Source organism: Streptomyces sp. NA02950, from assembly GCF_013364155.1.
Taxonomy (GTDB): Bacteria; Actinomycetota; Actinomycetes; order Streptomycetales; family Streptomycetaceae; genus Streptomyces.
Genome location: NZ_CP054916.1, coordinates 2,565,404 through 2,623,074, shown reverse-complemented (window position 1 = coordinate 2,623,074; position 57,671 = coordinate 2,565,404). Strand labels below are relative to the sequence as shown.

The window sequence follows — 57,671 nt, the reverse complement described above, 5'->3', positions numbered from 1 at the left end:
GGCAGCCGGTGGTCGCAACTCGGATCGAGCCGCCACTCCAGCTCGTTCCGCTCGACGATCAGCGCCCCCGGGATGGTCCCGTCGCGCTCGCGCAGTGCCGCGTACCGGATGTCCACCAGCAGCCCGCCCGCGGCCCGGACGGCCGCGGCCTCGGCGGGTCCGATCCGGTCGAGATCCGCTCGGGCCTCGGCCAGCAGCTCGTCGACGCTCCGCCGGGTCCGTTGTGTGGTGCTCATGGCCTTAACCCCACTCCTCCGGCTGTTCGACCTGTTCCAGTCGCAACACCTGCCCGGTGCGGCTGTAGCGCCGCATCAGCGGCAGCGGCGGGTAATAGGCGTGCACCGAGACCGCGTGCCGGGTGGTGGACGCGTTGAGCACCTCATGGACATGATGCGGGCCGAAGGCCCGGCCCTGTCCGGCGGGCAGCCGCCGCTCGCGGTCCACGTCATCGGCGAGTTCGAGAGTCCTCCAGCCCTCGGTGGGCAGGCGCGCCGCGAGGGACTGCTCGGTGAGCTCACCGGCGGCCGCGACAAATGCGCCGTGCGAGCCGCCGTGGTCGTGCCAGCCGGTGCCGGTGCCCGGAGGCCAGCCGATCAGCCATGCCTCGCTGCCGCCCGGCCCCGCGAGCCGCAGCCAGGTACGGTCCTCCGGGGCCAGCGGCAGCGAAGCGACCAGCTCGGCGTCGGCGGCCGTGCGGCGGGCGAAGTCGAGGAGGTCGGCCTCGGTGGGCGGGACCGCCGGGCCGGGATCCGGGAACGAGCGCGCGGGGGCCGCGGCTGTACCAGGAAGGCCGGGGGAACCGGGGGAAGGGCGAGAAACCGAGGCAGGGGAGGGAGTGCGTACGTCGGGCACAGCAACCGTCCTGAATGATCGCGAAAGGGGCGCGGCCGGGCCGCGCGGGAGGCATGCGGATCAACAGGACGGACGACACACACAGCCCGCATAGCGGACGAGGTCCAGATGGACCCTCCGCCAGAAGCGAGGCAAGCAGGTGTCAGTCACGCTCCGCAGTGAAACATGCGCCGGAAGGCGAGGTCAACTGCGCCGGATGGGCCGGGGTCACCCGGACCCCCCCGCTGCCCGCGCTGCCCGCGCTGCCCGCGCTGCCCGCGCTACCGGCGCGCCGTCGCCTCCGCGTCCCGGGGCACCTCGTCCCGTGTCCTGGCCCCGCCCCGGAGGGCGTCCGCGCACGCGTACAGTTCGGCGGGCCGTACCCCGGACAGGGCCGCGGCGAGATGGCCGTCCGGCCGGACCAGCAGCACCGTATGGGCCGGCGCCCCCGGGTACTCCTCGGCGACCAGCAGCTCCGTCCGCATCGGCAGGGTGGAGACCGCGGCCGCCAGCCGCGGCATCAGCCCGGCCCGCATCCAGTGGCGGCGCTCCCACACCCCGGTCCCCGGGGCGACCAGCACCACCAGCAGTTCCCGGCCCAGCCGCTCCCGCAGCGTCACCACTGAGCCGTCCGGCGCCGTCACCAGGATATCGGCGACCGGCGCCCCGAGCGCCGTGCCCACCGCGACCGTCCCCGCGGGCGGCGCCGCGGGCGTCAGCGGCGAACGGCCGTAGACCGGCGGCGCGCCCAGCGGCCCGCCGCCGAGGTGCCCGTCGGTGAGCAGCGCGTCATGGCCGCGCTCCCCGCCCGGCAGCACACTGCGCCGTACCGCGCGCCAGCCGCCGGACGCCCGCACCTGCGGCAGTGCCTGGTCGGCGGTGCGCAGCCGGGCGCCGACGGCCCCGCGCCGCTCCGTCTGATAGCTGTCCAGGAGGGTGTCCGAGGCGCCGTGGTGCCAGGCGAGCGAGAGCTTCCAGGCGAGATTGCCGACGTCCCGCAGCCCCTCCTCGAGACCCTGGGTGCCGAGCGCGCCGAGCAGATGGGCCGCGTCCCCCGCCAGGAAGGCGCGGCCCACGCGCCAGCGCCGCGCGAGCCGGTGGTGCACGGTGTGCACGCCGGTGTCCAGAAGCTCGTAGGGGAGTGCGGAGTCCCCGCACCACCCCGCGAGGGTGTCGCGCACCCGGACCAGCAGGGCGTCGGGGGTGACGAGGTCGCGGCCGGGCGGCAGCAGCCAGTCGACCCGCCACAGGCCGCGTGGCAGCGGGCGCGCGGTCACCTCCGCGTCGATGCTGCGCCACGGGGGCGAGCGGTGCAGCAGGGCCTCACCGGGCCAGGGGAGTTCGGCGCGCAGCACGGCGACCGCGTGCCGCTCCACCGCCGTACGCCCCGGGAAACGCACCCCGAGGGCCTTGCGGACCGTGGACCGGGGCCCGTCGCAGCCGACCAGATGGCTGCCCCGCCACCAGGTGGCGTGGGCGCCGCGGGTGCGCACACTGACCCCGTGGTCGTCCTGCTCCAGGGTCTCGACCCGGGTTCCGGTGACGATGCGGACGAGGTCCTCGTCGCCGATGGCCGCCAGCGCACCGCGCAGCGCCCGGGTGAGCTCGTGCTGCGGCAGGTGCACCGGTGAGAGCGGCGCGGCCGCCTTGTCGTCCGGGGATCCGCCGTCCTGGTCGTCGCCGTCGCGGGCGCCCGGCAGGCCGATACCGCGCCGGGTGTCGAAGAGGGGGCCCGGGGCCAGGGGGAGCTGCCGGACCAGCTGCCGCCGCCGCATGGTGCGCCAGCCGGTCCACGGCGCGGTACGGGCGGCGGCCCGGCAGCCCAGCCGCTCCAGCAGGGCGGCGGTGTCCTGGCGCAGAACGACGGTGCGGGCGAGGCGGTTCTCGTCGGCGTCGGCGGACTCGTCGAAGAGCACGACGGGCACGTCGTGACGGGCGAGGGCGAGGGCCAGGGTGAGTCCGACCGGGCCCGCCCCGGCGACGATCACCGGGTCCACGGTGCGGTTCCTGTGGCCCTGCGGGTCGTACGTGACGTACGGAAACTGGCAGTTGAAACCCGGTGAGCGATCACAGAAAGCATGCAACCGACTGCGGGTGCCCGCGTCAAGCGACGAAGGGCGGTGGCGCACGCGCCACCGCCCTTGGAGGACTCCGATACGACCGATCGTCAGTCCGTCTTGCCGCCCGGGGCGTCCGTCGTGGTGAGGTCCACGGCGTCACCGGCGGCCAGCGGCTGGGCGGCGTCCGCGACCGGGATACCGGTCTTGGTCCGGCGGCCGCGCCGCTCGATCCAGGTGGCCAGGGCGGAGAGCGCCATGCACATCGCGATGTAGATGACACCGCCGACGACGATCATCGGGAAGTAGGGGTTCTCGTCGTTGACGACGATGTTCCCGGCCATCTGCTGGAGCGAGTACAGCAGCTCCTCATAGGTGATGACGAAGCCGAGCGAGGTGTCCTTCAGGGTGACCACCAGCTGGCTGATGATGGTCGGCAGCATCGCCCGGACCGCCTGCGGGATGAGGACGGTCACCATGACCTGGGTCTTGCTCATGCCCAGGGCGTAGGCGGCCTCGCGCTGTCCCTTGGGCACCGCGTTGATGCCCGCCCGCAGCACCTCCGCCTGCACCGAGCCGTTGTAGATGGTCAGGCCGATGACCAGGGCCCAGAACGCTGTGCCGTCGCCGCTGAATCCCAGTTCCGACTTGTAGGTGAGGAAGAGCAGCCACAGGGAGTAAATGGTGATCAGCAGCGGGACGGCCCGGAACAGCTCGATGAAGCCGGTCGCGAACCACCGGACCGGCTTGTGGTCCGAGAGCCTGCCGACCGCCAGCAGGGCGCCGAGGGCCAGGGACAGCACCGCCGCCAGCGCGAACACCTTGAGCGTGGTGAGCACACCGTCGCGGATGTTGGTGCGCACACCCGCGTTGTTGAAGATGTTCCACATCTCCGGCTCGAACTGGCCCTTGGCATCGAGGCGCAGTACGGCGTAGACGACGATGCCGAGCACGGCCAGGGCACCGACGACCGAGAAGATCCGGTTGCGGATACGGGCCTTGGGGCCGGGGGCGTCGTACAGGACGCTCGAACTCATCGGGCCACCTCCAGGCGGCGCTCCAGCAGTCGGAAGGCACCGCTGATGGTGAAGGTGATGACCAGGTAGGCCAGGGCGATCCAGAGGAAGATCCAGCCGATCGCGTAACCCTTGTCGCTCAGCAGCTTCGAAACGCTGAACAACTCAGTGACGCTGAAGGCGCCCGCGATGGCCGAGTTCTTGGTGAGAGCGATGAAGATGCTGCTCAAAGGAGGGAGCACGGTTCGGGTGGCCTGCGGCAGAACGATCATCCGCAGGGTCTGGGAAAAGGTCATCCCCAGGCTGCGGGCGGCCTCCGCCTGGCCGAGCGGCACGGTGTTGATACCGGACCGCACGGCCTCGCAGACGAAGGACGACGTGTAGCAGCCCAGCGCTCCCATCGCGAGGACGAACGGGCTCGTCCCCGAGAAGAAGATCTGGGGGATCACGAAGAACGCGATCAGGAACAGCAGGGTCAGCGGCGTGTTGCGCAGCAGGGTGACCCAGGCCGTGCCGAAGGCGCGCAAGGGCGGAATGGGGGACACCCGGAAGCCGGCTATGAGAATGCCCAGGACAAGAGCGAGCACCGCACTGGCCGCCGTGATGGCAAGGGTTCCCAGGAACCCTTCACGGAACTCGGGCAAATGATCGAGGAGTACGTTCATCGATTCTCCGCGGTAGCGGTCAGGTCAGCGGCGTGCGGAGCGCACCGGCTTCGAGGGCGAACGGGAATCCTGCCAGGGGTGACCCGGCAGGTTCGGTGACGCGACTGGCTCAGTAGCGCGGCAGCGGGGTCTTCGGCGCGACGTAGGACGAGCCGGACTTGCCGAGCGTGCCGTCGTACGCCTTCTTGTAGTCGCCGTTCTTGATGTGCTTCTCGAGCGCGTCGGTGATCGCGTCGCGGAGCGCCTTGTCGCCCTTGTCCATGCCGACGCCGTAGGGCTCCTTGGTGAACGGCTTGCCGACCACCTTGAGCTTGCTGGGCCGCTGGGCGGCGTAGCCCTTGAGGATGGCGTCATCGGTGGTGACCGCGTCGACCTGGCCGTCGAGGAGCTGCTTGACGCAGAGCGAGTACTTGCCCAGCTCGGTGGTCTTGGCGCCGTACTTCGACTTCTTGATCTCCTGGAGCGGAGTGGAGCCGACGATCGAGCAGACCTTCTTGCCCTTGACGCTGTCCGGGCCGGTGATGCCCTTCTCGTCCTTGCGGACCAGGAGGTCGGCGCCGGCCTCGTAGTACGGGCCCGCGAAGCCGACCTGCTTCTTGCGCTCGTCGTTGATGGTGTAGGTGCCGACGTAGTAGTCGACCTGGCCCTTGGAGATCGAGGTCTCGCGGACGTTGGAGTCGACCGTCTTGAACTCGATCTGCTTCTCGGAGAAGCCGAGGTCGGCGGCGATCATCTTGGCGATCTCGATGTCGAAACCGGTGCGCTTGCCCGCGGTGTCCACGAAGCCGAGGTACGGCTGGTCGGCCTTGGCGCCGATGATCAGCTTGCCGCGCTTCTGCGCCTTCTTCAGGGTCGGCGAGTCCAGCTTCACGTCCTTGGCGACCTTGTAGGTGCCGCTCTTGACGTCGCCGCCCTTCGGCTTGTCACCGGCGGTGCCGGACTCTCCGCCACAGGCGGTCGCCGTCGCTGCCAGCGCGAGTACCACCGTGGCCGCCGCGGCCGTCTTACGCATGCTCATGGTGCCCATCCTTGGTTTCAGTACGTCATCGCGGAAACAAAGCGGCGGCCTGGGGGAGCCACCGCGTGATCAGTGGTGGAGGATCTTCGACAGGAAGTCCTTCGCCCGGTCGCTGCGGGGGTTGTTGAAGAACTGGTCCGGCTCGGCCTCTTCGACGATGCGCCCGTCGGCCATGAAGACCACCCGGTTCGCGGCGGAGCGCGCGAAGCCCATCTCGTGGGTGACGACGACCATGGTCATCCCGTCCCGGGCGAGCTGCTGCATGACCTCCAGCACCTCGTTGATCATCTCCGGGTCCAGGGCCGAGGTCGGCTCGTCGAAGAGCATCACCTTGGGGTCCATGGCCAGCGCGCGGGCGATGGCCACACGCTGCTGCTGGCCGCCGGAAAGCTGGGCGGGGTACTTGTCCGCCTGGGTGCCCACGCCCACCCGGTCGAGCAGCTTGCGGGCCTTGTCCTCGGCGGCCTTCCTGTCCGTCTTGCGGACCTTGAGCTGGCCCAGCATCACGTTCTCGAGCACTGTCTTGTGCGCGAAGAGGTTGAAGGACTGGAAGACCATGCCCACATCGGCGCGCAGCCGGGCGAGCTCCCTGCCCTCCTGGGGCAGGGGCTTGCCGTCGATCGTGATGGATCCGTCGTCGATGGTCTCCAGGCGGTTGATCGTCCGGCACAGTGTGGACTTACCGGACCCGGAAGGTCCGATCACCACGACCACTTCGCCCCGGGCGATGGTCAGGTCGATGTCCTGGAGTACATGCAGCGCGCCGAAGTGCTTGTTGACTCCTGACAGCGCAAGCAACGCGTTCGCCGCCGGTGTGGCGTCCTTGGTCACCGATACTTCGCTCATCGGCGTCTCGCTCCGTCCTCCTCGGTTGGGAGGACATTAATGAGCTGTCTCGACCAGCGTCATTACATCTGAGCTGAAATTGAGGATAACGATCTGGCCGCGACCGGACACTCTGTGTGAAGGGGCTGCGGCGGTGTCGTACCGGCTACATAACGGAAACCACTGTGTGACCGAAAGCGTCTTGACGGCCGGGCTTCGATCGGCGTGGATGCCCTGTGGCCATGTTCGTGGTCCGGGGCTACGGGGCGCCAGTCCCCTCATGAATTTTTGTGATTCCTTGAGTGATGACGTGATGAACCGAGCGATGAAGGTGGTGCGGGGATCCGGTGAGACTGCTGCTCGTCGAGGACGACAACCATGTCGCCGCGGCCCTGTCCGCAGTGCTGTCCCGGCACGGCTTCGACGTCACCCACGCGCGCAGCGGTGAGGAGGCGCTCCAGGCCCTGCTGCCCGACTCGGGCGCGCCCTTCAGCGTTGTCCTCCTCGATCTCGGCCTGCCGGACCAGGACGGCTTCGAGGTGTGCGGCCGGATCCGCAAGCGCACCACCACTCCCGTGATCATGGTGACCGCGCGGGCGGATGTGCGCTCGCGCATCCACGGTCTCAACCTCGGCGCCGACGACTACGTGGTCAAGCCCTACGACACCATGGAACTGCTGGCCCGTATCCACGCCGTCAGCCGCCGCACCGTCCCGCCGGACCCCGCCGTGCCCGCCGAGGAGCCCGGGAGCGGCCCCCAGCCGCCGCTGCGGCTCGGCCCCGTGACCATCGAACTGGCCACCCGCCAGGTGGCGGTGGACGGGGCGTCCGTCTCCCTCACCCGCAAGGAGTTCGACCTGCTGGCGCTGCTCGCCCAGCGCCCCGGGGTGGTCTTCCGCCGGGAGCAGATCATCAGCCAGGTGTGGCGCACGAGTTGGGAGGGGACCGGGCGCACCCTGGAGGTGCACATCGCCTCCCTCCGTTCCAAGTTGCGGATGCCGGCGCTGATAGAGACGGTGCGCGGGGTGGGCTACCGCCTCGTCGTTCCGGCCTCCTGAAACGACCACGGGGATCCCTGGGTGCGCACTCGACTCCTTCCGCTGCTCATCGTCCTCATGGCGGGCGTGCTGCTCGCGCTGGGCTTCCCGCTGGCGGGGAGCCTGGCCGCGCGGGAACAGCAGAGGGTGGTCGTCGACCGGATCGACGACACCGCGCGGTTCGCCGCGCTGGCCCAGTTCGTCACCGCAGGACCGTCGGGCACGGCCACCCCCGACGGGGACGGGCGCCGGGACACCCTGCGCTCCGAACTCGAGCGCTACCACGACCTCTACGGCATACGGGCCGGCGTCTTCTACCGCGATCGCGACGCCCCTCCCATGGCCGAGGCGCCCGATGGCTGGCGACTGCCCCGGACCGGCGATGGCGCCGCGGCGTTCGACGAGGCCCTCGCCGGGCGTCGCAGCCACGATCCGCACCAGGTGTGGCCCTGGCAGCGCGGGAGGCTCACCGTGGCGTCCCCCGTCGTCCGGGACGGGGACGTGGTGGCCGTCGTCGTCACCGACTCGCCCACGGGTCACATGCGGTCGCGCATCCTGCACGGCTGGCTGCTGATCGGCGCGGGCGAGGCGGCCTCGATGCTGCTGGCGGTGGGCGCCGCCTTCCGGCTCACCGGCTGGGTGCTGCGGCCGGTACGCGTCCTGGACACGGCCACCCACGACATCGCGACCGGCCGGATGCAGTCACGGGTCGCGGCCGCCTCCGGGCCGCCCGAGCTGCGCCGGCTGGCCCGCTCGTTCAACGAGATGGCGGACAACGTCGAGGAAGTCCTCGAGCAGCAGCGGGCGTTCGTCGCCGACGCCTCCCACCAGCTGCGCAATCCGCTGTCCGCACTGCTGCTGCGGATCGAGCTGCTGGCGCTGGAACTGCCGCCGGGGCACGAGGAGATCGCCTCGGTGCGCACCGAGGGCAAGCGGCTGGCCAGCGTCCTCGACGACCTCCTGGACCTCGCCCTGGCCGAGCACTCCGCGGCGGACCTCCGGCTCACCGACATCGCCGAACTGGCCGCCGACCGGGTCGGCGCCTGGCTTCCGGTCGCCGAGCGCGAGGAGGTCGGTCTCGCCTGCACCGGCCCCGCTGCGGTCACCGGCTGGGCCGATCCGGTGGCCCTGTCCAGCGCCCTCGACGCCGTGGTGGACAACGCCCTGAAGTTCACGCCGGAGGGCGCCCATGTGGAGGTCTCGGTGCGGCCGGAGGGCGACACCATCGCCATCACCGTCGCCGACGGCGGCCCCGGGCTCACCGAGGACGAGCTGGCCCGGATCGGCGACCGATTCTGGCGCAGCGGCCGCCACCAGAACGTCTCGGGCTCCGGCCTGGGCCTGTCCATCACCCGCGCCCTGCTGGCCGCGGGCGGCGCCACGATCTCCTACGCCCCCAATGAACCGCGCGGGCTGCGGGTCACCATCACCGTTCCGCGTACCGAACCCCAGGGCGGGCCGGGCCCGGTCAGGGCCTGACCGGGCCCGGCGGGGGCTACGGCTTGACCGAGCGGTAGTAGCGCGCCGCGCCCCGGTGCAGGACGAGCGGATCGGTGAAGACGGCGGTCCGCAGATCCACCTTCTGGGCGGCGTGCACCTGCGCGCCGATGCGGTCCCGGTTCTCTATCACCGTGCGGGTGACGCCCTCCGCCAGATCGGTGTCCACCCGGTCCGTGGTGACCAGCAGATTCGGTACCGCGATCGTCTTGACCGGCTCCGGCCACCGGATGTCCGCGTACGCGTCGGCGGGCACGGTCGCCGCCCGGTAGTAGCGCGTCACCCCGCCCTGCCGGTGCAGCCGGCTGGTGAGGTCACCGAGCTGGACCAGCCGGATCGGATAGGCGCGGGCCAGGGTGCGCACCGCGGTGGTCGGCAGCCCGCCCGACCAGAAGAAGGCGTCCAGCTTCCCCTGCCGCAGCAGCTTCGGCATGGTGTCGATCCCGGCCCGGACCGCCGTGATGTCCTTGTGGAAGTCGACCCCGGCGGCCTTCAGCAGCGCCCGGGTGATCAGCTGGACGCCCGAGCCGTCGTCGCCCACGCCGACCTTCAGATGCCGCAGGTCCCGTGCCGAGCGCACCTTCGAGCCCCGGGGCACGACCAGCTGCATGTAGTCGTCGTAGAGCCGGGCGCACGCCCGCAGCCGGTCGGCGGCCTTGCCGCGGTAGGCGGCAACGGCGTCGGTGGCGGCGATGGCGAAGGTGGCCCTGCCCTCGGCCAGCCGCTCGACGTTGTCAGGGGAGCCCCGGGACTGCGTGAGATCGACGTCCACGTCCGGGAGGTCCCTGGCCAGGTCCTGCTTGAGCATCTGGCCGTAGGTGTCGTAGACCCCGGTGGAGACCCCGGTCGCGAAGGTGACCTTCCCCCTGGGCGAGGTCCCGCCGCCGACCGGCAGCAGCCACCACAGCAGCAGCGCGAGGACGACCAGGCCCGCGCCCGCCGACTGGAGGGCACGGCGCCGGTCGAGACGCGGAAGGGTGACGGCCATGACCGCGATCCTGCCAGGCTTGCTCCCGGGAAGGGAGGGGCGGGGGAGGCGAGGGACCCCGTACCCTGGTCGATTGAGATGAGTGCGAAGACTTACGAGGTGCGCACCTACGGGTGCCAGATGAACGTCCACGACTCCGAGCGGCTTTCCGGCCTCCTGGAAGACGCGGGCTTTGTGCGCGCGCCCGAGGGCACCGGCGAGGGCGAGGCCGACATCGTCGTCTTCAACACCTGCGCGGTGCGGGAGAACGCCGACAACCGGCTCTACGGCAATCTCGGCCGGCTGGCGCCGATCAAGGCGCGGCGGCCGGGCATGCAGATCGCCGTCGGCGGGTGCCTGGCCCAGAAGGACCGCGACACCATCGTGAAGAAGGCGCCCTGGGTGGACGTCGTCTTCGGTACGCACAACATCGGCAGCCTGCCGGTGCTCCTGGAGCGCGCCCGCGTCCAGGAGGAGGCACAGGTCGAGATCGCCGAGTCGCTGGAAGCCTTCCCCTCCACGCTGCCGACGCGGCGGGAGTCCGCGTACGCCGCGTGGGTCTCCATCTCCGTCGGCTGCAACAACACCTGCACCTTCTGTATCGTTCCGGCGCTGCGCGGCAAGGAGAAGGACCGCCGCCCCGGCGACATCCTCGCCGAGGTCGAGGCGCTGGTCGCCGAGGGCGTCACCGAGATCACCCTGCTCGGTCAGAACGTGAACGCGTACGGGTCGGACATCGGCGACCGCGAGGCGTTCAGCAAGCTGCTGCGGGCCTGTGGAAAGGTCGAGGGCCTGGAGCGGGTCCGGTTCACCTCCCCGCACCCCCGGGACTTCACGGACGACGTCATCACCGCCATGGCGGAGACGGAGAACGTGATGCCCCAGCTTCACATGCCGCTCCAGTCGGGCTCGGACACCGTGCTGAAGGCGATGCGCCGCTCGTACCGGCAGGAGCGCTACCTCGGCATCATCGAGAAGGTGCGCGCCGCGATGCCGGACGCCGCCCTCTCGACCGACATCATCGTCGGCTTCCCCGGGGAGACCGACGAGGACTTCGAGCAGACGCTGCACGTGGTGCGCGAGGCGCGGTTCGCCCAGGCGTTCACCTTCCAGTACTCCAAGCGGCCCGGGACCCCGGCCGCCGAGATGGACGGGCAGGTGCCCAAGGCCGTCGTCCAGGAGCGCTACGAGCGGCTGGTCGCCCTCCAGGAGGAGATCTCCTGGGAGGAGAACAAGAAGCAGGTCGGCCGGACGCTGGAGGTGCTGGTCGCCGAGGGCGAGGGCCGCAAGGACGACGCCACCCGGCGGCTGTCAGGCCGGGCCCCCGACAACCGTCTGGTCCACTTCGCCCGGCCCGAGGAGCCGGTGCGCCCCGGTGACGTCGTCACGGTCGACATCACCTACGCCGCACCGCACCATCTGCTCGCCGAGGGCCCGCCCCGCGGTGTGCGGCGCACCCGCGCGGGTGACGCATGGGAGCGGCGGAACGCAGCGGAGCAGAAGAAGCCCGCGGGCGTCATGCTCGGGCTGCCGACCGTCGGAGCCCCGGCGGCCGCGCCCGCACCGGCCGCGGGCTGCGGCTGCGACTGACAGCCGCGGGCTGCGGCTGCGGCTGACACGACGGACGCGAAGGACACCGCCGACACGGCTGACACGTTCGGTCCGGCTGACACGTTCGGGGTCGGTACGGCTGACGGGGGAGAGCGTGACAACGGGGGACGGCACGACGTGGTGGGGCCTGCTCATGGAGGACTACCTCCAGATCATGGGGCCGGGCGCCAGAAACCACTCGATCACCGCGCTGGGGCATGTCCGGGGCACCCGCGAGGAGGCCCTGGAGGCGCTGTGTGAGCGGGCGCTGCACTACCAGCCGCGCCATCCGGTCAATCCGTACCGCAAGCTGGTCTACCGGGACGGGGACGTCTTCCTGATGGTCCTGGAGGCCGCGACCGGCAACTACTGCTACCGGTTCCGGGTCGCCGAGCTGCTGTGGGACTCGGCACCCCGGCCCGAAACCGCCGGATAGGCTGCCGATCATGCTGATCGCCGCCGCCGTCTGCCCGTGCCCGCCGCTCCTGGTGCCCGAGGTCGCCGCGGGGGCCGCTCCCGAGCTGGATCCGCTGCGGGCGGCGTGCGCCGACGCGATCGGGGTGGTCGCGGCGGCGCGGCCGGAGCGGTTGATCGTGGCCGGACCCGCCGACCTGGCCGGACGGGGGGCCCATCCCCAGGGGGCGGGCGGATCCTTCCGCGGCTTCGGTGTGGATCTTGAGGTACGGCTCGGCGCCGCGGATACGGATGCGGCGGGCTCCGCCCCCGCCCGGGAGCGGACGCTGCCGCCGTCCCTCGCGGTCGGCGCCTGGCTGCTGGAGCACGCGGGGTGGAGCGGTACCGCGCCGGTCGAGGGGCTGGGCGTGGGGGAACCTCTCGAGGCCGAGCGGTGTAAAGAAGTCGGAAGGGAGCTCGCCGCGGGGTCGGAGCGGGTCGCGTTGCTGGTGATGGCCGACGGCAGCGCGTGCCGGACGCTGAAGGCCCCGGGCTATCTCGACGAGCGGGCCGCGGCGTTCGACGCCGCGGTGGCGCGGGCGCTGGGGTCGGCCGACACCGCCGCCCTTGCCGCGCTGGACGAGGAGCTGGCGCAGGAGCTCAAGGCAGCCGGTCGCGCGCCGCTGCATGTGCTCGCGGGGGCGGGTGAGGGGGCGGCGCTGAAGGGGGAGTTGCGGTATGACGAGGCGCCGTACGGCGTGGGGTATTTCGTGGCCGACTGGTCCTAGGGCGCGCGGGCGCGGCCGCGAGGCGTTGTGCTCCGCGGCCGCGCACCGGCCGGGACCGGATGGGCGGGGATCAGGTCCCTTCGCCGCCGGGGGCCTTGCCCCCGCCTTGGTCGTCGCTTCTGCCTTTTGCTTTGTGCTCGTCCATGTGGGAAAGGCGGTTGAGGGCCTCCCTCGCCTTGCCCGTGCCAGTTTCGATCTTGCCGGTGTACTTGCCCTTGGTCTTGGAGTCGACCGTCTTGGCGGCCTTCTCCAGCCCCCGCTCGATCTTCGCCTCGTGCTGCTGCGCGAAGCTGCCGGCCTTGCCCTTCATGAGACCGGCCTTGGCCTTGAGATTCTCCATCAGGCCCATGGGCCACCTTCCCTCGTCGAATGGCTAGGTACGGGCGCTCTCGCCGGCCTCGCTGTCCGCCGATGCCTGGGCCGACAGCTGCTTGGGGATCCCGGCACCTTCGCCCGTCACGGTCTCCTCCTCGCTCCGCACCGCCTCCGCCGTGTCCTCGGCGGTGGCGGTCCCGGGCGCGGGCTCCGCCGTCACGGGGCCGGCCGTGGCCTTCTCGGGTGGCGCCCCCTCGGACGAACGTCCCGCCCCCTTCGATGCACGACGAAACCTGGAAAACACGCCCATATCTACTCCATACCCTACTCGTGTGGGCGAAATTCCGTGCCGCTCGGGGCGTCCCATTGCGCCGCCGGCGGGAACCGGTTTCCCGAGCCGGTCCCAGGAATCTCGCAACAGGCAACGAACCCGGCGGAACCCCGTCACGTCGCTCGTTCGAGGAACCCCTCGGGGGTTTGGGAGACTGGTGCGGTGAATACAGCAGGCCACCCGCCGCGAGTCATCGCCGTTGTCGGCCCCACCGCAGCCGGGAAGTCCGATCTGGGCGTCGCCCTCGCCCGCCACCTCGACGGCGAGGTCGTCAACGCCGACTCCATGCAGCTCTACCGCGGCATGGACATCGGCACCGCCAAGCTGACGGAGGACGAGCGGCAGGGCGTGCCGCACCGTCTCCTGGACATCTGGGACGTCACCCAGGCGGCCAGCGTCGCCGAGTACCAGCGGCTGGCCCGCGCGGAGATGGACCGGCTGCTCGCCGAGGGCCGCACCCCCGTCCTGGTCGGCGGCTCCGGCCTGTACGTCCGCGGTGCCATCGACGCGCTCGACTTCCCGGGCACCGACCCCGCCGTCCGGGCCCGGCTCGAAGCCGAGCTGGCGGAGCACGGCCCCAGGGCCCTGCACACCCGGCTCGCCGCCGCCGACCCCGAGGCGGCGCGGGCGATCCTGCCCAGCAACGGCCGCCGCGTGGTACGAGCGCTGGAGGTCATCGAGATCACCGGCCGCCCCTTCACCGCCAACCTGCCGGGCCATGAGGCCGTCTACGACACCCTCCAGATCGGTGTAGACGTCGAGCGGCCCGAGCTGGACGAGCGGATCGCCCTGCGGGTGGACCGGATGTGGGACGCCGGGCTGGTAGAGGAGGTCCGGCGGCTGGAGGAGATCGGGCTGCGGTCCGGACGTACCGCCTCCCGGGCGCTCGGCTACCAGCAGGTGCTGGCCGCGCTCGCGGGGGAGTGCACCGAGGACGAGGCACGGGCCGAGACGGTGCGGGCCACCAAGCGGTTCGCCCGCCGCCAGGACTCCTGGTTCCGCCGTGACCCGCGGGTGCACTGGCTCAGCGGTGCCGCCGAGCGGCGCGGGGAACTTCTGTCGGGCGCCCTCGCGTTGGCTGAACGGGCGGTCACAGCCTGATCACGTCATGGCATCGGGACGCTCCGCTCGTCATTCGGCCACCCGCGGGCATGCCATCATCAAGCTCCGATCGTGCCGTGGTGTCTGGAGTTGGGAGGGCGTGTGGCGATGGAGGCCGGCCCTCGCGACGCATCGCAGCAATCGCCGCACGGCGACCCGGAGTCACTGACGGAGCCACTGACCACGGATGGTCCCGATAACGACGGATCCGTCCATGAGCCCGGCTCACCGGCCCTCGACGATCCCGGTGAGCCGGTCTCCGAGGAGTCCTTCAGCGAGCTGCGCCCACCGCGCAGGCTGCGGGTCTGGCAGATCGCGCCCATCATCGGCCTGGCCATCCTCGGCTCGCTCATGTTCGCCTTCCCGCTCGCCTTCGAGTTCGGCGACGGAGGGGCGGTGGTGGCCATGCTCGGCCTGCTGCTCAGCTGCTGCGCCGCGGGCTGGGGGCTGATGGCGGCCCGCCGGGTGGGCTACACCTGGCCCGGTCTGCCGCCCCGGGGCTCCGGCCGCCGCCCCGACTGGCGCTTCGTCCTGCTCTACGTGGGGATCGTGGCGCTGCTCGCGGCGCTCACGTTCTGGCGGGTGGCCCGCCTCCGCTAGGGCCCGCCCCGCGTGGCCCCCGCCTCTGCCGACCGCTGAGTGGCGGCGCCACGGCCGTTCCGTGGGCCTGACCGTTCCATGGACCTGACCGCTACGCGGTTGTCTGCCGGGCGGCGGGCGGCGGGCGGCGGGCGGCGGGCGACGCCTGCGGGGCGCACCGTAGGATCGAGGGATGAGCACCAGGCCCCGGCTGCCCTTCCTCAAGGGGCACGGCACCGAGAACGACTTCGTCATCGTCCCCGACCTGGACGGGCACCTCGACCTGTCCCCGGCCGCCGTCGCCCGGATCTGCGACCGCCGCGCCGGTGTCGGCGGCGACGGGCTGATCCGTGTCGTACGGTCCTCGGCGCACCCCGGGGCGCGGGAGATGGCCGACCGGGCCGAGTGGTTCATGGACTACCGCAACAGCGACGGCAGCATCGCCGAGATGTGCGGCAACGGTGTGCGTGTCTTCGCCCGCTACCTCCAGCGGGCCGGGCTCGCCGTGGAGGGCGACCTCGCGATCGCCACCCGGGCCGGGGTGCGGCACATCCACATCGCCAAGGCCGCCGCCGGCCCGGGCGACACGGACGAGAGCAGCGAGGGCGCGATCACCGCCGTGATGGGCAAGGCCCTGCTGCCCGAGCCCGGCCCCGAGGGTGAGATCACCGTCTCGGTCGGCGAGCGGAGCTGGCCCGCCCGCCATGTGAACATGGGCAATCCGCACGCCGTCGCGTTCGTCGACGATCTCGACCACGCCGGAGACCTGTACACCGCCCCCGCCGTGCACCCCGCCGCCGCGTACCCGCACGGCACCAACGTCGAGTTCGTCGTGGACCGCGGCCCCCGCCATGTCGCGATGCGGGTGCACGAGCGCGGCTCCGGCGAGACCCGCTCCTGCGGCACCGGCGCCTGCGCCGTGATGGTGGCCGCCGCGCGCCGCGACGGGGCCGATCCGGCGGTCACCGGACACCCCGTCAGCTACACCGTGGACGTACCCGGGGGCCGCCTTGTGATCAGCGAGCGGCCGGACGGTACGGTGGAGATGACCGGCCCTGCCGTGATCGTGGCCGAGGGGGAGTTCGACGCCGCCTGGCTGGACGCGGCCCTCGGCTGACACCTCCCTCGAATGGGTGATCCGTTTCACTCTGGGCGAGAGCCGGTCGGCCGTGCGTGATGGGCTCGATAGCATCAAGCACCGGCCCCGGGGGAGTGCCCACGCCGGTTGACGCTCGACGCCGCCGGAGGTGCCCATGAGCGCAGAGGCCACCGATCACGCCGCTCTCGGCCGCAGGCGCGGCCTCCCCCGCATCGACCTGCGCAATCTCCGCAGGTTCAGCCGGGCGGCCCTGCTGGGGCCGGCGGCCCGCGGCCGTCTGCCGGACGCGATCGAGCATGTGGCCAAGGTCCATCGCGCCCATCACCCCGGCGCGGATCTGGATGTGCTGCGCCAGGCGTACGTCCTCGCCGAGTCCTCCCACCGCGGCCAGATGCGCAAGAGCGGTGAGCCGTACATCACACATCCGCTGGCCGTCACACTGATCCTGGCCGAATTGGGCGCCGAGACCACGACCTTGACGGCGTCTCTCCTCCACGACACGGTCGAGGACACCGATGTGACCCTCGATCAGGTCGGCGAGCAGTTCGGCAAGGAAGTCCGCTATCTCGTCGACGGTGTCACCAAGTTGGAGAAGGTCGACTACGGCGCGGCGGCCGAACCCGAGACCTTCCGCAAGATGCTCGTCGCCACCGGCAACGACGTCCGGGTGATGTCCATCAAACTCGCCGACCGGCTGCACAACATGCGCACCCTCGGCGTGATGCGACCCGAGAAACAGGCCCGCATCGCGAAGGTCACCCGCGATGTGCTGATCCCCCTCGCCGAACGGCTCGGCGTCCAGGCGCTCAAGACCGAGCTGGAGGACCTGGTTTTCGCCATCCTCCACCCCGAGGAGTACGCCCGCACCCGCGAGCTCCTCCAGACCCACGCCAGTCGCCCCGACCCGCTGGCCCGCGCCGCCGAGGACGTACGGGGCGTGCTGCACGAAGCGGGCATCGCCGCCGAAGTCCTCGTCCGGCCACGGCACTTCGTCTCGGTCCACCGGATCGGGCGCAAGCGCGGCGAGCTGACCGGCGCCGACCTCGGACGGCTGCTGGTGCTCGTCGCCGAGGACGCGGACTGCTACGCGGTCCTCGGTGAGCTGCACACCTGTTTCACCCCGGTCATCTCGGAGTTCAAGGACTTCATCGCGGTCCCCAAGTTCAACCTCTACCAGTCGCTGCACACGGCCGTGGCCGGGCGCGGCGGCGACGTGGCCGAAATCCTCATCCGCACCCACCAGATGCACCGGGTGGCGGAGGCCGGGGTGATCGCCCTCGGCAACCCCTACGCTCCCAGCGAGACCGCCGACGCCCCCGAGGACGAGCGGGCCGACCCGACCCGCCCCGGCTGGCTGTCCCGGCTGCTCGAATGGCAGAGCGCCACCCCGGATCCGGACATCTTCTGGACCTCGCTCCGCGACGATCTCGCCCAGGACCGGGAGATCACCGTCTTCCGCTCCGACGGCGGCACGCTCGGCCTGCCCGCCGGTGCCAGTTGTGTGGACGCGGCGTACGCGCAGTACGGCGAGGACGCGCACTCCTGTATCGGCGCGCGGGTCAACGGCCGGATCGCGACGCTCAGCACGGTGCTGCGCGACGGTGACACCCTCCAGCTGCTGATGGCCGCCGACGCGCAGGACGCGGCCTCCCACGGGCCGTCGCCGAAGTGGCTGGACCACGCCCGCACCCCCGCCGCGCGGATCGCCATCAACCGCTGGCTGGCCGCCCATCCGGCCCACCCCGAGCAGCAGACCCAGCAGCCCCGGGACCGGGGCGGGGAGCCGCAGACCGAGGACGGCCAGGACACGGAGTCCCCGGCGGCCCGGGTGGTCACCCCGGCGGGCGGCGCGGGCCGCGGCGAGGCGGGCGTTGTGGTCGATCTGCCCGGCGCCACCGTGCGGCTCGCCCGCTGCTGCACCCCGGTGCCGCCGGACGCGGTCACCGGTTTCGCGGTGCGCGGCGGAGCCGTCACCGTCCACCGCGAGCAGTGTTCCGGGGTGGGTCGGATGATCTCGGCCGGGCGCACGGCGGTCGGCGTGCGATGGGCGGACGAGGTCGACAGCGACGGGAGCGCCGACTACCGCGTCACGCTCTTCGCCGAGGCGTTCAGCCGGCCGCATCTGCTCGCCGATCTCACCGAGGCCATCGCCGCCGAGGGCGCTGAGGTGGTCGCCGCCGCTGTCGAGCCGCCCCGCGAGCAGCGGGTCCGGCACACCTACACGCTCCAGCTGCCCGACGCGGGCCGGCTGCCGGCGCTGATGCGGGCGATGCGCAAGGTCCCGGGGGTCTACGACGTGACACGGGAGAGCCGGAGCATGGCGGGCGCACGTTCCTGACCCCCGCTTCCGCAGCTCTGGCGCCCCTTGCCGGGCCCCGTGGCTTTCCGCAACTCCATCGGGTGGATACGGGTCGGGTGGAACTGCGCCCGCGCCGGGGCGCTGGTAGCCGTTGGGCATGACCCATTCCCCGGGGCACCGTCCCCGGCCCTCGTCCCCCGCCGGGCGCCGCAGGACGGCCTTCGCGGCCGTCTCCATGGCCGTCGCGCTGATCGCCGTCGGCCCCTCCTCCGCCGCGGGCCGGATCTCGGCGTCGGCTCCGGGAGCGTCCTCGGGGCCGCGGGCCCTGGGCATCGGCGACCCGCTGTACCCGAGGCTCGGCAACCCGGGGTACGACGTCACCGCGTACGACATCGCCTTGGACTACCGGCGCGCCGACCGGCCGCTCCGCGCCGTCACCACGATCGCCGCCCGCGCCACCGCCCCGCTGCACACCGTCAATCTCGACTTCGCCGGGGGCAGCGTGCGCTCGGTCCGGGTCAACGGCGCACCCGCGCGGTTCACCACCGCCGATGAGGACCTGGTGATCACCCCGTCCACCCGGATCGGAGCGGGCGACATCTTCGAGATCACCCTCCGGCACACCAGCGATCCGCGCGACGCGGCGGACGGCGGCTGGGTCCGCACCCGTGACGGACTCGCCATGGCCAATCAGGCCGACGCCGCCCACCGGGTCTTCCCCTGCAACGACCACCCGTCCGACAAGGCACGCTTCACCTTCCGGATCACCGCCCCGCGCGACCTCACCGTCGTCGCGGGCGGCCTGCCGCTGGAGCGGGTGCGCAAGGGGGCGCGGACCACCTGGGCGTACCGTCTCGCCCACCCCATGGCCACCGAGCTGGCCCAGGTCTCCATCGGGCGCTCCGCCGTACTGCGCCGCACCGGGCCGCGCGGACTGCCGGTGCGCGATGTCGTGCCCGCCGCGGACCGGAAGCGGCTGGAGCCCTGGCTGTCGCGTACTCCTGGACAGCTGGCCTGGATGGAGAGGAAGGCCGGGCCGTACCCCTTCGAGACCTACGGCCTGCTGATCGCGGGCGCCAGCACCGGCTTCGAACTGGAGACACAGACGCTCTCCCTCTTCGAGCGCGGTCTGTTCACCGGCCATGGTCTGCCCCGCTGGTATCTCGAGTCGATCATGGTGCATGAGCTGGCGCACCAGTGGTTCGGCGACAGCGTCGCCCCGCGCCGCTGGTCGGACCTGTGGCTCAACGAGGGGCATGCGACCTGGTACGAGGCGCTCTATGCGGACGAGCGGGGCAAGGCGAGCCTGGAGCGGCGGATGCGCGAGGCGTACCGGCTGTCCGACGGCTGGCGCGCCGCCGGAGGGCCGCCCGCCGCGCCCAGACCCGCCGAACCCGGCCAGCAGATCGGCATCTTCCGTCCGGTCGTCTACGACGGCAGCGCCCTGGTCCTGTACGCGCTGCGGCAGCACATCGGGCGGGAGGCGTTCGAGCGGCTGGAGCGGCAATGGGTGCTCCGTCACCACGACGGCGTCGCCTCCACCACGGACTTCGTGGCGCTCGCCTCGGAGGTGGCGGGCCGTGATCTGGCCGGGTTCCTGAACCCGTGGCTGTACGGGGCGAAGACGCCGCCGATGCCCGGCCGTCCCACCTGGAAGTCCGCGCCGAAGGCGGAGGCGGGGACGGACGCGAAGGCGGGGCGGAAGGTGGGGACGGGGCCGGGAGCGCGGGCGGGAGCCGGAGGAGGATTCCCAATGACGTTGTCAAGCGTCAGCGATGAGCTGTTCGGGTCCTCATGCCGCCATAGCGACGGGTGGGACCGCTTGGTAGCAGCGCCTGTCCCGCAGGAGTGCCCACAGGACGTTGACACGTCTGCGCGCGAGGGCGATGACGGCCTGCGTGTGGCGCTTCCCCTCGGCCCTCTTGCGGTCGTAGAACGCCCTGGACTCTGGGTGGCGTTGGATGCTGATCAGCGCGGAGGTGTAGAAGACACGCTGCAAGCCGCGGTGGTATCGCTGGGGTCGGCGCAGGTTGCCGCTGATGCGGCCGGAGTCGCGCGAGGCGGGAGCCAGACCGCAGAAGCCGGCAAGCCGGTCCGGGGAGCCGAAGAGCTCCATGTCACCGTTGGTGGCAGCGAGGAACTCCGCACCGAGAGTCGGGCCGATGCCGGGCATGCTGGTGATGACCTCGGCGAGTTCGTGCTCCCTGAACCGCTCGGCGATGCGACGGTCCACTGCGGCGATCTGCTCGTTGAGAGCGGTCAGTTGCTGGGCGAGCGTGTGCACCAGCTCGGCGGCGACGTCTTCCCCCGGCACGGCGGTGTGCTGCCGTTCGGCGGCCTCCAGCGCGGTCCGGGCGACCTGACCGGCGCTGCGGACCTTGCGACGGCGAAGCCATGCCTCCAGGCGGGTGCGGCCCAGCCGCCGGATAGAGGCCGGGGTCTGGTATCCGGTGAGCAGGATCAGCGGGCCCGCGTTGCTCAGGTCCAATGCCCGTTCCAGAGCGGGGAAGATGCCGTTCAGCTGGGCGCGGAGCCGGTTGATGGTGCGGGTGCGATCGCAGACCAGATCGGTGCGGCGGGCAGTGAGGAGCTTCAGTTCGGCGCTGAGGCTGTCGGGCAATCGCATCGGGGTCAGGTCGCGGCGCATGCGTGCCTGATCAGCGATGATCGCGGCGTCGCGGGCGTCGCTCTTGCTCTCGCCCCGGTATGCCTCCGAGGCACGGTTGACGGTGCGACCGGAGATGTAGAGCACCTGCTGGTCATGGGCGAGCAGGGTGGTGATGGCCAGTGCGGCGCCGCCGTCGGCGAGGTCGACGGCCCAGACCACCTCATGGCCCAGCGCAAGGACATCGGCCAGGAGTTGGAGGAGTTCCGGCTCGTCGTTGGCCACGCGGCGGGAGAGGAGTTTGTTCCCCTCGGAGTCGATTGCCACACAGTGGTGGTGGGCCTTGCCGGCGTCGATTCCGGCCCATACGCGGGGGTGCATCGCTCTCCTGATCGTCGTCGTGCCGTGTCCCACAGACGACCTCGCCGACGAGTCCCTACAAAGCGATCTTGTCGCATTTCCCAATTGGCGGCCGAGTCGTCGTGGGGCGCCGGGCGGCCAATCCTCCCGAGCCACGAGCGGCAGACCAGTGATAGCCACACCCAGCGCCCCTGGGTGAGCCAACCCTACGAATGGCTCGCTCAGCCCGATCAAGAAGGTAGGGACCCGTGACAGGGCCCCGGACAGGAGCCCGGCCAGGGGTGGAGCCCGGCCGGGTCTCCGCGGGGCGCCACACCCCGCAGCCGCCCGTGAAACCCGGGTGACGGCCCGGCCGCCGCGTGGCACCATCGATGAGTCGGCGTCGCGGCCGGCCGCGGGAATCCCGCGGGCCCGTCACGCGTTGTCGGTTAAGACATGTCCCACGACGTAAGGATTCCTTTGACCCACTCCTCTTCCCTTCCGCAGGACCGGCAGCGCCTCGCCGAGAGCCTTCGGGCCGACGCCCTGATGGAAGAGGACGTCGCCTGGGGTCACGCGATCGACGAGGAGCGTGACGGCGACCAGTACGACCGCTCCGACCGTGCCGCGCTGCGGCGCGTGGTGGGGCTCTCCACCGAGCTCGAGGACGTCACCGAGGTCGAGTACCGGCAGCTGCGCCTGGAGCGCGTGGTGCTGGTCGGTGTCTGGACGTCCGGCACGGTCCATGACGCCGAGAACTCCCTGGCCGAGCTGGCCGCCCTCGCGGAGACCGCGGGTGCCCTGGTGCTCGACGGGGTCATCCAGCGCCGGAACAAGCCGGATCCGGCCACCTACATCGGCTCCGGCAAGGCCGAGGAACTGCGCGACATCGTGATCGAGTCCGGCGCCGACACCGTCGTCTGCGACGGTGAGCTGAGCCCCGGCCAGCTGATCCACCTCGAGGACGTCGTCAAGGTCAAGGTGGTCGACCGCACCGCCCTGATCCTCGACATCTTCGCCCAGCACGCCAAGTCCCGTGAGGGCAAGGCGCAGGTCTCACTCGCGCAGATGCAGTACATGCTGCCGAGGCTGCGCGGCTGGGGTCAGTCGCTGTCCCGGCAGATGGGTGGTGGGGGCTCCGGTTCCTCGGGCGGCGGTATGGCCACCCGTGGTCCTGGTGAGACCAAGATCGAGACGGACCGGCGCCGCATCCGCGAGAAGATGGCGAAGATGCGCCGCGAGATCGCCGAGATGAAGACCGGCCGCGACATCAAGCGGCAGGAGCGTCGGCGGCACAAGGTCCCCTCGGTCGCCATCGCCGGATACACCAACGCGGGTAAGTCCTCGCTGCTCAACCGCCTCACCGGTGCGGGCGTTCTGGTGGAGAACGCGCTGTTCGCCACCCTGGACCCGACCGTGCGCCGGGCCGAGACACCCAGCGGACTGCTCTACACCCTGGCGGACACCGTCGGGTTTGTGCGCCATCTTCCGCACCACCTCGTGGAGGCGTTCCGCTCCACCATGGAGGAGGTCGGCGACGCCGATCTGATCCTGCACGTGGTGGACGGTTCGCATCCGGCGCCGGAGGAGCAGCTGGCCGCCGTGCGCGAGGTGATCCGCGATGTGGGCGCCATCGAGGTGCCCGAGATCGTGGTGATCAACAAGGCGGATATGGCCGATCCACTGGTCCTCCAGCGGCTGCTGCGCCTGGAGCGGCGCGCGATGGCGGTGTCGGCCCGTACCGGGCAGGGCATCGACGAGCTGCTCACCGTGATCGACGAGGAGCTGCCGCGGCCGCGGGTCGAGATCGAGGCCCTGGTGCCCTACACCGAGGGCCAGCTGGTCTCGCGCACCCACGCCGACGGTGAGGTGATCTCCGAGGAGCACACCCCGGAGGGCACGCTGCTCAAGGCACGGGTGCACGAGGAGCTGGCGGCCGAGCTGAAGCGGTACGCGCCGACGGCGGCCGCATCGCAGTAGCGTCCGGCCTCCCGTCGCGGCCTCTGCGCGCCTCTGCGCCCGACGACGGCGCGGCAGCCGAGACGACGAGGGCCCGCCCCCGGATCCTTGGATTCAAGGGGTCGTCGCAACACCACTTGGTTTCAGGTGGTGAGTAGATCACGTAGACGCTCGGCTGGGGTATCCCAGCCGAGCGTCTTGCGTGGGCGGCCGTTGAGTTCCTGGGCGACGTGTTCGAGGTCTTCGGGACTGTGGACGCTGAGGTCGGTGCCTTTCGGGAAGTACTGGCGCAGGAGGCCGTTGGTGTTCTCGTTCGAGCCGCGTTGCCAGGGGCTGGCGGGGTCGCAGAAGTAGACGGGCATGCCGGTGGCCATGCTGAACTGCTTGTGGCGTGCCATCTCGCTGCCCTGGTCCCAGGTGAGGGAGCCGCGCAGGTGGGCGGGCAGGGTCTGGATCGTGGCAACGAGGCCGTCGCGGACGGTCTCGGCGTCGTGGGCCCCGCCCGGCAGATGGACCAGCAGGGTGTAACGGGTGCTGCGCTCGACCAGGGTGGCGATCGCGGAGCGCCCGCCCGCGCCGATGATCAGGTCGCCTTCCCAGTGACCGGGCACGGCCCGGTCCTCGACGTCGGCGGGACGGTCGCTGATCATCACCATCGGGTCGATGAACCGGGGCGTGCGCCGCTGGGAGTCCCGGCGCGGTTTGCGGCGGGTCCGGCCGGAACGGATGGCGGCCTGCACTTCCCGCTTCAGGCCGCCGCGGGCCTGGAAATACAGTGCCTGGTAGACCGTCTCCACGCTCACCCGCATGCTCTCGTCGTCGGGATGCTCTCTCCGTAGAGCGTGGCAGATCTGTGCCGGTGACCACCGCTGGCGCAGTCCGTCCCGGACGAAGCGGCGCAGCCGTCCCTCGCGCAGCAGTTTGCGCTCCTTGGGCCGGGGTCTGCGCGCTGCCGCTGCCCGGTGGGCGGCGTAGGGCTGGTAGCCCTCGCTGCCCGAGTTCGCGTCGATCTCCCGCTTGATGGTGCTCGCCGGCCGTCCCAGGACCCGTCCGATCGCCCTCAGCGACTGCCCCGCCGCGCGCAGATCGCGGATCTTCTCGCGCTCGGCGAGCGCTAGGAACCGCGGGTGAAGCTGCTTCTCCAGGGCCGTCAGGCCCACCGGTGCCGTGGTCACACCGCACATCGTGACGGTCCCGGTGCTGTAGTCGACACGGCGGCCGTCAGCGTAAGTGCGCGTGGTGCCGGTCTTCTTGACGCCCCAGTCCCAGTCCTTGGCCGTGCGCTCGTTCACCCCGACCTGCAGGGCCGCCACCCGACGTGCGACACCGGCGGCCCGAAGCCGCTCGTACTCGTCGCGCCCGGGGTGCCGCCGAGGCAGGCGCACCGAGGTCCGTCCGGCCTTTCGGGCCCAGCCGAAGGCAGTGTTCCGGTTCACCCCCAGCTCACGCGCCACCACGGTCACGTTCCCCACGGCATCCAGCCGCGCAAGGAAACGCTCCCTCAACCCCGCAAGATCATCCCGTCCAACGGCCACGGTCCTCGCAACTCCCACAGATCGCGGGTGTTGCGAGGACCGTTAGAACCCAAGATCTCCGGGGGCGGGCCCTCGTCCGTGCGGACGCTCCGAGCGGGTGCGCGGCGGGCGGCCCCGCCGCGCACCCTACCGGCTCACTGGTTCGCGAACTTCTTGCTCACCGCGTTGTAGACGCCCTTGGCCTCGGGGCCGAGGTGCGGACCGGCCAGCCAGGTGGCGTTGGACGGGCCTATGGAGGTGTTGGACACCAGCGCGGGCTTGCCGTCGGCGCCCTCGGCGACCCAGCCGCCGCCCGACGAACCGGCGGTCATCGTGCAGCCGATGCGGTACATGGTCGGCTGCTTGGCTTCCAGCGACAGCCGACCCGGCTTGTCCGCGCACTGGTTCATCTTCTGGCCGTCGAACGGCGGGGCGGCCGGGTAACCGGTGGCCGTGATCTCGTTGATGGACTTCACCGCCGGGGCATTGAAGTCGACCGGCAGCGCGCCCCCGACCGTCTCCTCCAGCGACTTGCCGCCGCTGTTCTCCGGCTTCACATGGATCACCGCGAAGTCGTAAGGAGCGCCCTTGCCGCCGACCGCCGCGCCGGTGTCGATCCACTGCGAGGACGTCTGCGCCCAGTCGGCCCACCAGACGCCCTTGGGCGCGAGCTCTTCCTTGGTGGCGTTCTTCAGGTCGGCCGCCGACTTTCCGGCATCGTTGTAGGAGGGGACGAACATCAGGTTCTTGTACCAGCCGCCGCCCTTGCCCGCGTGGACGCAGTGGCCCGCGGTCCACACCATGTTGGACTTCCCGGGGTGCGCGGGGTCCTTGACCACGGTCGCGGAGCAGACCATCGAACCCTCGGGGCTGTCGAAGAAGACCTTGCCCGCGTAGGGGACGTTGGTGCTGTACGGGTGGCCGACCTCCTTGGCCGTGACCGGCTTCGGATCCGGGTCGGTCACCCCCTGGTCGTCCGCGATGTCGCCGTCGTCGACCGGCTTGTCGGGCTCCTGCGCGTCCCGCATCCGGTCCGGCTTCCACAGACCCTTGATGATCGGGTTGATGAAGTCACCGGCCTCGCGCAGCCAGTCGTCCTTGTTCCACTTGTCCCAGGCGCCGTTCTTCCAGTCGTCGAGATCGACGCCGAGGTTCTTCAGCCTGTCGTTGAGGTTGTCGGGCAGCTTGATGTCACCCGTGCCCTGCTGGCCCGATGACGCGGGCGCCTTGGACTCGGTCGTGTCGTCCGACGAGCCGCACGCGGTGGCGGTCAGCGCCAGCACGGCGGTGACGGCGGCCACGGCCAGCGCGGGTCGGCGTGTGGATGGCATCGGCGGAACTCCCCCTGATGTTCTGAGCTGCTCTACGTCCTGTGTGGATTTGTCATGCACCGCCCCGGCGACGGGGTGGTCTCCCACTATGCCCGTGCCGCCTACGACGGCTGAAGGCGGGTCCTTGGTTCCCGGGGCGGCAAGGATCTTCGGTCAGCCCGTGATCCCGGGGCTGACCCGTCGTTGGTACGTACGGGGGACTGCCGGAGGGTGTTCAGCAGCAGTCAGCAGCAGGAGGACCGTGAGCCATGGCCGTGACCCAGCTCCCGCCGATGCCCCTGCCCGGTGCGCCCGACGGCGGGGGGAGCGGCGCCCAGGGCATTCTGCGCCGTCAGGCACTGCGTGAGTCCGCCGCCCGCACCTATGCGCGGGCGCTGCCCATCGTGCCGGTGCGTGCGCGAGGACTGACGATCGAGGGCGCCGACGGCCGTCGCTACCTGGACTGCCTCTCCGGCGCCGGGACTCTGGCGCTGGGACACAACCACCCGGTGGTGCTGGATGCCATCCGCGGCGTGCTGGACTCGGGAGCACCGCTCCAGGTCCTGGATCTGGCCACGCCGGTCAAGGACGCCTTCACCGAGGAGCTGTTCAGCACGCTGCCACCCGAACTGGCCCGCCACGCGCGGGTGCAGTTCTGCGGACCCGCGGGCACGGACGCGGTCGAGGCCGCACTCAAGCTGGTGCGGACCGCCACCGGGCGAGAGGGACTGCTGGCCTTCTCCGGGGCCTACCACGGGATGACGGCCGGGGCGCTGGCCGCGTCCGGCGGCGCCCCCTCGGTGTGCACGGCCCGGCTGCCCTTCCCCTACGACTACCGCTGCCCCTTCGGCGTGGGCGGGGAACGCGGCGCTGAACTCTCGGCGCGCTGGACCGAGAGCCTCCTGGACGACCCCAAGAGCGGGGCGGGCACCCCCGCCGGAATGATCCTGGAGCCGGTGCAGGGCGAGGGCGGCGTGATCCCCGCTCCGGACGGCTGGCTGCGGCGGATGAGGGAGATCACCGCGGCCCGCTCCCTCCCGCTGATCGTGGACGAGGTCCAGACCGGCGTCGGGCGCACCGGCGCCTTCTGGGCGGTCCAGCACAGCGGAGTGGTGCCCGATGTGATGGTGCTGTCGAAGGCCATCGGCGGCAGCATGCCGCTGGCCGTCATCGTCTACCACGAGGAGCTGGACGCCTGGGCTCCGGGCGCCCACGCGGGCACCTTCCGGGGCAACCAACTGGCCATGGCCGCGGGTGCGGCGACCCTCGCCTACGTACGGGAGAACCACCTCGCGGAGCGCGCCGCCGCCCTCGGTGAACGTATGCTGCTCCGCCTGCGCCAACTCGCCGAGCACCACCCCCACATCGGTGACGTACGCGGCCGCGGCCTCATGCTCGGCCTCGAACTCGTCAACCCCGAGGCCCAGCGGGTGAGTGTCGAGCAGGTGAGGGCCGGTCAGGTGGGGTCCGGTCAGGTCGGGGCCGGCCAACCGGCGGAGGCGGTGAGCCGGGGCGCCGAGCCTCCGGATGCCATGGGTCCGGGAACAGAGGTCCCTGGGGCCGGATCTCCAGGGAGCGGTGCCCTACGGGCCCGGCCTGCCGCTCCGATGCTCGCGGCAGCCGTTCAGCAGGAGTGCCTGCGTCGTGGCCTGATCGTCGAACTGGGCGGCCGCCACGCCGCGGTCATTCGCCTCCTTCCGCCATTGACCATCACCGACGAACAGGCCGAAGCGGTCCTCGACCGGCTCGCCGACGCCCTCGACGCCGCGATCCGCGCCACTGCCGGAGTCCCTGGCCCCGAACGCCCGCCGACCGCACCGCCGTTCGCCGGAGACCACCGGTGACGCGTCCCGCACCCGCACCACCGCACCCCCACCGCACCAGCGAAGGAGGCAGGCACCGGGCCACGGACCGACCGACGTGACGCCCGCGCCGCACCCACCATGCCGCACTCCCCCGGGGGAGCCCCCCTTCCTTCCCAGCCGGACCCAGAGACCGGTGTCATGACCGACCACAGCGCCCCGGACGGTCGCCGCGCCGCCCGGCCCGCCCCCCCGGTGCAGCCGCCCCCGGCGGGATCGGCGACCCCGCCGCCCCCCGGTGGCACGCCCCAAGGAGGACCGCCCTCAGGCGGGCGGGCCGGGGGACAGGCGGCCGGGGGACCGGCGGTGGTGGTGCCGCCGGCGGTTCTGCCCTCCGCCGTCGCGAGAGCGGCAGGGACGGCGGGGGAGAGCCCCTCGGTTCCCCTGGCACCACAGATGCCCGCACCGCCCATGCCATCCGCGACCCCGCCCACCCTGGCGCCGCTCGCGCCCCCTGCCCAGCCTCCCGCAGCCGAGCCACCACCCACGGTCCCGCAGGCGGTCACGGCGATCCTGCCGCGCCAGGACCGGAGCACCCAGGACACGAGTGCTCAAGTCCGAGGCGCCCAGGACTCCACCGCCGCGGGCCCAGGAGCTTCAGCCCCTAGCACCCCTAGCGCCCCTAGCGCCCCTAGCGCCCCGAGCACTCCGAGCTCCCCGAGCTCCCCGAGCCGCGGCAGCCAGGGTGTGCCCGCCACCGGCGGCCCACCGCCGGCGGCCCCCGACCCCCTCGACGACCCCGACCCGCAGGTCGTGGCGGACACGGCGGGCGTCGAGAATCTGCTCCGCTGCTGGATCCGGGAGAACCGCACCCCGCGTCCTGACGGTGACACGCTCCGCATTCCCCTCGCAGCGAGCGGAACCGTCCTCCTCGTCCCCGTGCGGTACTGGTCACCCACCGGATGGCACCGCTTCGGACCGCCAGTGCTGGAGCACGGTCCCCATGACGCACCCTCCGTCGGCGCGGTCACCCTCGCGGCCCTGCTGACCCGCGAAGCGGCCTACGGCGCACGCCGTGACGACCCCGCCGCGGACGGCACCGAACTCATTGGCCGGGTGGCGGACTCGGTGCGGCGTACCGCCGCGTTCCTCGCCCACCGTCGAGCCGTTCCCGCCGATCCCGGCATGAGCACCCCGTTTCTCAGCGCGGAGCAGTCCCTCGTCCTCGGTCACCCCCTCCATCCCACGCCGAAGAGCCGTGAGGGTCTCTCCGACACCGAATCGTCCGTCTGCTCACCGGAGTCGTACGGCTCCTTCCCCCTTCACTGGATCGCCGTCGACCGGTCCGTGCTGGCCTGCGAGTCGGCCTGGACCGAGCGCGGCCGGACCGTGCCCGCCGAGCGGCTCGCCCTCTCACTCGCGGGCAGCGGTCTTCAACTGCCTGCCGGGACCGTCCCGTTGCCCCTCCATCCCTGGCAGGCCCGCGAGATCAGGCATCGTCCGGCCGTCGCCGCACTCTTCGACGCGGGGGTGCTGCACGACCTCGGTCCGTCGGGCGGTCGCTGGAGCCCCACGTCTTCGGTCCGCACCGTGTACCGGCCCGGTGCGCCCGCGATGCTCAAACTCTCCCTGGCTCTGCGGATCACCAACTCCCGTCGTGAGAACCTGCGTAAGGAGCTCCGTCGTGGTGTCGAGGTCCACCGACTGCTCCGCAGCGGACTGGCCGAGCAGTGGCGGGCGGCCTTCTCCGGGTTCCCCGGTTTCGACATCGTCCGCGACCCTGCCTGGCTCGCGGTCGACGGGCCGGACGGGGAACCATTGACCGGACTGGACGTTGTCGTCCGGCACAACCCGTTCGGGCCGGGCGACGACGCCGTATGCGTCGCCGGGCTCATCGCGCTCCGCCCCTGGCCCGGGCAGCCGGTAATGCGCTCCCGGCTCGCACACCTCGTCGCCCGTCTCGCCGCCCGTACCGGTCGCTCCGCAGCGGCCGTCGCCGCCGAGTGGTTCCTGCGCTATCTCCACACCGTTGTACGTCCCGTGCTGTGGCTGGACGGCGAGGCCGGTATCGCGCTGGAGGCTCATCAGCAGAACACCCTGGTGCTGCTCGATCCCGACGGCTGGCCCGTCGGCGGCCGCTACCGGGACAACCAGGGCTACTACTTCCGTGAGTCCCGGCACGCCGAACTCCAGCGGCGGCTGCCCGGAATCGGCGCCCTCAGCGACACCTTCGTGTCCGACGAGGTCACCGACGAACGGTTCGCCTACTACCTCGGCATCAACAACGTCCTCGGTCTTGTCGGTGCGTTCGGGTCCCAGCGGCTCGTTGACGAGCGTGTCCTGCTGGCCGCGTTCCGCCGCTTCCTGGCCGCTGCCGCGTCCGGCCCCGGCAGAACCCGCTCACCGCTGCCCGCACGGCTCCTCGACACACCCACCCTCCGTTGCAAGGCCAATCTGCACACCCGACTGCACGGCCTGGACGAACTCGTGGGCCCTGTGGACACCCAGTCGGTCTACGTCACCATCGCCAACCCCCTTGCCGCATCGGCCGCCACCGCTGTCATCCCTTCACCATGACGCCGCCTCCACCCAGGCAGCACCCACCAACAGCCCCGCATCGCCGTGCCCCCGTCGACATGTTCCGCACCGACGTGTCCCGCACCGGCATCCGCGGCATCACGCTCACCACGCCGTGCCGGAGAACCACCACGCGCCTGAGACCCATGAGAGGAGAGCGTCGTCGTGCCGCACACCGACTCCACCACGAGCTCCGAGACCGACGACACCATCGACCTGCGGCTGCGCCAGGAAGAGGAGGACGCCGCACACCTCAGTGACGAGCGCCTCGCCGGGGCGGAGACCCACAGTCGGCCGGACCTGCTCGACCAGATCGCCGAATGGGGCCCCACCAGCACCTCGGCGGGCGCCTTCCAGCTCGTCCCCGTCCGTATCGGGCGTGATCTCCGGCTGATCGCCCAATGGATGAACGACCCTGCCGTCGCGGCCTTCTGGGAGCTGGACGGTCCCGATGAGGCCACCGCGAGCCACCTGGGCGGCCAGCTCGACGGTGACGGCCGGAGCGTGCCCTGCCTCGGCGTCCTGGACGGGGTGCCCATGAGCTACTGGGAGCTGTACCGCGCCGATCTCGACCCGCTCGCCCGGTACTACCCGGCCCGGCCGCATGACACCGGTGTCCATCTCCTCATCGGCCGGGTCAGCGACCGCGGTCAGGGTCTGGGCACCACGCTGCTGCGCGCCGCCGCCGATCTTGTCCTCGACCACCGGCCGTCCTGCTCCCGCGTCGTGGCCGAGCCGGATCTGCGCAACACCCCCTCCATCGCCGCCTTTCTCGGCGCGGGCTTCCGTTTCTCGGCCGAGGTCGAACTCCCCGATAAGCGCGCGGCCCTGATGCTCCGCGACCGTGCCCTGCGCCACCTGCTCTGATCCGTCATCCCCGATCCGCCCTCACTGTGCCGCCTTCCATGATCTGTGTTCCAGCCGCTCACGTAGCCTTCTGTCACGCGTTGGCTCCGGTGTGTGTCTCTGCTTCTGATACACCGCTCGCGTGGATCCGGTTCCCCCTCGACAAGAACTCCGGCCGGATCCGTCGGTCACCGAGCGGACTGAGGAGAGCGATGTCGGTGCCGCCCCGTAGGCTGGCAGCCCTATGACTGAATCGTCCTCGCCTCCCCTCGCCGACCTGCTCCACGCCGCCGTCACCGCCGTCGGCGGCACCGAACGCCCTGGCCAGACCGCCATGGCGGAAGCCGTGGCGGAGGCGATCGACGACAGCTCCCATCTGCTGGTGCAGGCCGGCACCGGCACCGGCAAGTCCCTCGGCTATCTGGTCCCCGCCCTCGCCCAGGGCGAGCGCGTCGTGGTCGCCACGGCGACCCTCGCCCTCCAGCGTCAGCTCGTCGAGCGCGATCTGCCCCGCACCGTCGAGGCGCTGCACCCGCTGCTGCGTCGACGGCCCGAGTTCGCCATGCTCAAGGGCCGCTCCAACTACCTGTGCCTGCACCGCCTCCACGAGGGCGTACCGCAGGAGGACGCCGACGAAGCCGGACTGTTCGATCCCTTCGAGGCCGCGGCGCCCACCAGCAAGCTGGGCAAGGACCTGCTGCGGCTGCGCGACTGGGCCGATGAGACCGAGACCGGCGACCGCGACGACCTCACCCCAGGGGTCTCCGACCGTGCCTGGTCCCAGGTGTCCGTGACCTCCCGGGAGTGCCTCGGCGCTTCCAAGTGTGCCTACGGCGCGGAGTGCTTCGCCGAGGCCGCCCGCGAGCGGGCCAAGCTGGCCGAGGTCGTCGTCACCAATCACGCCCTGCTCGCCATCGACGCCATCGAGGGTGCCCCTGTGTTGCCCGGCCACGAGGTGCTGATCGTCGACGAGGCGCATGAGCTGGTCTCCCGCGTCACCGGCGTCGCCAGCGGCGAGCTCACCCCCGGCCAGGTCAACCGCGCGGTGCGGCGCGCCGCCAAGCTGGTCAACGAGAAGGCGGCGGACGCCCTTCAGACCGCAGCCGAGACCTTCGAACGGCTCATGGAGCTGGCCCTACCCGGCCGTCTCGAGGAGATCCCCGAAGACCTCGGCTACGCCCTGATGGCGCTGCGCGACGCCTCCCGTACGGTCATCTCGGCGCTCGGCACCACACGTGACTCCTCCGTTCAGGATGAGGACGCGGTGCGGAAGCAGGCGCTCGGCTCCGTGGAGAACATCCTCCAGGTGGCCGAGCGAATCGTGGAGGGCTCAGAGTTCGACGTGGTCTGGTACGAGCGGCATGACCGCTTCGGTGCCTCACTTCGCGTCGCGCCGCTGTCCGTCTCCGGGCTGCTCCGCGAGAAGCTGTTCGAGGACCGCTCGGTGATCCTCACCTCCGCCACCCTCAAGCTGGGCGGGGACTTCAACGGAGTGGCCGCTTCCCTCGGCCTCAACCCCGACAGCCCGCAGGACCCCGAGGGCGACGGGGACACCGCCCCGCGCTGGCAGGGGCTCGATGTCGGCTCGCCGTTCGACTACTCGAAGCAGGGAATCCTCTACGTCGCCAAGCACCTGGCGCAGCCCGGCCGCGAGGGCAGTCGCTCCGACATGCTCGATGAGCTCACGGAGCTGGTCGAGGCCGCCGGGGGCCGCACCCTCGGGCTGTTCTCGTCGATGCGGGCCGCGCAGACGGCCGCGGAGGAGCTGCGGGGCCGTCTGGACATGCCCATCCTGCTCCAGGGCGAGGAGACCCTCGGCGAGCTGATCCGTGCCTTCGCCACCGACGCCAGGACCTGCCTGTTCGGCACGCTCTCCCTCTGGCAGGGCGTCGATGTGCCGGGGCCGAGCTGTCAGTTGGTGGTCATGGACCGGGTGCCCTTCCCCCGCCCCGACGACCCCCTGATGAGCGCTCGCCAGAAGGCGGTGGAGGAGGCCGGGGGCAATGGCTTCATGGCTGTCGCCGCGACCCATGCCGCCCTGCTGATGGCGCAGGGGGCGGGACGGCTGGTCCGGGCGTCCGGCGACCGGGGCATCGTCGCTGTCCTGGACCCCCGTGTCGAGCGGGCGCGCTACGGCTCGTTCCTGCGGAAGTCCATGCCGGACTTCTGGTACACCACCGACCGCAATCAGGTGCGCCGCTCGCTGGCCGCCATCGATGCCGCGGCCAAGAGCGACGGCACGTAGTCAGGGGCACAGCAGGGCCCCGGAACCGGCGCAGTGGTCCCGGGGCCCGGTCGTTGGGCACGCTAGGGGCGCACCTCGATCCGTTGTGTCAGACGCGCCGCAGTACCGCGACCACCTTGCCCAGGATGGTCGCTTCATCGCCCGGGATCGGCTGGTACGCGGCGTTGTGCGGGAGGAGCCACACATGGCCGTCCTCGCGCTTGAAGCGCTTCACCGTGGCCTCGCCGTCGAGCATCGCGGCGACGATGTCCCCGTTCTCCGCGACCGGCTGACGGCGCACCGTCACCCAGTCGCCGTCGCAGATGGCAGCCTCGATCATGGAGTCGCCGACGACTTTGAGCACGAACAGCTCACCGTCGCCGACCAGCTGCCGGGGCAGCGGGAAGACGTCCTCCACCGACTCCTCGGCGAGGATCGGGCCACCGGCCGCGATCCGGCCGACCAGCGGCACATAGGAGGCGGCAGGCTTGCCGGTGGTGTCCGTCGGCTGTGCGCTGGGCTGGTCGGAGCCACGGACCTCGTAGGCACGGGGCCGGTGGGGGTCCCGCCGCAGAAAGCCCTTGCGCTCCAGAGCCATCAGCTGATGGGCCACGGACGAGGTGCTGGAGAGCCCTACCGCCTGGCCGATCTCCCGCATGGACGGCGGGTAGCCGCGCCGCTGCACAGAGTCGCGAATGACCTCGATGACACGGCGCTGCCGGTCGGTCAGCCCCGAACTGTCCGCCCGGATGCCTGGAGGTCGTCCGGGTAGGGCGCGCGAGGGCTTCTGGCCCTCCGGGTTCGTGGCGTCGTTCATGGTGTGGGTCTGGTTGATCGCGTGCGTCTGTTCGAGCCTGCTCTGGGAGCGCTCCTGAGCGGTGATAGTGGTGCTCTCTGCGGTGGTGGTCACGACGGCCCCTCTCGAGATGTTCTCCCTAGCTGGACAACGGTAGTTGCTTTCGAAAGGTTGCGCCAAACACACGTTCGAGTGAAATTTCGTAGATCGGCTGACGTGATCCCAGGGTTGGGTGTATAGGCAGGGTTCTGGTGGCCCTTCCTGCTGGTCTCCAGTCTCCCACTCCGACCCCCGTGAATCCGTGACCGAGGGGGCTCGCGTAGTCTCGTGCTGCTCCCGGACTGTGACACGCCACCCGGCCCGGTTGAGTGCCAGACACCAGATCTAGTGGTTTGATGGATGTCAGCCACCTACAGGTTGTGGTCCCCGGTGATTCATCGCCAAGGTTTTCGCCTATGCTTGTGGCCGCTTCACCGGGCCTGTGCGGCCCGGTCGAGGCTATACAGCCATGCGCCGTTCATAAGGGTGAGGGAGGGTACGGAGTCATGCACTGCCCCTTCTGCAGGCACCCCGACAGCCGCGTGGTGGACAGCCGGACCACGGACGACGGCTGCTCGATCCGCAGGCGCCGTCAGTGCCCCGACTGCTCGCGTCGCTTCACCACGGTGGAGACCGCGTCGCTGATGGTGATCAAGCGAAGTGGGGTCACCGAGCCCTTCAGTCGCGACAAGGTCATCTCGGGAGTGCGCAAGGCATGCCAGGGCCGCCCGGTCACCGAGGACGCCCTCGCCCAACTCGGCCAGCAGGTGGAGGAAGCCGTACGCGCCACCGGCAGCGCCGAGCTGTCCACTCATGACGTGGGGCTCGCCATACTCGGCCCGCTCCAGGAACTCGACCTCGTCGCCTACCTCCGCTTCGCCTCCGTCTACCGCGCCTTCGACTCGCTCGAGGACTTCGAGGCCGCGGTCACGGAGCTGCGTGACCGGCAAAGGCCTCCCGCGCACGACCGCGGGTCCGGCGCCGATGGGGCCGCGGAGGCCCCCGCGCCGGCCGTCGCCGCCGACTGACCGGCGGCCCAGACGTACCCGGGGCGCGGCGCGCACCCCGGGTGGAAGACAGACACACCGTGCCTCGGGAAGAAATAGGCACATCAGGGCGTTTTCGCCCGTACAGGGAGACGGAATGACAGAGACGGCGAGCGGCCCGGCACGAGGCTCCCGCTCCAAGGGAAGCAAGGCGAACAAGGGTCTGCGCATCGAGCGCATCCACACCACCCCCGGCGTGCATCCGTACGACGAGGTGGTCTGGGAGCGTCGTGACGTCGTCATGACCAACTGGCGCGACGGTTCGGTCAACTTCGAGCAGCGCGGCGTCGAGTTCCCCGACTTCTGGTCGGTGAACGCGGTCAACATCGTCACGAGCAAGTACTTCCGTGGCGCGGTGGGTTCCCCGGAACGCGAGGCGAGCCTGAAGCAGCTCATCGACCGCGTGGTGCGCACCTACCGCGCGGCCGGTGAGGAGCACGGCTACTTCGCCTCGCCCGCCGACGCCGAGATCTTCGACCACGAGCTGACGTACGCCCTGCTGCACCAGGTCTTCAGCTTCAACTCGCCGGTGTGGTTCAACGTCGGCACCAAGCAGCCGCAGCAGGTCAGCGCCTGCTTCATCCTCTCCGTGGACGACTCCATGGAGTCGATCCTGGACTGGTACAAGGAAGAGGGGATGATCTTCAAGGGCGGCTCCGGAGCCGGCCTGAACCTCTCCCGCATCCGCTCCTCCAAGGAACTCCTCTCCTCCGGTGGCAACGCCTCCGGCCCCGTCTCCTTCATGCGCGGCGCCGATGCCTCCGCCGGAACGATCAAGTCCGGTGGTGCCACCCGCCGTGCCGCCAAGATGGTCGTCCTCGATGTCGACCACCCGGACGTCGAAGCCTTCATCGAGACCAAGGTCAAGGAGGAGGAGAAGATCCGCGCCCTGCGCGACGCGGGCTTCGACATGGACCTGGGCGGCGACGACATCACGTCCGTCCAGTACCAGAACGCCAACAACTCCGTCCGTGTGAACGACACGTTCATGAAGGCCGTGGAGTCGGGCTCGGCGTTCGGTCTGCGCTCGCGGCTGACCGGCGAGGCCATCGAGGAGATCGACGCCAAGTCCCTCTTCCGCAAGATGGCGGAGGCGGCCTGGGCCTGCGCCGATCCGGGCATCCAGTACGACGACACCATCAACCACTGGCACACCTCGCCGGAGTCGGGCCGGATCACCGCCTCCAACCCGTGCAGCGAGTACATGCACCTGGACAACTCCTCGTGCAACCTCGCCTCGCTCAACCTGATGAAGTTCCTGCTGGACGACGACGCGGGCAACCAGCGCTTCGACGCCGAGCGCTTCGCCAAGGTCGTCGAGCTGGTCATCACCGCGATGGACATCTCCATCTGCTTCGCGGACTTCCCGACCCAGAAGATCGGTGAGACCACCCGCGCCTTCCGCCAGCTGGGCATCGGTTACGCCAACCTGGGTGCCCTCCTGATGGCCACCGGCCACGCCTACGACAGCGACGGCGGCCGGGCCCTGGCCGGAGCCATCACCTCGCTGATGACCGGCATGTCGTACAAGCGCTCCGCCGAGCTGGCGGCCGTCGTCGGCCCGTACGACGGCTACGCCCGCAACGCGGACGCCCACAAGCGCGTCATGAAGCAGCACGCGGACGCCAACTCCACCGCCAAGCGCATGGACGACCTGGACACCCCGGTCTGGGCCGCGGCCACCGAGGCATGGCAGGACGTCGTGCGTCTCGGCGAGAAGAGCGGCTTCCGCAACGCCCAGGCGTCGGTGCTGGCGCCGACCGGCACCATCGGCCTGATGATGGACTGCGACACCACGGGCGTCGAGCCGGACCTGGCCCTGGTCAAGTTCAAGAAGCTGGTCGGCGGCGGCTCGATGCAGATCGTGAACAACACGGTCCCCAAGGCGCTCAAGCGGCTCGGCTACCAGCCCGAGCAGGTCGAGGCGATCGTCGCCCACATCGCCGAGCACGGCAATGTGATCGACGCGCCGGGGTTGAAGCCCGGGCACTACGAGGTCTTCGACTGCGCCATGGGCGAGCGTTCCATCTCGCCGATGGGCCATGTGCGGATGATGGCCGCCGCTCAGCCCTTCCTGTCCGGCGCCATCTCCAAGACGGTCAACATGCCGGAGTCGGCCACCGTCGAGGAGATCGAGGAGATCTACTTCGAGGGCTGGAAGCTGGGCCTGAAGGCGCTTGCGATCTACCGCGACAACTGCAAGGTCGGCCAGCCGCTCTCCGCCAAGAAGAAGGAGGAGAAGAAGGCCGCCGAGCAGCCCGAGCCCGAGAAGGTCATCGAGTACCGCCCGGTCCGCCGGCGCCTCCCCAAGGGCCGTCCCGGCATCACCACCTCCTTCACGGTGGGCGGCGCCGAGGGTTACATGACCGCCAACTCCTACCCGGACGACGGGCTGGGCGAGGTCTTCCTGAAGATGTCCAAGCAGGGTTCGACCCTCGCGGGCATGATGGACGCCTTCTCGATCGCCGTCTCGGTCGGCCTCCAGTACGGCGTGCCGCTGGAGACCTACGTCTCGAAGTTCACCAACATGCGCTTCGAGCCGGCGGGCATGACGGACGACCCGGACGTGCGGATGGCGCAGTCGATCGTCGACTACATCTTCCGCCGTCTGGCGCTGGACTTCCTGCCGTTCGAGACCCGCTCGGCACTCGGTATCCACTCCGCCGAGGAGCGCCAGCGGCACCTGGAGACCGGCTCGTACGAGTCCTCCGAGGACGAGGTGGACGTCGAGGGCCTGGCCCAGTCGGCGCCGCGCCAGGTGGACGCTCCGGCGGCCACCACCTCGTCCGCACCCGCCGTGTCCCCGGCTCCGAAGGAGGCACACAGCTCGACCGAGCTGGTCGAGATGCAGCTGGGGCTGAACGCCGACGCGCCGCTGTGCTTCTCCTGCGGTACCAAGATGCGCCGCGCGGGCAGCTGCTACCTGTGCGAGGGCTGCGGATCGACGAGCGGTTGCAGCTGACGCGGGGGCCGTCCGGAGGTGATCTTCCCGCTCATCTCCTGGCGACCTGACCGGAAGTGAGGGCGGTGGAGCCGGTGATGCGGCTCCACCGCCCCCGGCCTGTCCGGTCCCGCTCGTTCCGTTCCCCGGTCGCCGCGGGTGTTCGCGGTAAGGGCTTGTGGCGGTGCGTGGGCCATGACAGGGTCCCCACCATGATCGAGAGAATCGAGTCCACCGACCGCCGTTGAGCGGGACGACCGGGATCGAGCCGCCCGGAGCCAGGATCTCCCTGTTCCGCCACGCGCTCCAGTTGCATCGGCGGACACCGGACCAGCCCCTTCCACGCGACGGCGAGCCGTATCCCGACGAGGCGCGCCATCACCTCCGGCCAAGGCCGAAGCGGCCGCGCGACCGGGACCTCGTCGGGGCCGATATCGCCCGCGTCCTCGACGCGCACTTCGCCGATCCGACCGCTTCGCCGAGCGGACTCGCTGACCGTTTCCACGGTCTCTGGACACCCCTCCACCCCAATGCGCACATCGCCGTTGCCGCGCGGCGGGCGGAGACCCGCCGAGTCCGGGAAGCGGGCCGGTGGCTGGTGCGGTACGGCACCGACCGATGCGCCGTCACGGTCGGACTCGGGCTCCTCGCCGCCGTGGGCACGGTGGCGGACATCCCCAGGATCCAGACCATCGGCCTGCTCTCCTGCGTCTTCGGAGCTCTTGCGGCGGACGCGCTGGAACGCCTTCCGGGCGGTGCCGAGGCGCTGATGTGGCTGTCGGAGCGGATGTCCGGCTGGGGCCTGGTCTACGGAGTGGAGGCACTGTGCCGCCTCGTGGACGACCATCCGGGCGTCCGCCCCTGGCTGCTGCGCCGAGCGGTCGAGGGCGACACCCTCAGCGGTTATGTCGCGGGCCGGGTGGCCTGCGCGGCCGGACTCCACGAAGCGGTGGGGGAGTTCGGGGACGACACCGGCCTGGTCGACCACACGACCCGGCTGCTCCATGTGATGACCGAGTGCGACGGCATGGGGATGACCCTGTGCCGCTACGTCCATGCCGTCCCGGTGCTGGAGGCGCATGTCCGGCACCTCGGGCGTCTGGGCCCCACGGCGGAGCGCTGCTTCTCCGTCGCGGTGCTCGCCCACTACCTGACCACGGAGCGGCCCGCCGGTTCCGCCGAACCCGGCACGGAATCGCGGTGGCAGGCGATCCGGGACGCCTATCTCGCCCTGCTCGACCGCGAGGACTGGTGCGCAACGGCCCGGCAAGGGGCGGCCGCCGGGGACGACCGGTTCCGCTGGCTCGCCGGTTCCGTGGCGGACGAACTCGGCCTGAGAGCCTTCCGCGCCGACAGGCGCCGCCGCCCCGGCGGCTGATGTGGGGGGCGCAGGGGTGGTGGAAGGGGCTCGCGCAGCGCTCACGGTTGTGAACCATCGCCGCGTGCGCGGGTCTTGGCCATGTGATGCGGGCCACCGGCGGGGCCGTAGGATAGCGCGGTGCTGGTCAAGTGGATTCGCTGCACCGTGGTGGACCGCCCGGGTTTCGAGCGGGGGCAGCGGAAGTGGGCGGGGTTGCCCGGCGAACCGGGATTCCGGGGGCAGGGCGGTGGCTGGAGCCGGGGGCGTCCCGATGTGGCGCATATCTTCGCGTTCTGGGAGAGCCGGGCGTTCTACGACTCCTTCATGGCGCGGTCGCACGACCGGCTGGCGGCCTCGCAGTCCGGGACCTACAAGGACATGCAGGTCCGGCTGTTCGAGCATCGCTTCGATGTGAAGGTCGGCTTCGAGCCGCGGTTCACCGACGTGGACGTGGTCCGGGTCGCGCACTGCCGGGTGCACGCGGAGCGGGTGGAGCACTTCACGCTGGTGCAGGAGAAGGTGTGGAATCCCGCGATGGCCGGGTCGCCCGGGATGCTGCGCGGGCTGTTCGGCGAGGCGCCCGGGAGCGAGTTCCTCGTGCTGTCGATGTGGGACTCCGCCGCGGAGCACGGGAAGTACCGGGCCGAGCGTGTGGAACGGCTCGGTCTGCGTGCGCAGATCGAGGCGGACGTGGCGGCCATCGCGGGTGACGTGGTGGGTGTCGAATCGGCCTGGACGGTCTGACCGGCGGGGGCGTGCGTCGGCTCCGGGCGGACGCCCGAACCGGTCCGGTGCCGGGCGCCCTGTCCGATGTCCGGCTCCGGTCCCACCCGCTCCGGTCCGACGCCCGGCCCTGGCCCCGCGCCCGGCTCCGGTCAGTCGCGGTCGGCCGACCCTGGTCGGTCGGCCGGTTCCGGTGATGTGGCCGGGAGGTAGCCCCCCGCCCGGACGGCGGCGGCGACAGCCGCCGCCGTCCGGGCGGCGAGCGGCGCGTCGAGGGGTTCGCGGGTGACCACCGCCCGGAAGAACAGCGGGGCGGACACGGCCCGCACGACCGCCGCGGCATCGGTGCCGGGTGGGGCCTCACCGCGTTCGACCGCCCGCTGTACGACGGTTTCACAGCGGGCGAACCGCTCCGCGTAGAAGCCGCGCAGCGCCTCGGCCGTGCTCTCGGACTGGAACGCGGCCGCGATGAAGGCGATCGGAGCCGCGGCGGCCGAGGCGTCGCCGAAGGTGTCGGTGACCTCGTGGGCGAGAGCGCGCAGATCGCCGTCGAGGCTTCCGGTGTCGGGGGGCGTCCAGGCGTCCTCGCCCGCGAGGTCGAGTGCGTCCGTCACCAGCCCCTCGACACTGCCCCAGCGCCGGTAGAGCGTCGTCTTGTGGACGCCGGAGCGCTCGGCGACGTACTCCACGGTCAGCCCGGGGTAGCCGTGCTCGGCGAGCCCGGTCAGCACGGCGTCGCGGACAGCGGCGCGGGTACGGGCGGTGCGCCCGCCCGGTCGGACAGTGCCCGGTGTGGTGGAGCCATCTTCTGCGGACAACTGCAACTCCTGTTGCGTTAGCTCGTTTGCCGTGTCATGCTGAGGGTAACGCAACTGAAGTTGTGTTTGGAGCCCTCCGGCTCTCCGCCGGTGTTGTTGCCCGCTCTCCTGCTCGGAGGTTCGTCTTTGCCCACTCAGATCTCGCTGCGCGGCGTCACCGTGTCCCGGGGCGACCGCACACTGCTCGACGACGTGTCTTTCTCGGTGCGACCCGGTGAGCGGGTGGGCATCGTCGGGGAGAACGGCGCGGGTAAATCCACCCTGCTCAAGGTGCTCGCCGGGATCGAACCGTCCTGCGACGGCGCGGTGGTGACCGCGGCCGACGGCGGCACGGGACATCTCGGCCAGACGCCCGAGCTGCCTCAGAACCGCCTGGTGGGGGACGCGATAGACGTCGCCCTGGCCGAGTTGCGCGCCATGGAGCGCGGACTGCGCGAGCTGGAGGCGGAGCTCGACGGCTGTGCGCCCGAGGTGCTCGCCGAGTACGGCGATCTGCTCACCGCGTTCGAGGCGCGCGGCGGTTACGAGGCGGACGCCCGGGTGGACAAAGCTCTCCACGGGCTGGGGCTGGGCGGCGTCGGGCGGGAGCGGCGGCTCGGCAGCCTCTCGGGCGGCGAGCAGGCCCGGCTCGGTCTGGCCTGTCTGATAGCGGCCGCCCCCGAGGTGATGCTGCTCGACGAGCCCACGAACCATCTCGACGGTGCCGCCCTCACCTGGCTCGAGGACGCGCTGCGGGCACACCCCGGCACGGTCCTGGCGGTCTCCCACGACCGGGTGTTCCTGGAGCGGGTGGCGACCGCGATCATCGAGGTGGACGCCGACCGGCGCACCCTGGTGCGCTACGGCGGAGGCTATGGCGGGTTCGTCGCCGAGCAGGCCGCCGCGCGCCGCCGCTGGGAGCAGGCGTACGAGCAGTGGTGCGCCGAGACGGCGGCGCTGGTGGAGGCCGCCACGACGGTCGCCCGGCGGGTCGCCCCCGGCCGGGGGATGAAGGACGGCAACAAGGTCGCCTACGACCGGGACAAGGGGCGGGTGCAGTCCTCGGTCTCCAGCCGGGTGCGCAACGCCCAGGAGCGGCTGCGCCGGCTCCAGGAGGATCCCGTGCCCCGGCCGCCGGAGCCCCTGCGGTTCACCGCGCGTCCCGCGGCGGGTAGCGAGACCGGTGTGCTGGTCGGTCTGCACGATGTGCGGGTGGGCGATCGGCTCGCGGTGGACGGACTCACGGTCGCCGCGGGCGAGAGGCTGCTCGTCCACGGTGCCAATGGAGCGGGTAAGTCCACCCTGCTACGGGTCATGGCCGGGATGGAGCGGCCGGACGCGGGCCGTGTGGTGCGGCGGGGCCGGATCGGCTATCTCGCGCAGGAGATACCTGTCGCCCGGCCCAGCGAGCGGCTGCTGCCGGCCTTCGGCCGCGGGCTGCCGGGAACCCCGGAGGAGCAGTCGGAGCTGCTGCTGTCATACGGGCTGTTCCGGGAGCGCGACCTCCATGTGCCGGTGGGGTCGCTCTCGGCGGGGCAGCGGCGCCGACTGGCGCTCGCCCGGTTGCTGGCCCGCCCCGCGGATCTGCTGCTGCTCGACGAACCGACCAACCATCTGGCCCTCGGTCTGGTGGAGCAGCTGGAGCAGGCGCTGGCCCAGTGGGCCGGTGCGCTGGTGGTGGTGTCGCACGACCGCCTGCTGCGCAGCCGGTTCACCGGCCGTCTGTGCGAGATACGCGACGGGCGGCTCATGGCGGACAAGGGGAACGAGGCACACGCCGCACGCCCGATCTAGGGTGGCCACATGGCAAGACCCCGGCGCATCGTCCTCATACGGCACGGAGAATCGGAGGGAAATGTTGATGACACGGTGTACGAACGCGAGCCCGACCATGCGCTGAGACTCACCGAGCGGGGGCGTCGCCAGGCGCAGGAGGCGGGCAAGCGGCTTCGTGGGGAATTCGGTGAGGAGCGGGTTTCGGTCTATGTGTCGCCGTACCGGCGTACCCACCAGACCCTGACTCTGCTCGGGTTGGACCCGTCCCGCACTCGGGTGCGGGAGGAGCCGCGGCTGCGCGAGCAGGACTGGGGAAACTGGCAGGACCGTGACGACGTGCGGAAGCAGAAGGCGTATCGCGACGCCTACGGGCACTTCTTCTACCGCTTTGCGCAGGGAGAGTCCGGTGCCGACGTCTACGACCGGGTGGACGCCTTCCTGGAGAGTCTGTGGCGCAGCTTCCAGGACCCGGCCCATCCGCCGAACGTCCTGCTGGTCACCCACGGGCTCACCATGCGGCTGTTCTGTATGCGCTGGCTGCACTGGACCGTCGCCGAATTCGAGTCGCTCTCGAACCCCGGCAACGGCGAGACCCGGTCCCTGCTGCTCGGCTCCGACGGGCGCTATCGCCTCGACCGGCCCTTCGAGCGCTGGTGCACCCCCGAGCCCTACGGCCTCACCGGCTAAAGTGCCCAGCGATGACCGCTGACCGTTTCCACCGGGCCCTCGGGAGCCTGCACGGGCTGTCCGTGGGCGATGCCCTCGGCTCCCAGTTCTTTGTCCCCGCCAACTATCCGTTCCTCAAGCGCCGTGAACTGCCTCCCGCCCCCTGGCAGTGGACCGACGACACCGAAATGGCGTGCTCCGTGCTGGCCGTCCTGGCCGCGCACGGGCGGATCGACCAGGACGACCTCGCCCGGTCGTTCGCCGAGCACCACGACTTCGACCGGGGTTACGGCCCTGCCGTGAACCGGATGCTCCGGTTGGTCAGGGAGGGCGGCGACTGGCGCGACCTGGCCGCCGCCCTGTTCAACGGGCAGGGGTCCTGGGGCAACGGCGCCGCCATGCGGATCGCCCCGCTCGGTGCCTGGTACGCGGGCGATGTGGAGCAGGCGATCCACCAGGCGGAGATCTCGGCCTACACCACGCACCAGCACCGTGAGGCGGTGGCGGGCGCGATGGCGGTGGCCGCCGCGTCCGCGCTGGTGGCCGACCCCGCGGGCCACGCCGGTCCGGAGGATCTGCTGGACCGCGTGACCGAGGCCGTGCCCCGCAGCGCCGTACAGGCGGGGCTGCGCCGCGCGCGCGACATGCTCGACTACGCGGACGCGGGCACCGTCGCCGCGGTGCTCGGCTGCGGCCGCCGCACCAGCGCCCATGACACCGTGCCGTTCGCCCTGTGGGCCGCGGCCCGCCATCTGGGTTCCTTCGAGGAGGCATTCTGGCGGACCGCTCAGGCGGGCGGCGATGTGGACACCACCTGCGCCATCACGGGGGGAGTGATCGCCGCCGCGGCCTCGGGAGCACCGCCCCGTGAGTGGATGGAGCGCACCGAGGCGCTTCCGGAGTGGCTTCCGGCACCGCCCGCCTGACGCTCGACGGTGCCGGCGGCCTGACGGTGCCCGGCACCCGGCTCCGCGGTCGGGGCGGGTGAAACGGCCGTCCTCGGCGTCGTGTTGGGCTGGAGGGCTGCCGGAGGCGCCGGGAAGGCGCCGTGCACAGTCGGCCGGACCCGGCGGCCCTCTATCCGGCTACCGAACCTCCGTAGGAGCGGCGTAATGTTGTCCTCGTCATGGCCTACGAACCGCCCACCCACAGTGTCGAGCGCTCGCTCCGCGCCACCACAGGAGCAAAGATCGTCGTCGGTGTCGACGAGGTCGGGCGCGGGGCATGGGCCGGGCCGGTGACGGTCTGTGCGGCGATCACCGGTCTGCGGCGTCCGCCGACCGGGCTCACCGACTCCAAGCTGCTGAGTCCCATGAAGCGCACGTCGTTGGCGCAGGAGTTGGAGACGTGGGTCACCGCGCACGCCCTGGGTCACTCCTCTCCCGAGGAGATCGACGACCTGGGGATGACGGCCGCCCTCCGGCTCGCCGCGACACGGGCGCTCGACGGGCTGCCCGTCCGTCCCGACGCGGTGATCCTGGACGGCAAGCACAACTACCTCGGCTCGCCCTGGACGGTTCGTACGGTCATCAAGGGCGATCAGTCCTGTGTGTCCGTCGCCGCCGCCTCTGTGATCGCCAAGGTACGACGGGATGCGATGATGGCCGAACTGGGAGTCGCCCACGCGGACTTCCGCTTCGGTGACAACGCCGGATATCCGTCCCCCGTGCACCGCGCCGCTCTGCGGGAGCTGGGGCCCACCCCCCACCATCGCCTGTCCTGGGCCTACCTGGACGGGCTGCCCCGGTGGCGGCACCTCAAGCGGGTGCGCACGGCACTCGAACCGGTCGGGCTGGAGGACGAAGGCCAACTCGGCTTCGACTTCTGAGCAGACCAAGCGGTGAAAACCGCCACCCGCCGATGCGAATCGCACCGACGTTTGATAGACATCAGCCCATGCCTCTCATCCCCGAGGAGCCTCAGATTCACGAGAGTGTCCCGGGTCCTCGCGCGACACCGGCCGCAGGCCGCACCGCGCCGACCCCTCGTCCTGTCCCTGGTCCCGGCCCCCGGCCTGTTCCGCGGCGGCCCGGAAGCCCCGGTCCGAGCCGCGGCACCACCGGGACCTCGTCGGCTCCGTCGCAGCGCTCCACGAGCGATTCGACGAAGCCCGTGCCGACCGCTCCGGCGGCCCCGGCTGCCAAGGCCGCTCCCGCTGCCGCCACGACGGCCGCGCCCCAGATACAGCTGATCCCCGCCTCGGTGGACGGCGCTCTGGACGCGGCGGACGAGGCGGTCGACCTGCTGCTGGACTCTGGTCGGGCACCCGGTGACATCCTGGTGCTGACCACCGGCGACCAGCATCCGTGGGCGGCCCACGAGTTGTCCTTCGGCGAGGCGTCCTACTGGGCGCAGCAGGACGCCGGTGACGACGTCTTCTACGCCGCGGCCGGCTCCGGCCGTGCCAAGGGCCGTCCGGTCGTGGTCGTCGCCGTCAACGGCGGGGCGGACGACGCCGTCGGACGGGCGCTGCCGGATGCGATGAGCCGTGCCGGTGCGCTGCTGATCGTCTGCGGTGACCCGCAGCGCATCAACTCCCTCATCACCGCGGGCGTCTGATCCCGCACGTCCTCGTACGCCCGGTGCCCGGCAGTCTCTGTCCCAGGTGACGGAGCTGTCCGGCGTCCGGCCGGACGGTGGCTACACGGCCGCGGAGTGGCTGAGCGCGTCATGCGCCCCGCTACGGGGCTGCGACAGCGGCGTGGCCTCGCCGTCGGTGGTGGCGGCGATGCCGAGCGCGGTCCGGAGCGAGGCGGAATGCGGCCGACGGCCGCTCCGCCCTTCGCCGAGGACCTGCCAGCCGTCGCGGGTCAGCGTGATGTACGCACCGCAGCGCAGTCCGTGCAGCGTGCAGGCATCCCGCAGTCCCCACATCCAGGCGCCGTCCTCCTGGGTCCACTGGCTCTCGCCGTCGCGGCAGTAGAGCAGCACGGCGGTGCGTACCGGTGTGCGGCGCCGCAGATCGTGGGGGATGACCCGGCGCAGCTGGGCCAGGAGCGCGTTGCGGAAATCCCAGCCGTCTGCGGAGAGAGCGCCGCGCCGGGAGAACGAGGCGCTGGCCGTGAGCCGTTCCTCCGGGTCCAGGACCGCCACGACTGCTGTGGACGGTGTCGGCAGATGGCGGCTGTGCAGTCCGGTGACGATCTCGCGAGGATTGCGCAGCAGCGGAATACCGGCGGCGGCCCATTCGGAGGGTTCGAGCATACGCCCCAGTCGGGAAGCGGGATCGGCGGACGGTGGCGGAGCGAAGCCGAAGGTCACGGTCCTCCCTTCGTCAGCGCGCCCAGGGTCCGGGCGAGGTCGGGCACGGGCGCAGGCCACAACACCGCCCCAGCGGGACCACGGACTGGCCGAAGGCGGGGAGCTGAGGACAATTCTTGCGGTCGGGCTCCCGTGCGGCAATGAGCAGTTGACGCCACTGACCGATTTACGTTGGTGCGCGTTCAAAATTCCCGGCCCGCTCGCGCATCGGGCGCGGGCGGGCGTCTCCTACCCCTGCACCGCGAGGACCAGTGGATACACCTCTGCCGCCCCGGCCCGCCGGAGCAGCCGGGCGGCGACGGCCATGGTCCAGCCGGTGTCCGACAGATCATCCACCAGCAGGACCGGGCCACCCGCTTCCGCGAGGGCCTCCGCCAGTGCGGGCGGCACGGTCAGCGCACCGTGCAGCGCACGCAGCCGCTGGGCGCTGTTGGTACGTGGCACCCGGGTGTCCACCTCCGGGTCCTGGTAGGCGACGGTGCCGAGCAGCGGCATCCGGCCGATGGCGGCGATCCGCTCGCCGAGTGTCCGGATCAGCTGCGGCCGGGTGCGGGAGGCGAGGGTGACCACACCCACCGGGCGGGCCGGTGCGTCCGACGCGCCCGACGCCCATCCGCCGGGGCCCCTGGCCCAGTCGGCCAGCACCGTCACCACCGCTTCGGCCACATCGTCGGGCACCGGGGTGTCCGGGCTCCGCGGGGCGAGCAGCGGCCGCAGCCGGTTTCCCCAGCCGATGTCCGAGAGCCGGCCGAGGGCCCGGCCGGGGGCGGCCTGCTCGCCCGCGGGGATACGGCCCTTGAGGTCGACGCCCACGGCGGGCAGCCCGGTCGGCCACATCCGGCGCGGCTCCACCTCGACACCGGGCCGCCCCAGCTCGCCGCGTGCCGCGTCGAGCGAGGCCGCGGACACCTCGGTGGTGAACCGGGCCCCCGCGCAGTTGTCACAGCGGCCGCAGGGGGCCGCCTTCTCGTCGTCCAACTGCCGGCGCAGGAACTCCATCCGGCAGTCCGCCGACGAGGCGTAGTCACGCATCGCCTGCTGCTCCGCCTCCCGCTGCCGGGCCACCCAGGCGTACCGCTCGGCGTCGTACGCCCAGGGCTGCCCGGTCGCGGTCCAGCCGCCGCGCACCCGGTGCACCGCCCCGTCGACATCGAGCACCTTGAGCATGATCTCCAGGCGGGACCGCCGCAGTTCGACCCGTGGCTCGAGCGCGGGCAGCGACACCGGCCGGTCCGCTGCCGCCAGCACCTCCAGCGTGCGGCGCACCTGCTCCTCGGGCGGAAAGGCGAGCGAGGCGAAATACCGCCAGATCGCCTCGTCCTCACGCCCGGGCAGCAGCAGCACCTCGGCGTGCTCCACACCGCGCCCGGCCCGGCCGACCTGCTGGTAGTAGGCGATGGGGGAGGAGGGCGAGCCGAGGTGCACCACGAAGCCCAGGTCGGGCTTGTCGAACCCCATGCCCAGCGCCGAGGTGGCGACCAGCGCCTTGACCCGGTTGGCGAGCAGATCATCCTCGGCCTGCTGCCGGTCGGCGTTCTCGGTCTTGCCGGTGTACGAGGCGACGGTGTGGCCGCGCTGCCGCAGAAACGCGGTCACCTCTTCGGCCGCGGCGACGGTGAGGGTGTAGATGATCCCCGATCCCGGCAGCTCATGGAGGTGGTCGGCGAGCCAGGCGAGCCGGTGGGCGGAGTCCGGCAGTTGCAACACACCCAGGCTCAGGCTTTCCCGGTCCAGCGGCCCGCGCAGCACCAGTGCCCGCCTGGCCTCCCCGTCGCCGTCGGCGGTCTCCCGCCCGCCCGTGCCCAACTGCTCGGCGACATCGGCCGTGACCCGGGCGTTCGCCGTGGCCGTCGTGGCCAGCACCGGGACGCCCTGGGGCAGATCGGCGAGCATGGTGCGCAGCCTGCGGTAGTCGGGACGGAAGTCATGGCCCCAGTCGGAGATGCAATGCGCCTCGTCGACGACGAGCAGGCCCGTGGCGGCGGCCAGCTTGGGCAGCACCTGATCGCGGAAGTCGGGGTTGTTGAGCCGCTCGGGGCTGACCAGCAGCACATCCACCCCGCCCGCGGCCACCTCCGCCTGGATGGTGTCCCACTCCTCGGTATTGGCCGAGTTGATGGTGCGCGCGTGGATACCGGCGCGCGCGGCGGCCTCGACCTGGTTGCGCATCAGCGCCAGCAGTGGGGAGACGATCACGGTCGGACCGCTGCCGCGCTCCCGCAGCAGCGCGGTGGCGACGAAATACACCGCCGACTTGCCCCAGCCGGTGCGCTGCACGACCAGCGCTCTGCGGCGCTCGGCCACCAGCGCCTCGATCGCGCGCCATTGATCCTCACGGAGACGTGCCGAGCCGGTGGAGTCGCCGACGAGGCGGGCCAGGACGCGGTCGGCCGAGATACGCAGGTCTTCGTCGCTCATGCCCCCATGCAACCCGATCCCCCCGACAACGCGCGAACGGGCCGGGCGGCCTGTGGATAACGTTATCCACAGGGCTGGCGGGGTCGGCTCGACTGCGAGACCGTCGGGCCATGACTCGACACGACGAAGCGGCCGGGCTCTCCGGCCAGGACCAGGTCACGCTGCGCAGCCCGGCGGAGCTCGCCGACGCCCTGCCGTATGTTCTGGGCTTTCATCCGGACGACAGCATCGTGATGATCGCGCTGCACGGCCCCCGCGGCCGGTTCGGCGGGAGACTGCGGCTCGGTATCCCCGGCACGCCCGAGGAATGGCCGGAGGTCTGCGACCAGCTCGCGGAGTGCCTGATCACCAGCAGTCAGCGGCGCGGTGAGCGCCCGGACGGGATTGTCCTGTTCCTGTGCCAGGATCCGGCCGAGGGCGAGTCCGGGTTGGACGCGATGGAGCGGTTACGGCCCCTCGCCCAGCGTCTGCGCATCGCGTGCGGGGCGATGGAGGTGCCCGTCTACGAGGCGCTGTGTCTGTCCGGCGGCAGGTTCTGGTCCTACGTCTGCCCCGACCAGCGCTGCTGTCCGCCGGAAGGGGTGCCGCTGGCCCTGCCCGGCACCTCGGTGATGGCCGCCGCTGCGACCTTCGCGGGTGTCCATGTCCGCGGTTCGCTGCGTGAGATGGAGGCCCGGCTGGCACCGCTCGTCGGCCCCCGGGCCGATGCGCAGGAACGTGCCCTGGACGTGGCCGCGGGTGGGCTGGTGCCGCGGATCCTGGAGCGCACCGACAGCGCCACGGTACGCGCTGAGACCCTCGTTCTCGTGGGGCAGATGCTCGACCGGCTCCGAGCGGCTCCAACGGCCACCGACCTCTGCGCCGCCGATCTCCGCGACGACGGCCTGCTCGGAGACGAGGAGACGGCAGCGGTGATCATCGGTCTCCAGGACCGGGTGACTCGGGACTGGGCCGCGCGATGGATGGAAGGTCCCGATACCGAGGCGGCCCTGCGGCTGTGGCGTGCGCTGGCTCGCCGCTGTGTCGGCTCGTACCAGGAACATGCGGCGGCGCCGCTCACCCTCGCGGGCTGGGTCGCATGGGCCGGGGGTGATGAGCCAGCCGCCCGGGTGGCGCTCAGTGGGGCGCTGAAGGCCGATCCCGAGTATCTCTTCGCCAAGCTGCTGCACCAGGCGTGCAACGAAGGGCTCAACCCGGAGCTGCTGCGCCGGTGCCTTCGCCAGGGCGGAGTGGACCGTGCCGTGCATGCCGCGGTCCAGGAGGAGTTGGTGCGGGCCGGTGCCGCCGAGCCGGTCGGCCCCGGCGAAGCGGTGGAGGCCGTGGAGGCAGTGGGGACGGCGGACTCCGTGGGGACGGCGGACTCCGTGGAGACGGCGGTGACGACGGAAGCGGAGCAGGACGAGAAGCGGTTCGAGCAGCAGGTGGACCGGGCGGACGAGGGGGAGCAACAGAAGCGGAGGGCGACGGACGGCAGGACCGGCTCCGGCGGCCCGGCCGCGGCGAGTGCGCCGGGAGGCAGGCGCCGCCCGGAGGGCAGGCCGCGCACCCGGCGCCGTACGGGCGGACGCGGGACGCGCAGCCGACGCTGACCGCTAGCGGCGGGCCGCGTCCGGGGGCCGCGGCATTCGCAGACAGATACGAGAATCGCGCGGGGATACGGGGGAGAGAGCGATCTCCGGAACATCCACGATCATGCTGAAGAGCCTGTTTATCGTCAGGCAGACGACTATGATCGCGTTATGCCCTACGACCCGTCGGCCTTCCCGGCATTCGCCGTCACCGTGGATCTGGTCGTGCTCACCGTGCGGCGGCACGCGCTGTGTGCGCTGGCCGTCCGTCGCGGAGAGCCGCCCTTCAAGGGGCGGTGGGCGCTCCCGGGGGGATTTGTGCGGGCCGACGAGGACTTGGCCGCGGCGGCGGCCAGGGAGCTGGCCGAGGAGACCGGACTGCTCGCCCATGACCCGGCTCTCCCGGCCCCGCCGAACGCCGCCCATCTCGAGCAACTCGCCACCTACGGGGATCCGAAGCGAGACCCCAGGATGCGCGTGGTCAGCGTCGCGCATCTCGCCCTCGCCCCCGATCTGCCCGCCCCCCGGCCCGGAGGGGACGCGCACAGCGTGCGCTGGGCCCCGGTCGAGTCGCTTCTCGACCAGGAGGGAGCGTTCGGCCGCGACGGCGAGCTGGCGGCACCGCTCGCCTTCGACCATGCCCGGATCCTCGCGGACGGAGTTGAGCGCGCCCGCTCCAAGATCGAGTACTCCTCTCTGGCCACGGCCTTCTGCCCTCAGGAGTTCACGGTCGGTGAGCTGCGCCGGGTCTACGAGGCGGTGTGGGGCGTCGCCCTGGACCCGCGCAACTTCCACCGCAAGGTCACCGGCACCCCCGGCTTCCTGGTGCCCACGGGGGGAACGACCACCCGTCAGGGCGGCCGACCCGCCCAGCTGTTCCGGGCCGGAGGCGCCACGCTCCTCAATCCGCCCATGCTCCGTCCCGAGGTGTGATGGATGGGACGGGTGTGACGGGTGTGACACGACGACTCGTCAGAGGGTGAGGTTCCGGCTAAATAGGACATAGCGGGTTACCGTGCTCCGGTACGTCACCAGTCCCCACGTGCCACCGAGCGGTTCGACGCCCCGCGGGAGAAGCAATGATCCAGGCCACCGGACTGACCAGCACCCCCCGCCGCAACCACCCGCCCGTCATCGACGATCTCACCTTCGAGGCCCCACCGGGCCGGGTCACCGTCCTGCTCGGCGGCTCCGGCGCGGGGAAGACCAGTGCGCTGCGACTGCTGCTGCAGCTCGACCGAGGCCATGGCTCCGTCTTCTTCCGGGGCCGGCCTCTGCACCGCATCCGGCGCCCGGCCCGCGAGATCGGCGTTCTGCTCGAGGATGTCCCAGGCCACCCCGGCCGCACCGCGCGCAGCCATCTGAGGATGCTCGGAGCCGCCGTCGGGGTGCCCGCCTCCCGTGCCGATGTGGTGCTCGATGTGGTCGGCCTCACCGACCTGGCCGATGAGCGCATCGGGGATCTCGCCGCCGGGATGGAGCGTCGCCTCGGCATCGCCACCGCGCTTCTCGGGGACCCGCACACCCTCATCCTCGACAACCCCGCGCGGGGACTCTCCGCCCGCGAGACCGCCTGGCTCCATGGGCTGCTGCGCGGATTCGCCGCACAGGGCGGTGCCGTCCTCGTCACCTCCGACGATCCCGAGGGTGTCATCCGCCTCGCCGACCGGGTGCTGACCCTGGAGGGCGGGCGGCTGGTCGCCGATCAGCCGGTCGAGGAGTTCGCCCGTACCCGGCTGCGCCCCCGTGTTGTGGTCCGCTCCCCGCTCGCCGGACGGCTCGCCGCCGTCCTCGAGGACGAGGCCCATGCCATCCGGCAGGCGGCCGAGGCGGAAGCGGCCGCCGAGGCCGCAGCCAGGGCGGCACTCCCGGCCGAGGCCGACGAGGCTGCCGAGGCCGTCAAGGCGGGTGGCTCCGCGGCCGGTGGCACGAAGACCGATGATGCCAAGGGCGCCAAGGGCGGTATCAAGGGCGAGAAGGCACCCGGGTCGAAGTCCAGGTTCAGATTCCGATTTCGCACCAGGGGGGCCGCGAAGGCAAAGGCGCGGCCCGAGCTCGCCGCTGCGGCCTCGGGGGCCACCCCGGCCGCGGCAACCACAGCTGCCACCACCTCCACCGCATCCACGGTGACCCCTGCCGCGGCCGTGCCCACGGCCACCACCACGGAGATCGGGACCGTCGCAGCCGATGGCGCCGTCAGCCATGACGGCAAGGGGATCTCCGGCCAGGCCGGAGCCGCGGCCGAGGTCGACACCGAGCTTGAGGGGACGACGGTGCTCGCCGACCCGTTCTCCGTGGTGCGGGACGACGAAATCCACATCTCGGTCTACGGCCTCCCCACCGCCTCCGTCGGGGAGGCCGCCTACCGTCACGGCATCGTGGTGCACCGGCTGGGTGAGGAAACCGCCGACATGGGGCCGACAACCTCCGCGGGCGTCCGCGCCCGCGACCCCGAGGCGCCGCCGCCCCGTTTCCTGCCCCGGCTCCGTCTCCCCGGCCCGGCTTGGCCGATGCGCTACGAGCTGCGCCGCGCCACCGGCGTACGCACCGGCTGGATCATCGCCGTCGCGTCGATCGTCACCTCGCTCCTGGCCTCCGTGCTGCTCGCCCGCGCGGGCATCACCGGTGAACTGCACCGGGTCACCGGCTGGCCGGCCGACCTTCCGCTGCCTCCCGTCGCCATCGCCGCGGGACTCCTCGGCGCACTCGCCTTCGGAGAGGAGTTCCGCTATCCGGCGCTGGCCCCCGCCCATGACACCGTGCCGCGTCGGCTCGGGCTGCTGTCCGCGAAGTTCGTGGTCTGCGCCGCCGGGGCGATCCTGCTGTCGGTCGGCGTTGTTGTCCTGGACAGCGCGGCCCTCCTGCTCCTCGTCGGCGGTGACGCCGTTCCGCTGCCGGGCGACTGGCCCGAGCTGACCGCCAGTCTCGTCGGGCTCACCGTCGGTTCCTCCTGGGCCGGGCTGCTCGCCGCCGGTGTCTTCCGTTCCACGGCGCTCGGACTGGCCACCCTGCTCGCCGTGCCGGTCCTGGCCGTGCCCGTCGTGCAGCGGGTGATGCAGGAGCCCGAGCTGCGCTCGCTGGCCATGCTGCCGCACCGGCTGCGCGCCGCCGCGCTCGAACGTCCGACCTCCGAATTCGACCGCATGTTCGCAGTCCTGATGCGGCTCGCGGGCCAGCCTGTGGGCCAGGCGCTGATGCTGTCGGTGGCCGTCCTGCTGTGCGCGTATGCCCTCACCGGGTTGCGCGGCAGAAGTACGCGCCAGTAGTGCGCCGTGGGCCGGTCGACCGGCCCACGCTCCGGCGCCCGGTCACCGGTCGCCTCCGTGCAGCGGCGCCCCGCCGGACCAGGTCGGGGGCCGTTTCGCAGGTCCATCGCGTGAAGTGCTCGCAACTCCCCGAAGGGTGCTGCTTTCTGTCCGATTGAGCGTCAATTATGAGGTAATGGGCGATCACCCTTTCGTGTGCTTTTCACCAAAGACCTCAAGGGTCTTCGGAGCGTCGCCGACAAAGGATGCGTGAGTACCCTTGCGCACACCACGATGACCGCGGCTCGTCCCGCCGACTCCGGCCTGGCCGGCTCGGGCGAGCTTGACCGCTACTCCTACGCCGACGCCCCCGGCGCCGACCGCGGCAGCGCTCCCTCATGGGACGGCGCCGACGCGGAGATCGGACGGGTGGGCCGACGCGCGGCCGGCAACCGGGGCCGTGGGCTGCACGGCCAACTCGTCCAGCAGCTGGGCCAGATGATCGTTTCCGGCGACCTGGGCGCGGACCGCCCCCTCGTCCCCGAGGAGATCGGCCAGCGCTTCGAGGTCTCCCGCACCGTCGTACGGGAATCGCTGCGTGTCCTCGAGGCCAAGGGCCTGGTCAGCGCCCGCCCCAATGTGGGCACCCGGGTCCGCCCGGTCAGCGACTGGAACCTCCTCGACCCGGACATCATCGAGTGGCGCGCCTTCGGCCCGCAGCGCGACGACCAGCGCCGTGAGCTGTGCGAGCTGCGCTGGACCATCGAGCCGCTGGCCGCCCGTCTCGCCGCGGGCCACGGCCGTGAGGACGTCCAGCAGCGGCTCGCCGACATGGCCGAGATCATGGGCCATGCGCTGACCCAGGGCGACACCCTCACCTTCTCCCGCGCCGACGCCGAGTTCCACGCCCTGCTGCTCCAGGTCGGGGGCAACCGGATGCTGGAGCACCTGGCGGGGATCGTCAGCGCCGCCCTGCATGTCTCCGGCGCGCCCAGCACCGGCTGTGAGCGCCTCACCGAGGCGAGCGTCGGCCACCACCGCCGGATCGTCGAGGCGGTCGGCGCGGGTGACGCCGCGGCGGCCGAGTCGGCGATGCGTCAACTGCTGACCGTCCACCCGGACCTCGATCATGCCGACGTCGGAGTGCCCGCACCGCGCGAGCACTGACCTCGCGGCGCGTTCCGCGTGCCTGCGGTGCGTCGCGCGTCCGCCGGACGCGCCGCTCGCTCCGTGCGGCGCCGGAGAGGCGTGGCGGGCCGGGTGAGCGGGTGGACATGCGCGGCGTCCGGAAGCCGCAGGGCGGGCGGCGGGCGCGGATGCGCGGTGGACGTACGGCGTACGGTGTCGGATGCCGGGCGGATCATGGGCGGCGAGCGAAGGGTCCGGCGGGCGGGCGAGGGCTCGGTGAGCGCTGTACGGCGCACGAGAGCGGCGTCGCCGGATCCCGCGTCGCGGGTTCGGCGGCGCGGCGCGGCGGGGTGCGACCCGAGGGATTCCGGCGATTGTGCGACGCCGTGCGGATTCCGTATGTGATCAACTCGGAGTTATCTGTCCGGTTGGGTGGGTATTAATCCCGTTATGGGGTGTGACTCGGGCCACGACGATTGGGCGTAACGCTCTTTGGGGCAGCGCGATGATTAAAGAGGTGGCAGCCGCGGAGGGAATACGGATGTCGCTCGCGACGCTGTACTCCTCCGCACTCCGCCCGCGCCGTCGGTTCATCCCTGCCGGCGGTCGTCGGCTCCCGTCCTCATAGGGCGGAGCCGGAAGCCGTTTCCAACGTTCCGAGAGGTTGTTCGTGTCGGCCAGCACATCCCGTACGCTCCCGCCGGAGATCGCCGAGTCCGAGTCTGTGATGGCGCTCATCGAGCGGGGAAAGGCTGAGGGGCAGATCGCCGGCGATGACGTGCGTCGGGCCTTCGAGGCTGACCAGATTCCGCCAACCCAGTGGAAGAACGTACTGCGCAGCCTCAACCAGGTCCTCGACGAGGAGGGTGTGACGCTGATGGTCAGTGCCGCAGAAGCGCCCAAGCGCACCCGCAAGAGCGTCGCAGCGAAGAGCCCGGCGAAGCGCACGGCCACTAAATCCGTCGCGGCCAAGGCGGTCACCGCCAAGAAGGCCCCCGCCGCTCCGGCCGCCTCCGCGGTCGAGGCAGACGCGAGCGCCGACGAGCCCGCCGCGGCCCCCGCGAAGAAGGCCGCCGCGAAGAAGACCCCGGCGAAGAAGACCGCGGCCAAGAAGACCACCGCGGCGAAGAAGACCACCGCGGCCAAGAAGACCGCCGCCAAGAAGGACGCCACCGACGAGCTCCTCGAGGGCGAGGAAGTGATGGAGGAGGCGCCGCCGACCGGTAAGCCCGGCGGCCCCGAGGGCGCCGAGGGCGAGCCCGAGAACCAGGGCTTCGTGCTCTCCGACGAGGACGAGGACGACGCCCCCGCGCAGCAGGTCGCGGCGGCCGGTGCCACCGCCGACCCGGTCAAGGACTACCTCAAGCAGATCGGCAAGGTCCCGCTGCTCAACGCCGAGCAGGAGGTCGAGCTCGCCAAGCGCATCGAGGCGGGTCTGTTCGCCGAGGACAAGCTGGCCAACTCGGACAAGCTCGCCCCCAAGCTCAAGCGTGAGCTGGAGATCATCGCCGAGGACGGCCGCCGCGCCAAGAACCACCTGCTGGAGGCCAACCTTCGACTGGTGGTCTCGCTGGCCAAGCGCTACACCGGCCGCGGCATGCTCTTCCTGGACCTGATCCAGGAGGGCAACCTCGGTCTGATCCGCGCCGTCGAGAAGTTCGACTACACCAAGGGCTACAAGTTCTCCACGTACGCCACCTGGTGGATCCGTCAGGCGATCACCCGGGCCATGGCCGACCAGGCCCGCACCATCCGTATCCCGGTGCACATGGTCGAGGTCATCAACAAGCTCGCGCGCGTCCAGCGCCAGATGCTCCAGGACCTGGGCCGTGAGCCCACCCCGGAGGAGCTGGCCAAGGAGCTCGACATGACCCCCGAGAAGGTCATCGAGGTCCAGAAGTACGGCCGTGAGCCGATCTCCCTGCACACCCCGCTGGGCGAGGACGGCGACAGCGAGTTCGGTGACCTCATCGAGGACTCCGAGGCCGTGGTCCCGGCCGACGCCGTCAGCTTCACGCTGCTGCAGGAGCAGCTCCACTCGGTGCTCGACACTCTCAGCGAGCGCGAGGCGGGCGTGGTCTCCATGCGCTTCGGTCTCACCGACGGTCAGCCGAAGACACTCGACGAGATCGGCAAGGTCTACGGCGTGACGCGTGAGCGCATTCGCCAGATCGAGTCCAAGACGATGTCGAAGCTGCGTCACCCGTCCCGCTCCCAGGTGCTCCGCGACTACCTGGACTGATCCATCCGCGGCCGGAAGCGACCGCGGCGGCCGAAACGGCACAGACACGAAGGCCGGACCCCGAGAACGGGGTCCGGCCTT

Annotated in this window: 46 protein-coding genes and 1 pseudogene (1 of these 47 cut by a window edge); 29 read left to right on the top strand and 18 right to left on the bottom strand. The window is 71.4% G+C overall.

Features of this window, described 5'->3' with window-relative positions:
- The 8 genes from HUT19_RS10965 to HUT19_RS10935 form a co-directional block, all read right to left on the bottom strand.
- Positions 1-236, bottom strand: the 5' portion of a protein-coding gene (locus HUT19_RS10965; protein ID WP_176180288.1) for a rhodanese-like domain-containing protein. The gene continues 175 nt to the left of window position 1, outside the view; only the first 236 of its 411 coding nucleotides appear in the window; its start codon is at positions 234-236; the stop codon falls past the left edge of the window.
- A 4-nt stretch (positions 237-240) separates the two neighbouring features.
- Positions 241-852, bottom strand: coding sequence for a cysteine dioxygenase (locus tag HUT19_RS10960; RefSeq protein ID WP_176180287.1), 612 nt, complete (start codon positions 850-852; stop codon positions 241-243).
- Positions 853-912: 60 nt separating this feature from the next.
- On the bottom strand, positions 913-1,002 hold the full coding sequence (locus HUT19_RS44235; RefSeq protein WP_309471148.1) for a putative leader peptide: 90 nt from the start codon (positions 1,000-1,002) through the stop codon (positions 913-915).
- Between the two features lie 110 nt (positions 1,003-1,112).
- Positions 1,113-2,828: an FAD-dependent monooxygenase gene (locus HUT19_RS10955; RefSeq protein ID WP_176180286.1), complete on the bottom strand. Its 1,716-nt coding sequence runs from the start codon at positions 2,826-2,828 to the stop codon at positions 1,113-1,115.
- A 170-nt stretch (positions 2,829-2,998) separates the two neighbouring features.
- On the bottom strand, positions 2,999-3,925 hold the full coding sequence (locus HUT19_RS10950) for an amino acid ABC transporter permease (RefSeq protein ID WP_176180285.1): 927 nt from the start codon (positions 3,923-3,925) through the stop codon (positions 2,999-3,001).
- Positions 3,922-4,569: an amino acid ABC transporter permease gene (locus tag HUT19_RS10945; RefSeq protein WP_176180284.1), complete on the bottom strand. Its 648-nt coding sequence runs from the start codon at positions 4,567-4,569 to the stop codon at positions 3,922-3,924. Before HUT19_RS10945 ends, HUT19_RS10950 begins: the two co-directional genes overlap by 4 nt.
- Before the next feature lie 109 nt (positions 4,570-4,678).
- Complete coding sequence (locus HUT19_RS10940) at positions 4,679-5,587, bottom strand: glutamate ABC transporter substrate-binding protein (protein WP_176180283.1); 909 nt, start codon at positions 5,585-5,587, stop codon at positions 4,679-4,681.
- A 69-nt stretch (positions 5,588-5,656) separates the two neighbouring features.
- The gene (locus tag HUT19_RS10935) at positions 5,657-6,433 is read right to left on the bottom strand and encodes an amino acid ABC transporter ATP-binding protein (protein WP_176180282.1); all 777 of its coding nucleotides are present in this window, start codon (positions 6,431-6,433) and stop codon (positions 5,657-5,659) included.
- A gap of 326 nt (positions 6,434-6,759) precedes the next feature.
- Between HUT19_RS10935 and HUT19_RS10930 the strand changes: the two genes are divergently transcribed.
- The gene (locus tag HUT19_RS10930; protein ID WP_176180281.1) at positions 6,760-7,470 is read left to right on the top strand and encodes a response regulator transcription factor; all 711 of its coding nucleotides are present in this window, start codon (positions 6,760-6,762) and stop codon (positions 7,468-7,470) included.
- 21 nt (positions 7,471-7,491) lie between these two features.
- Complete coding sequence (locus HUT19_RS10925) at positions 7,492-8,928, top strand: HAMP domain-containing sensor histidine kinase (RefSeq protein WP_176180280.1); 1,437 nt, start codon at positions 7,492-7,494, stop codon at positions 8,926-8,928.
- 16 nt (positions 8,929-8,944) lie between these two features.
- On the opposite strand, the gene HUT19_RS10920 is transcribed toward HUT19_RS10925, so the two are convergent.
- Positions 8,945-9,934, bottom strand: a complete 990-nt coding sequence (locus tag HUT19_RS10920; RefSeq protein WP_176180279.1) for a TAXI family TRAP transporter solute-binding subunit — start codon at positions 9,932-9,934, stop codon at positions 8,945-8,947.
- A gap of 78 nt (positions 9,935-10,012) precedes the next feature.
- On the opposite strand from HUT19_RS10920, the gene miaB reads away from it, so the two are divergent.
- From miaB to HUT19_RS10905, 3 genes are all read left to right on the top strand, one after another.
- On the top strand, positions 10,013-11,503 hold the full coding sequence (gene miaB, locus HUT19_RS10915) for a tRNA (N6-isopentenyl adenosine(37)-C2)-methylthiotransferase MiaB (RefSeq protein WP_176180278.1): 1,491 nt from the start codon (positions 10,013-10,015) through the stop codon (positions 11,501-11,503).
- Positions 11,504-11,618: 115 nt separating this feature from the next.
- On the top strand, positions 11,619-11,939 hold the full coding sequence (locus HUT19_RS10910) for a hypothetical protein (protein WP_176180277.1): 321 nt from the start codon (positions 11,619-11,621) through the stop codon (positions 11,937-11,939).
- Positions 11,940-11,949: 10 nt separating this feature from the next.
- Positions 11,950-12,684 (top strand): class III extradiol dioxygenase subunit B-like domain-containing protein, encoded by a 735-nt coding sequence (locus HUT19_RS10905; protein WP_176180276.1) that lies wholly within the window; start codon positions 11,950-11,952, stop codon positions 12,682-12,684.
- A 70-nt stretch (positions 12,685-12,754) separates the two neighbouring features.
- Here the strand turns inward: HUT19_RS10905 and HUT19_RS10900 are convergent, their stop codons facing one another.
- Positions 12,755-13,033 (bottom strand): antitoxin, encoded by a 279-nt coding sequence (locus tag HUT19_RS10900; RefSeq protein WP_176180275.1) that lies wholly within the window; start codon positions 13,031-13,033, stop codon positions 12,755-12,757.
- 24 nt (positions 13,034-13,057) lie between these two features.
- Positions 13,058-13,219, bottom strand: coding sequence for a gliding motility protein (locus HUT19_RS42925; protein WP_254885527.1), 162 nt, complete (start codon positions 13,217-13,219; stop codon positions 13,058-13,060).
- A gap of 273 nt (positions 13,220-13,492) precedes the next feature.
- Here HUT19_RS42925 and miaA point away from each other — a divergent pair, with 273 nt between their 5' ends.
- The 5 genes and pseudogenes from miaA to HUT19_RS10870 form a co-directional block, all read left to right on the top strand.
- Positions 13,493-14,431, top strand: coding sequence for a tRNA (adenosine(37)-N6)-dimethylallyltransferase MiaA (gene miaA / locus HUT19_RS10890; protein WP_176180273.1), 939 nt, complete (start codon positions 13,493-13,495; stop codon positions 14,429-14,431).
- Positions 14,432-14,539: 108 nt separating this feature from the next.
- The gene (locus HUT19_RS10885; protein ID WP_176180272.1) at positions 14,540-15,031 is read left to right on the top strand and encodes a hypothetical protein; all 492 of its coding nucleotides are present in this window, start codon (positions 14,540-14,542) and stop codon (positions 15,029-15,031) included.
- 172 nt (positions 15,032-15,203) lie between these two features.
- The gene (gene dapF, locus HUT19_RS10880) at positions 15,204-16,127 is read left to right on the top strand and encodes a diaminopimelate epimerase (RefSeq protein WP_176180271.1); all 924 of its coding nucleotides are present in this window, start codon (positions 15,204-15,206) and stop codon (positions 16,125-16,127) included.
- Positions 16,128-16,263: 136 nt separating this feature from the next.
- The gene (locus HUT19_RS10875) at positions 16,264-18,447 is read left to right on the top strand and encodes a bifunctional (p)ppGpp synthetase/guanosine-3',5'-bis(diphosphate) 3'-pyrophosphohydrolase (protein ID WP_176180270.1); all 2,184 of its coding nucleotides are present in this window, start codon (positions 16,264-16,266) and stop codon (positions 18,445-18,447) included.
- 118 nt (positions 18,448-18,565) lie between these two features.
- Positions 18,566-20,074: pseudogene (locus HUT19_RS10870) on the top strand (M1 family metallopeptidase); the annotation flags it as partial.
- A 126-nt stretch (positions 20,075-20,200) separates the two neighbouring features.
- Here HUT19_RS10870 and HUT19_RS10865 read toward each other — a convergent pair.
- Entirely contained in the window at positions 20,201-21,394 is a 1,194-nt protein-coding gene (locus HUT19_RS10865) for an IS110 family transposase (protein ID WP_176179786.1), read from the bottom strand.
- 438 nt (positions 21,395-21,832) lie between these two features.
- Here HUT19_RS10865 and hflX point away from each other — a divergent pair, with 438 nt between their 5' ends.
- Positions 21,833-23,332: a GTPase HflX gene (gene hflX, locus HUT19_RS10860; RefSeq protein WP_176180269.1), complete on the top strand. Its 1,500-nt coding sequence runs from the start codon at positions 21,833-21,835 to the stop codon at positions 23,330-23,332.
- Between the two features lie 122 nt (positions 23,333-23,454).
- Here the strand turns inward: hflX and HUT19_RS10855 are convergent, their stop codons facing one another.
- Both HUT19_RS10855 and HUT19_RS10850 read right to left on the bottom strand, forming a co-directional pair.
- A complete protein-coding gene (locus HUT19_RS10855; protein WP_176186644.1) occupies positions 23,455-24,495 on the bottom strand; it encodes an IS30 family transposase in 1,041 nt (346 codons plus the stop codon).
- A gap of 485 nt (positions 24,496-24,980) precedes the next feature.
- The gene (locus tag HUT19_RS10850; RefSeq protein WP_176180268.1) at positions 24,981-26,156 is read right to left on the bottom strand and encodes a serine protease; all 1,176 of its coding nucleotides are present in this window, start codon (positions 26,154-26,156) and stop codon (positions 24,981-24,983) included.
- Positions 26,157-26,428: 272 nt separating this feature from the next.
- Between HUT19_RS10850 and HUT19_RS10845 the strand changes: the two genes are divergently transcribed.
- The 4 genes from HUT19_RS10845 (at position 26,429) to HUT19_RS10830 (ending at position 33,605) form a co-directional block, all read left to right on the top strand.
- Positions 26,429-27,979 (top strand): diaminobutyrate--2-oxoglutarate transaminase family protein, encoded by a 1,551-nt coding sequence (locus HUT19_RS10845; protein WP_254886149.1) that lies wholly within the window; start codon positions 26,429-26,431, stop codon positions 27,977-27,979.
- Between the two features lie 705 nt (positions 27,980-28,684).
- A complete protein-coding gene (locus tag HUT19_RS10840; protein WP_254885526.1) occupies positions 28,685-30,514 on the top strand; it encodes an IucA/IucC family siderophore biosynthesis protein in 1,830 nt (609 codons plus the stop codon).
- 165 nt (positions 30,515-30,679) lie between these two features.
- Entirely contained in the window at positions 30,680-31,381 is a 702-nt protein-coding gene (locus tag HUT19_RS10835; RefSeq protein ID WP_176180266.1) for a GNAT family N-acetyltransferase, read from the top strand.
- 223 nt (positions 31,382-31,604) lie between these two features.
- Positions 31,605-33,605: an ATP-dependent DNA helicase gene (locus HUT19_RS10830; protein ID WP_176180265.1), complete on the top strand. Its 2,001-nt coding sequence runs from the start codon at positions 31,605-31,607 to the stop codon at positions 33,603-33,605.
- A gap of 88 nt (positions 33,606-33,693) precedes the next feature.
- On the opposite strand, the gene lexA is transcribed toward HUT19_RS10830, so the two are convergent.
- The gene (gene lexA, locus HUT19_RS10825; RefSeq protein WP_176180264.1) at positions 33,694-34,494 is read right to left on the bottom strand and encodes a transcriptional repressor LexA; all 801 of its coding nucleotides are present in this window, start codon (positions 34,492-34,494) and stop codon (positions 33,694-33,696) included.
- A 431-nt stretch (positions 34,495-34,925) separates the two neighbouring features.
- Here lexA and nrdR point away from each other — a divergent pair, with 431 nt between their 5' ends.
- The 4 genes from nrdR to HUT19_RS10805 all read left to right on the top strand — a co-directional run bounded on the left by nrdR (position 34,926) and on the right by HUT19_RS10805 (position 40,510).
- Positions 34,926-35,447 (top strand): transcriptional regulator NrdR, encoded by a 522-nt coding sequence (nrdR, locus tag HUT19_RS10820; protein WP_176180263.1) that lies wholly within the window; start codon positions 34,926-34,928, stop codon positions 35,445-35,447.
- A 115-nt stretch (positions 35,448-35,562) separates the two neighbouring features.
- Positions 35,563-38,427: a vitamin B12-dependent ribonucleotide reductase gene (locus HUT19_RS10815; protein ID WP_176180262.1), complete on the top strand. Its 2,865-nt coding sequence runs from the start codon at positions 35,563-35,565 to the stop codon at positions 38,425-38,427.
- 223 nt (positions 38,428-38,650) lie between these two features.
- Entirely contained in the window at positions 38,651-39,784 is a 1,134-nt protein-coding gene (locus tag HUT19_RS10810; RefSeq protein ID WP_254885525.1) for a hypothetical protein, read from the top strand.
- Positions 39,785-39,904: 120 nt separating this feature from the next.
- Positions 39,905-40,510, top strand: coding sequence for a YdbC family protein (locus tag HUT19_RS10805; RefSeq protein WP_176180261.1), 606 nt, complete (start codon positions 39,905-39,907; stop codon positions 40,508-40,510).
- 131 nt (positions 40,511-40,641) lie between these two features.
- Here the strand turns inward: HUT19_RS10805 and HUT19_RS10800 are convergent, their stop codons facing one another.
- Positions 40,642-41,307 carry a TetR/AcrR family transcriptional regulator gene (locus HUT19_RS10800; protein ID WP_254885524.1) on the bottom strand — a complete coding sequence of 222 codons (666 nt, stop codon included), beginning with the start codon at positions 41,305-41,307 and terminating at the stop codon, positions 40,642-40,644.
- 126 nt (positions 41,308-41,433) lie between these two features.
- Here HUT19_RS10800 and abc-f point away from each other — a divergent pair, with 126 nt between their 5' ends.
- The 5 genes from abc-f to HUT19_RS10775 all read left to right on the top strand — a co-directional run bounded on the left by abc-f (position 41,434) and on the right by HUT19_RS10775 (position 46,287).
- A complete protein-coding gene (gene abc-f / locus HUT19_RS10795; RefSeq protein WP_176180259.1) occupies positions 41,434-43,080 on the top strand; it encodes a ribosomal protection-like ABC-F family protein in 1,647 nt (548 codons plus the stop codon).
- 9 nt (positions 43,081-43,089) lie between these two features.
- The gene (locus tag HUT19_RS10790; protein ID WP_176180258.1) at positions 43,090-43,749 is read left to right on the top strand and encodes a histidine phosphatase family protein; all 660 of its coding nucleotides are present in this window, start codon (positions 43,090-43,092) and stop codon (positions 43,747-43,749) included.
- 11 nt (positions 43,750-43,760) lie between these two features.
- The gene (locus HUT19_RS10785; RefSeq protein ID WP_176180257.1) at positions 43,761-44,654 is read left to right on the top strand and encodes an ADP-ribosylglycohydrolase family protein; all 894 of its coding nucleotides are present in this window, start codon (positions 43,761-43,763) and stop codon (positions 44,652-44,654) included.
- 200 nt (positions 44,655-44,854) lie between these two features.
- Positions 44,855-45,556 carry a ribonuclease HII gene (locus tag HUT19_RS10780; RefSeq protein WP_176180256.1) on the top strand — a complete coding sequence of 234 codons (702 nt, stop codon included), beginning with the start codon at positions 44,855-44,857 and terminating at the stop codon, positions 45,554-45,556.
- 68 nt (positions 45,557-45,624) lie between these two features.
- On the top strand, positions 45,625-46,287 hold the full coding sequence (locus HUT19_RS10775) for a hypothetical protein (RefSeq protein WP_176180255.1): 663 nt from the start codon (positions 45,625-45,627) through the stop codon (positions 46,285-46,287).
- An 81-nt stretch (positions 46,288-46,368) separates the two neighbouring features.
- Here HUT19_RS10775 and HUT19_RS10770 read toward each other — a convergent pair whose 3' ends face one another.
- The gene (locus HUT19_RS10770) at positions 46,369-46,989 is read right to left on the bottom strand and encodes a hypothetical protein (RefSeq protein WP_176180254.1); all 621 of its coding nucleotides are present in this window, start codon (positions 46,987-46,989) and stop codon (positions 46,369-46,371) included.
- Between the two features lie 228 nt (positions 46,990-47,217).
- A complete protein-coding gene (locus tag HUT19_RS10765; RefSeq protein ID WP_176180253.1) occupies positions 47,218-49,407 on the bottom strand; it encodes a RecQ family ATP-dependent DNA helicase in 2,190 nt (729 codons plus the stop codon).
- Between the two features lie 110 nt (positions 49,408-49,517).
- Between HUT19_RS10765 and HUT19_RS10760 the strand changes: the two genes are divergently transcribed.
- The 5 genes from HUT19_RS10760 (at position 49,518) to HUT19_RS10740 (ending at position 57,590) form a co-directional block, all read left to right on the top strand.
- A complete protein-coding gene (locus HUT19_RS10760; protein ID WP_176180252.1) occupies positions 49,518-50,996 on the top strand; it encodes a DUF4192 domain-containing protein in 1,479 nt (492 codons plus the stop codon).
- A 150-nt stretch (positions 50,997-51,146) separates the two neighbouring features.
- Complete coding sequence (locus HUT19_RS10755) at positions 51,147-51,908, top strand: NUDIX domain-containing protein (protein WP_176180251.1); 762 nt, start codon at positions 51,147-51,149, stop codon at positions 51,906-51,908.
- 146 nt (positions 51,909-52,054) lie between these two features.
- Complete coding sequence (locus HUT19_RS10750; RefSeq protein ID WP_176180250.1) at positions 52,055-54,241, top strand: ABC transporter ATP-binding protein; 2,187 nt, start codon at positions 52,055-52,057, stop codon at positions 54,239-54,241.
- 195 nt (positions 54,242-54,436) lie between these two features.
- The gene (locus tag HUT19_RS10745; RefSeq protein WP_303331753.1) at positions 54,437-55,387 is read left to right on the top strand and encodes a FadR/GntR family transcriptional regulator; all 951 of its coding nucleotides are present in this window, start codon (positions 54,437-54,439) and stop codon (positions 55,385-55,387) included.
- A 625-nt stretch (positions 55,388-56,012) separates the two neighbouring features.
- On the top strand, positions 56,013-57,590 hold the full coding sequence (locus HUT19_RS10740) for an RNA polymerase sigma factor (protein ID WP_176180248.1): 1,578 nt from the start codon (positions 56,013-56,015) through the stop codon (positions 57,588-57,590).
- Positions 57,591-57,671 lie beyond the last annotated feature (81 nt).

Bases quoted from the DNA above. Each gene is read 5' to 3' on its own strand.
- HUT19_RS10775 (WP_176180255.1), top strand. From the start codon at position 45,625: ATGCCTCTCATCCCCGAGGAGCCTCAGATTCACGAGAGTGTCCCGGGT.
- HUT19_RS10780 (WP_176180256.1), top strand. From the start codon at position 44,855: ATGGCCTACGAACCGCCCACCCACAGTGTCGAGCGCTCGCTCCGCGCC.
- HUT19_RS10845 (WP_254886149.1), top strand. From the start codon at position 26,429: ATGCCCCTGCCCGGTGCGCCCGACGGCGGGGGGAGCGGCGCCCAGGGC.
- HUT19_RS10815 (WP_176180262.1), top strand. From the start codon at position 35,563: ATGACAGAGACGGCGAGCGGCCCGGCACGAGGCTCCCGCTCCAAGGGA.
- HUT19_RS10905 (WP_176180276.1), top strand. From the start codon at position 11,950: ATGCTGATCGCCGCCGCCGTCTGCCCGTGCCCGCCGCTCCTGGTGCCC.
- HUT19_RS10865 (WP_176179786.1), bottom strand. From the start codon at position 21,394: ATGCACCCCCGCGTATGGGCCGGAATCGACGCCGGCAAGGCCCACCAC.
- dapF (WP_176180271.1), top strand. From the start codon at position 15,204: ATGAGCACCAGGCCCCGGCTGCCCTTCCTCAAGGGGCACGGCACCGAG.
- HUT19_RS10935 (WP_176180282.1), bottom strand. From the start codon at position 6,433: ATGAGCGAAGTATCGGTGACCAAGGACGCCACACCGGCGGCGAACGCG.
- HUT19_RS10790 (WP_176180258.1), top strand. From the start codon at position 43,090: ATGGCAAGACCCCGGCGCATCGTCCTCATACGGCACGGAGAATCGGAG.
- HUT19_RS10940 (WP_176180283.1), bottom strand. From the start codon at position 5,587: ATGAGCATGCGTAAGACGGCCGCGGCGGCCACGGTGGTACTCGCGCTG.
- nrdR (WP_176180263.1), top strand. From the start codon at position 34,926: ATGCACTGCCCCTTCTGCAGGCACCCCGACAGCCGCGTGGTGGACAGC.
- HUT19_RS10830 (WP_176180265.1), top strand. From the start codon at position 31,605: ATGACTGAATCGTCCTCGCCTCCCCTCGCCGACCTGCTCCACGCCGCC.
- HUT19_RS10875 (WP_176180270.1), top strand. From the start codon at position 16,264: ATGAGCGCAGAGGCCACCGATCACGCCGCTCTCGGCCGCAGGCGCGGC.
- HUT19_RS10855 (WP_176186644.1), bottom strand. From the start codon at position 24,495: ATGTGCGGTGTGACCACGGCACCGGTGGGCCTGACGGCCCTGGAGAAG.
- miaB (WP_176180278.1), top strand. From the start codon at position 10,013: ATGAGTGCGAAGACTTACGAGGTGCGCACCTACGGGTGCCAGATGAAC.
- HUT19_RS10760 (WP_176180252.1), top strand. From the start codon at position 49,518: ATGACTCGACACGACGAAGCGGCCGGGCTCTCCGGCCAGGACCAGGTC.
- HUT19_RS10755 (WP_176180251.1), top strand. From the start codon at position 51,147: ATGCCCTACGACCCGTCGGCCTTCCCGGCATTCGCCGTCACCGTGGAT.
- HUT19_RS10785 (WP_176180257.1), top strand. From the start codon at position 43,761: ATGACCGCTGACCGTTTCCACCGGGCCCTCGGGAGCCTGCACGGGCTG.
- HUT19_RS10765 (WP_176180253.1), bottom strand. From the start codon at position 49,407: ATGAGCGACGAAGACCTGCGTATCTCGGCCGACCGCGTCCTGGCCCGC.
- HUT19_RS10920 (WP_176180279.1), bottom strand. From the start codon at position 9,934: ATGGCCGTCACCCTTCCGCGTCTCGACCGGCGCCGTGCCCTCCAGTCG.
- HUT19_RS10885 (WP_176180272.1), top strand. From the start codon at position 14,540: ATGGAGGCCGGCCCTCGCGACGCATCGCAGCAATCGCCGCACGGCGAC.
- HUT19_RS10945 (WP_176180284.1), bottom strand. From the start codon at position 4,569: ATGAACGTACTCCTCGATCATTTGCCCGAGTTCCGTGAAGGGTTCCTG.
- HUT19_RS10750 (WP_176180250.1), top strand. From the start codon at position 52,055: ATGATCCAGGCCACCGGACTGACCAGCACCCCCCGCCGCAACCACCCG.
- HUT19_RS10900 (WP_176180275.1), bottom strand. From the start codon at position 13,033: ATGGGCCTGATGGAGAATCTCAAGGCCAAGGCCGGTCTCATGAAGGGC.
- HUT19_RS10950 (WP_176180285.1), bottom strand. From the start codon at position 3,925: ATGAGTTCGAGCGTCCTGTACGACGCCCCCGGCCCCAAGGCCCGTATC.
- HUT19_RS10850 (WP_176180268.1), bottom strand. From the start codon at position 26,156: ATGCCATCCACACGCCGACCCGCGCTGGCCGTGGCCGCCGTCACCGCC.